General features: G+C 38.1%; 54 protein-coding genes (1 of these 54 running past the window's edge). 38 read left to right on the forward strand and 16 right to left on the reverse strand.

Going from position 1 to position 57,349, the window contains the following annotated elements:
• Window positions 1-1,043, reverse strand: the 5' portion of a protein-coding gene (locus tag BMY14_RS15835) for a methyl-accepting chemotaxis protein (protein WP_091833915.1). It extends 676 nt beyond the left edge of the window; only the first 1,043 of its 1,719 coding nucleotides appear in the window; the start codon lies at window positions 1,041-1,043; its stop codon lies beyond the left edge, outside the window.
• Window positions 1,044-1,990: 947 nt separating this feature from the next.
• Between BMY14_RS15835 and BMY14_RS15840 the strand changes: the two genes are divergently transcribed.
• The 13 genes from BMY14_RS15840 (at window position 1,991) to BMY14_RS15900 (ending at window position 16,248) form a co-directional block, all read left to right on the forward strand.
• Window positions 1,991-4,297, forward strand: coding sequence for an arylsulfatase (locus BMY14_RS15840; protein WP_091833918.1), 2,307 nt, complete (start codon window positions 1,991-1,993; stop codon window positions 4,295-4,297).
• A gap of 74 nt (window positions 4,298-4,371) precedes the next feature.
• A complete protein-coding gene (locus BMY14_RS15845; protein ID WP_091833920.1) occupies window positions 4,372-5,616 on the forward strand; it encodes an anaerobic sulfatase maturase in 1,245 nt (414 codons plus the stop codon).
• A 127-nt stretch (window positions 5,617-5,743) separates the two neighbouring features.
• Complete coding sequence (locus BMY14_RS15850; RefSeq protein WP_091833923.1) at window positions 5,744-7,090, forward strand: hypothetical protein; 1,347 nt, start codon at window positions 5,744-5,746, stop codon at window positions 7,088-7,090.
• A 325-nt stretch (window positions 7,091-7,415) separates the two neighbouring features.
• Window positions 7,416-7,685: a beta/alpha barrel domain-containing protein gene (locus BMY14_RS20655; RefSeq protein WP_091833926.1), complete on the forward strand. Its 270-nt coding sequence runs from the start codon at window positions 7,416-7,418 to the stop codon at window positions 7,683-7,685.
• A gap of 605 nt (window positions 7,686-8,290) precedes the next feature.
• On the forward strand, window positions 8,291-9,601 hold the full coding sequence (locus tag BMY14_RS15860; protein ID WP_091833929.1) for an ABC transporter substrate-binding protein: 1,311 nt from the start codon (window positions 8,291-8,293) through the stop codon (window positions 9,599-9,601).
• Between the two features lie 78 nt (window positions 9,602-9,679).
• Window positions 9,680-10,234 (forward strand): glycerol-3-phosphate responsive antiterminator, encoded by a 555-nt coding sequence (locus BMY14_RS15865; RefSeq protein ID WP_281246463.1) that lies wholly within the window; start codon window positions 9,680-9,682, stop codon window positions 10,232-10,234.
• Window positions 10,218-11,033, forward strand: coding sequence for an HAD-IIA family hydrolase (locus tag BMY14_RS15870; RefSeq protein ID WP_091833934.1), 816 nt, complete (start codon window positions 10,218-10,220; stop codon window positions 11,031-11,033). The genes BMY14_RS15865 and BMY14_RS15870 overlap by 17 nt, the downstream gene beginning before the upstream one ends.
• Before the next feature lie 92 nt (window positions 11,034-11,125).
• A complete protein-coding gene (locus tag BMY14_RS15875; protein ID WP_218144922.1) occupies window positions 11,126-11,926 on the forward strand; it encodes a carbohydrate ABC transporter permease in 801 nt (266 codons plus the stop codon).
• Window positions 11,913-12,737 carry a carbohydrate ABC transporter permease gene (locus BMY14_RS15880; protein ID WP_091833937.1) on the forward strand — a complete coding sequence of 275 codons (825 nt, stop codon included), beginning with the start codon at window positions 11,913-11,915 and terminating at the stop codon, window positions 12,735-12,737. The genes BMY14_RS15875 and BMY14_RS15880 overlap by 14 nt, the downstream gene beginning before the upstream one ends.
• A gap of 10 nt (window positions 12,738-12,747) precedes the next feature.
• Window positions 12,748-13,857, forward strand: coding sequence for an ABC transporter ATP-binding protein (locus BMY14_RS15885; protein WP_091833939.1), 1,110 nt, complete (start codon window positions 12,748-12,750; stop codon window positions 13,855-13,857).
• 36 nt (window positions 13,858-13,893) lie between these two features.
• Window positions 13,894-14,730, forward strand: coding sequence for a metallophosphoesterase family protein (locus BMY14_RS15890; RefSeq protein ID WP_091833941.1), 837 nt, complete (start codon window positions 13,894-13,896; stop codon window positions 14,728-14,730).
• Between the two features lie 274 nt (window positions 14,731-15,004).
• A complete protein-coding gene (locus BMY14_RS20660) occupies window positions 15,005-15,160 on the forward strand; it encodes a hypothetical protein (RefSeq protein ID WP_177177624.1) in 156 nt (51 codons plus the stop codon).
• A 437-nt stretch (window positions 15,161-15,597) separates the two neighbouring features.
• The gene (locus tag BMY14_RS15900; protein WP_091833947.1) at window positions 15,598-16,248 is read left to right on the forward strand and encodes a CatA-like O-acetyltransferase; all 651 of its coding nucleotides are present in this window, start codon (window positions 15,598-15,600) and stop codon (window positions 16,246-16,248) included.
• Window positions 16,249-16,539: 291 nt separating this feature from the next.
• Here BMY14_RS15900 and BMY14_RS15905 read toward each other — a convergent pair whose 3' ends face one another.
• Both BMY14_RS15905 and BMY14_RS15910 read right to left on the reverse strand, forming a co-directional pair.
• A complete protein-coding gene (locus tag BMY14_RS15905) occupies window positions 16,540-16,758 on the reverse strand; it encodes a helix-turn-helix domain-containing protein (RefSeq protein WP_091833950.1) in 219 nt (72 codons plus the stop codon).
• 310 nt (window positions 16,759-17,068) lie between these two features.
• Entirely contained in the window at window positions 17,069-17,401 is a 333-nt protein-coding gene (locus tag BMY14_RS15910; RefSeq protein ID WP_091833953.1) for a helix-turn-helix domain-containing protein, read from the reverse strand.
• Between the two features lie 123 nt (window positions 17,402-17,524).
• On the opposite strand from BMY14_RS15910, the gene BMY14_RS15915 reads away from it, so the two are divergent.
• The 9 genes from BMY14_RS15915 (at window position 17,525) to BMY14_RS15955 (ending at window position 23,510) form a co-directional block, all read left to right on the forward strand.
• A complete protein-coding gene (locus tag BMY14_RS15915; protein ID WP_091833956.1) occupies window positions 17,525-17,749 on the forward strand; it encodes a helix-turn-helix domain-containing protein in 225 nt (74 codons plus the stop codon).
• Between the two features lie 113 nt (window positions 17,750-17,862).
• The gene (locus BMY14_RS15920) at window positions 17,863-18,120 is read left to right on the forward strand and encodes a helix-turn-helix domain-containing protein (RefSeq protein ID WP_245741450.1); all 258 of its coding nucleotides are present in this window, start codon (window positions 17,863-17,865) and stop codon (window positions 18,118-18,120) included.
• Between the two features lie 195 nt (window positions 18,121-18,315).
• The gene (locus BMY14_RS15925) at window positions 18,316-19,062 is read left to right on the forward strand and encodes a PTS mannose/fructose/sorbose/N-acetylgalactosamine transporter subunit IIC (protein ID WP_091833959.1); all 747 of its coding nucleotides are present in this window, start codon (window positions 18,316-18,318) and stop codon (window positions 19,060-19,062) included.
• A complete protein-coding gene (locus BMY14_RS15930) occupies window positions 19,062-19,919 on the forward strand; it encodes a PTS system mannose/fructose/sorbose family transporter subunit IID (RefSeq protein WP_177177625.1) in 858 nt (285 codons plus the stop codon). Before BMY14_RS15925 ends, BMY14_RS15930 begins: the two co-directional genes overlap by 1 nt.
• A 48-nt stretch (window positions 19,920-19,967) precedes the next feature.
• Complete coding sequence (locus tag BMY14_RS15935) at window positions 19,968-20,372, forward strand: PTS sugar transporter subunit IIA (RefSeq protein WP_091833962.1); 405 nt, start codon at window positions 19,968-19,970, stop codon at window positions 20,370-20,372.
• Between the two features lie 4 nt (window positions 20,373-20,376).
• A complete protein-coding gene (locus BMY14_RS15940) occupies window positions 20,377-20,847 on the forward strand; it encodes a PTS sugar transporter subunit IIB (RefSeq protein WP_091833965.1) in 471 nt (156 codons plus the stop codon).
• Between the two features lie 50 nt (window positions 20,848-20,897).
• Window positions 20,898-21,983 carry a galactitol-1-phosphate 5-dehydrogenase gene (locus BMY14_RS15945; protein ID WP_091833968.1) on the forward strand — a complete coding sequence of 362 codons (1,086 nt, stop codon included), beginning with the start codon at window positions 20,898-20,900 and terminating at the stop codon, window positions 21,981-21,983.
• Window positions 21,980-22,663, forward strand: a complete 684-nt coding sequence (gene alsE / locus BMY14_RS15950; RefSeq protein WP_091833971.1) for a D-allulose 6-phosphate 3-epimerase — start codon at window positions 21,980-21,982, stop codon at window positions 22,661-22,663. Before BMY14_RS15945 ends, alsE begins: the two co-directional genes overlap by 4 nt.
• 226 nt (window positions 22,664-22,889) lie before the next feature.
• Window positions 22,890-23,510 carry an outer membrane beta-barrel protein gene (locus tag BMY14_RS15955; protein WP_091833975.1) on the forward strand — a complete coding sequence of 207 codons (621 nt, stop codon included), beginning with the start codon at window positions 22,890-22,892 and terminating at the stop codon, window positions 23,508-23,510.
• A 108-nt stretch (window positions 23,511-23,618) separates the two neighbouring features.
• Here the strand turns inward: BMY14_RS15955 and BMY14_RS15960 are convergent, their stop codons facing one another.
• Window positions 23,619-25,109 carry an L-fucose/L-arabinose isomerase family protein gene (locus BMY14_RS15960; protein WP_091833978.1) on the reverse strand — a complete coding sequence of 497 codons (1,491 nt, stop codon included), beginning with the start codon at window positions 25,107-25,109 and terminating at the stop codon, window positions 23,619-23,621.
• Window positions 25,110-25,717: 608 nt separating this feature from the next.
• Here BMY14_RS15960 and chvE point away from each other — a divergent pair.
• From chvE to BMY14_RS16000, 8 genes are all read left to right on the forward strand, one after another.
• Window positions 25,718-26,809 (forward strand): multiple monosaccharide ABC transporter substrate-binding protein, encoded by a 1,092-nt coding sequence (gene chvE / locus BMY14_RS15965; protein ID WP_019553603.1) that lies wholly within the window; start codon window positions 25,718-25,720, stop codon window positions 26,807-26,809.
• Between the two features lie 86 nt (window positions 26,810-26,895).
• A complete protein-coding gene (gene mmsA, locus BMY14_RS15970) occupies window positions 26,896-28,449 on the forward strand; it encodes a multiple monosaccharide ABC transporter ATP-binding protein (protein WP_091833981.1) in 1,554 nt (517 codons plus the stop codon).
• Between the two features lie 26 nt (window positions 28,450-28,475).
• On the forward strand, window positions 28,476-29,717 hold the full coding sequence (gene mmsB / locus BMY14_RS15975; protein WP_245741451.1) for a multiple monosaccharide ABC transporter permease: 1,242 nt from the start codon (window positions 28,476-28,478) through the stop codon (window positions 29,715-29,717).
• A 71-nt stretch (window positions 29,718-29,788) separates the two neighbouring features.
• The gene (locus BMY14_RS15980; protein ID WP_091833984.1) at window positions 29,789-30,406 is read left to right on the forward strand and encodes a DUF4867 family protein; all 618 of its coding nucleotides are present in this window, start codon (window positions 29,789-29,791) and stop codon (window positions 30,404-30,406) included.
• A gap of 47 nt (window positions 30,407-30,453) precedes the next feature.
• Window positions 30,454-31,977, forward strand: coding sequence for a xylulokinase (gene xylB, locus BMY14_RS15985; protein WP_091833987.1), 1,524 nt, complete (start codon window positions 30,454-30,456; stop codon window positions 31,975-31,977).
• 117 nt (window positions 31,978-32,094) lie between these two features.
• On the forward strand, window positions 32,095-33,117 hold the full coding sequence (locus BMY14_RS15990) for a LacI family DNA-binding transcriptional regulator (RefSeq protein ID WP_091833990.1): 1,023 nt from the start codon (window positions 32,095-32,097) through the stop codon (window positions 33,115-33,117).
• Window positions 33,118-33,282: 165 nt separating this feature from the next.
• Window positions 33,283-34,704, forward strand: coding sequence for a glycoside-pentoside-hexuronide (GPH):cation symporter (locus BMY14_RS15995; protein WP_091833993.1), 1,422 nt, complete (start codon window positions 33,283-33,285; stop codon window positions 34,702-34,704).
• 74 nt (window positions 34,705-34,778) lie between these two features.
• On the forward strand, window positions 34,779-36,398 hold the full coding sequence (locus BMY14_RS16000; protein WP_091833996.1) for a glycoside hydrolase family 43 protein: 1,620 nt from the start codon (window positions 34,779-34,781) through the stop codon (window positions 36,396-36,398).
• Here the strand turns inward: BMY14_RS16000 and BMY14_RS16005 are convergent.
• The 5 genes from BMY14_RS16005 to BMY14_RS16025 all read right to left on the reverse strand — a co-directional run bounded on the left by BMY14_RS16005 (window position 36,384) and on the right by BMY14_RS16025 (window position 44,438).
• Window positions 36,384-37,766 (reverse strand): lipase family protein, encoded by a 1,383-nt coding sequence (locus BMY14_RS16005; RefSeq protein WP_245741452.1) that lies wholly within the window; start codon window positions 37,764-37,766, stop codon window positions 36,384-36,386. The two genes, BMY14_RS16000 and BMY14_RS16005, sit on opposite strands and share 15 nt — an antisense overlap.
• A gap of 156 nt (window positions 37,767-37,922) precedes the next feature.
• Window positions 37,923-39,353, reverse strand: coding sequence for an ArnT family glycosyltransferase (locus tag BMY14_RS16010; protein WP_091833999.1), 1,431 nt, complete (start codon window positions 39,351-39,353; stop codon window positions 37,923-37,925).
• Between the two features lie 156 nt (window positions 39,354-39,509).
• Window positions 39,510-42,569 carry an efflux RND transporter permease subunit gene (locus tag BMY14_RS16015; RefSeq protein WP_091834002.1) on the reverse strand — a complete coding sequence of 1,020 codons (3,060 nt, stop codon included), beginning with the start codon at window positions 42,567-42,569 and terminating at the stop codon, window positions 39,510-39,512.
• Window positions 42,566-43,690, reverse strand: coding sequence for an efflux RND transporter periplasmic adaptor subunit (locus BMY14_RS16020; protein ID WP_091834005.1), 1,125 nt, complete (start codon window positions 43,688-43,690; stop codon window positions 42,566-42,568). The genes BMY14_RS16015 and BMY14_RS16020 overlap by 4 nt, the downstream gene beginning before the upstream one ends.
• Window positions 43,691-43,823: 133 nt before the next feature.
• A complete protein-coding gene (locus tag BMY14_RS16025) occupies window positions 43,824-44,438 on the reverse strand; it encodes a TetR/AcrR family transcriptional regulator (RefSeq protein WP_091834008.1) in 615 nt (204 codons plus the stop codon).
• Window positions 44,439-45,172: 734 nt separating this feature from the next.
• Between BMY14_RS16025 and BMY14_RS16030 the strand changes: the two genes are divergently transcribed.
• Complete coding sequence (locus BMY14_RS16030; protein WP_091834011.1) at window positions 45,173-47,266, forward strand: sensor histidine kinase; 2,094 nt, start codon at window positions 45,173-45,175, stop codon at window positions 47,264-47,266.
• Between the two features lie 4 nt (window positions 47,267-47,270).
• Window positions 47,271-48,803, forward strand: a complete 1,533-nt coding sequence (locus tag BMY14_RS16035) for a DUF3369 domain-containing protein (protein WP_091834014.1) — start codon at window positions 47,271-47,273, stop codon at window positions 48,801-48,803.
• Window positions 48,804-48,881: 78 nt separating this feature from the next.
• On the opposite strand, the gene BMY14_RS20665 is transcribed toward BMY14_RS16035, so the two are convergent.
• From BMY14_RS20665 to BMY14_RS16060, 6 genes are all read right to left on the reverse strand, one after another.
• The gene (locus BMY14_RS20665; protein ID WP_177177626.1) at window positions 48,882-49,052 is read right to left on the reverse strand and encodes a hypothetical protein; all 171 of its coding nucleotides are present in this window, start codon (window positions 49,050-49,052) and stop codon (window positions 48,882-48,884) included.
• A gap of 39 nt (window positions 49,053-49,091) precedes the next feature.
• Window positions 49,092-49,274: a hypothetical protein gene (locus tag BMY14_RS16040; RefSeq protein ID WP_091834016.1), complete on the reverse strand. Its 183-nt coding sequence runs from the start codon at window positions 49,272-49,274 to the stop codon at window positions 49,092-49,094.
• A 39-nt stretch (window positions 49,275-49,313) separates the two neighbouring features.
• Entirely contained in the window at window positions 49,314-49,553 is a 240-nt protein-coding gene (locus BMY14_RS16045) for an SHOCT domain-containing protein (RefSeq protein WP_091834019.1), read from the reverse strand.
• A 75-nt stretch (window positions 49,554-49,628) separates the two neighbouring features.
• Window positions 49,629-50,747 carry a sensor histidine kinase gene (locus BMY14_RS16050; RefSeq protein ID WP_091834022.1) on the reverse strand — a complete coding sequence of 373 codons (1,119 nt, stop codon included), beginning with the start codon at window positions 50,745-50,747 and terminating at the stop codon, window positions 49,629-49,631.
• The gene (locus BMY14_RS16055) at window positions 50,740-51,435 is read right to left on the reverse strand and encodes a response regulator transcription factor (protein WP_091834024.1); all 696 of its coding nucleotides are present in this window, start codon (window positions 51,433-51,435) and stop codon (window positions 50,740-50,742) included. The genes BMY14_RS16050 and BMY14_RS16055 overlap by 8 nt, the downstream gene beginning before the upstream one ends.
• 144 nt (window positions 51,436-51,579) lie before the next feature.
• A complete protein-coding gene (locus tag BMY14_RS16060) occupies window positions 51,580-51,726 on the reverse strand; it encodes a zinc ribbon-containing protein (protein WP_281246462.1) in 147 nt (48 codons plus the stop codon).
• 196 nt (window positions 51,727-51,922) lie between these two features.
• On the opposite strand from BMY14_RS16060, the gene BMY14_RS16065 reads away from it, so the two are divergent.
• The 3 genes from BMY14_RS16065 (at window position 51,923) to BMY14_RS16075 (ending at window position 53,754) form a co-directional block, all read left to right on the forward strand.
• Window positions 51,923-52,693, forward strand: a complete 771-nt coding sequence (locus BMY14_RS16065; protein ID WP_091834027.1) for a sugar phosphate isomerase family — start codon at window positions 51,923-51,925, stop codon at window positions 52,691-52,693.
• A 37-nt stretch (window positions 52,694-52,730) separates the two neighbouring features.
• Window positions 52,731-53,195: an RpiB/LacA/LacB family sugar-phosphate isomerase gene (locus BMY14_RS16070; RefSeq protein WP_091834029.1), complete on the forward strand. Its 465-nt coding sequence runs from the start codon at window positions 52,731-52,733 to the stop codon at window positions 53,193-53,195.
• Window positions 53,196-53,373: 178 nt separating this feature from the next.
• Entirely contained in the window at window positions 53,374-53,754 is a 381-nt protein-coding gene (locus tag BMY14_RS16075) for a desulfoferrodoxin (RefSeq protein WP_091834032.1), read from the forward strand.
• 78 nt (window positions 53,755-53,832) lie between these two features.
• On the opposite strand, the gene BMY14_RS16080 is transcribed toward BMY14_RS16075, so the two are convergent.
• Window positions 53,833-54,474, reverse strand: coding sequence for an ATP-binding protein (locus tag BMY14_RS16080; RefSeq protein WP_091834035.1), 642 nt, complete (start codon window positions 54,472-54,474; stop codon window positions 53,833-53,835).
• Between the two features lie 160 nt (window positions 54,475-54,634).
• On the opposite strand from BMY14_RS16080, the gene sdaAB reads away from it, so the two are divergent.
• From sdaAB to BMY14_RS16095, 3 genes are read left to right on the forward strand one after another with little or no spacing between them, the layout of a single operon-like run.
• Window positions 54,635-55,297, forward strand: a complete 663-nt coding sequence (gene sdaAB, locus BMY14_RS16085) for an L-serine ammonia-lyase, iron-sulfur-dependent subunit beta (RefSeq protein WP_091834037.1) — start codon at window positions 54,635-54,637, stop codon at window positions 55,295-55,297.
• An 11-nt stretch (window positions 55,298-55,308) separates the two neighbouring features.
• Window positions 55,309-56,190 (forward strand): L-serine ammonia-lyase, iron-sulfur-dependent, subunit alpha, encoded by an 882-nt coding sequence (sdaAA, locus tag BMY14_RS16090; protein WP_091834040.1) that lies wholly within the window; start codon window positions 55,309-55,311, stop codon window positions 56,188-56,190.
• A gap of 36 nt (window positions 56,191-56,226) precedes the next feature.
• Entirely contained in the window at window positions 56,227-56,892 is a 666-nt protein-coding gene (locus BMY14_RS16095) for a Crp/Fnr family transcriptional regulator (protein ID WP_091834042.1), read from the forward strand.
• Window positions 56,893-57,349 lie beyond the last annotated feature (457 nt).

The following is a 57,349-nucleotide window of genomic DNA, read 5'->3' on the forward strand; positions in this document are numbered from 1 at the left end:
CCTGTTGTTTTTTCTGACATGGTAGTAATTTCATTCGTGACAGCCGTAATGCCTTTAATTTCTGTTGACATGGCATTCACAGCATTACTGGCGGAACCAGCGGCACTTCTCTGCTCAGCGGCACCTTCTGCTACTTTAGTGATGGTTTCAGCTATCAAAGTTGCTGCATGGGCTGACTGTTCAGCACTTGATGTAAGTTCTTGTGAAGAAGCAGCCACTTGTTCAGAATGAACGCCGATTTGTCTCACTACATCGCTAATTTCATGTTTCATTTTATTAAGAGCTGCAGCCAATTGACCTATTTCATTCGTCGATTGAACGCTTACATCAGCTGTTTTTAGATTACCATTTGCCACCTCGGTTAACGCGCCTGTCACAGTTTGGATCGGCGCGCTTATTAACTTTGCAATCCACAGACCGATGACAATCAATATAAGCAAAGACAAGCTAGCAGTTCCTATAATAATGGCACTAGACATGATAGCTTCTCTCTGATTTTGTTCATTAAGCTGCGCAACCTTATCAAGACGCTTATTAGCTAATTTCCACATATCATTAATAATTTTGTTGGTTTCAGGCAAGAAGTTTGAATTAGTAATAATAGTGGCAGCTTCCTGCTTTTTTCCAGATAATACTAAATCAAATATTTGTTGACTCAAAATTTGATTGTTATTCCAACTATCTTTTACGGAAACCAATACGTCACGTTCTTCTGGAGCCTTCGCATCATTTACTAATTGATTTAAATATTTCTCTAGAGCGCTTGTTCGATCTTTCCGCTCTTCCAGGAGCTTACGTACATCCTCGACATTCTTCATGTTAAGTACGATAAAAACGTCAGACTGGGTTCCACGCAAGATGGCCCGACAGTTGTTAAGCTTAACAATTGGTAACAGCTCATCATTATAGACCAGATTAAGAGTAGATGTTACCATTTTATTGAAATAGTACCCAGTAGAACCGATAATGGCAATAAAGACTGTTGCTATGGCCACTAAGCTGATAATTTGAAATCTAACTCTAAGATTTTTAAACCAAGACATAAGAAAATACCTCCTCAATTTTATTAAAATAAATTTTGTAATATTAGATAAATTTTGATATCATTAGCACTAGGATACCGTCTAAATAAAAAAGTTAAGAACAAGCTTTGCTTATACGTATAAGCAAAGCTTATAAACACCATAACTAAAACCAATTTGATTATAGCATCTTAAATTTTATTGTCAACAACTTTTGGACAATTATAGGATTAATTACCCGAAAGCTGTTGACGGATTCCATACAATTAGATTTCTTGCTTCGCATCTCTAAAGGGACTACTGTTCGGAAAGTGACAACTATTTTGGCGTGTTTAGAATTGATGTAATTAATTTCTAGAAAAAATTATAAACTGAAAAACACCTGAAAATGCTCTTAAATACTATTTAAACGCAGATTTTAAACTTTATTCAAACTTTTTTGCGGTGTTTTATTTGTTATTGAAATTGCAATCTATAGCGATAATAAATATGTTTTTAATTAAAAATTTTATTGACAATAAAATTAGCGATGCTATAATTAGGTTAACTTTTACGTATAAGTTGACACATGTTTTTTATTTATATATAAAATTTCCTTCATAACTTATACGTATAAGTTATGAAGGAAAGAATTAAACTTACTATTTTTAAAATTTATGAATTTATAAGAATGGGAGGGAAATGTTTATCAGTGAATTGTTCTGGAGGTACATAATTGTGAATAGGAATCATCGAAAAATTTAAAAGTTAATTATAAGAATATTGAGAATAAATAGACTGTTACAATAATGCTAAATATTTGAGCCCTGTATAATACAAGATTTATTTTATATTATTTGATGAATCAAATTGTATAAAATTGTGACTCAGTTCAAACAGACCGTATTGTTAATGTTTTTTTATGATCGAAGCGATGTTCAGGATGGTTGACTTGGAGGACAGTAGTATCAGTTATAAGGGGTGGAAAGATGAAGGGTAAAGTGAAAAAAAGACTTGTAAGACAGTTAACACTAGTAGGTATGGTTTTTGCGACTTCCGTAAACATGATGGCTCCAGCTACGGCAGCAACTAATGATAATAAACCAATTATTCAGCCAAATTTTAATACTCAAAAAGGTCAGAAAACTCAGCAAACTAAGACCAATGTAATATATATCGTATTGGATGACATGGGATTTTCTGATTTAGGCACTTATGGATCAGAAATAAAAACACCAAATATTGATAAACTAGCAGCGAATGGATTACGTTATAATAATTTTACTACTTGTCCTGTCTGTTCGCCTACGCGGGCATCCCTATTAACCGGAAGAGATAATAATGCCGTTGGTATGGGGAATTTAGCTGATATCGATTTTGGCGAAACCGTTCCAAGTATACGCGGGCGTATTACCGATAGAGCTGCAACAGTAGCGCAAATTCTTAAAACTAGTGGTTATAGTACTTTGGCAGTTGGAAAGTGGCATGTTGCACCTACCCATCAGATTACGCCTGCAGGTCCGTTTGATTACTGGCCGCTAGCTAAAGGATTTGAACGTTTCTATGGATATTTGAATGGAGAAACCGATCAGAATGATCCTCAACTAACCTATGACAATCATTTTATTTCGACACCAAATAAAAAAGGGTATCAACTTACAGCAAATCTTGTAGATATGGCCGAACAGTTTGTAACAGATCAGGTTTCGGTTACACCAGATAAACCGTTCTTTTTGTATGTAGCCTTCTCTGCTACCCATTCTCCACTACAGGCACCTAAGAAATTTATTGATATGTACAATGGAGTATATGACAAAGGCTGGGATGAGATACGTGAGGAACGTTTTAACCGACAGAAAAAACTGGGGATTATTCCTGCTAACGCAGAACTGACGGCACGTGATCCAAATGTGAAACCATGGGATAATTTGTTGCCAAATGAAAAGAAAGTATGTACCCGTTTTGAACAAGTATTTGCGGGCTACTTAACTTACACCGATAATCAGATTGGTCGCTTAACGGATTATCTCAAAGCCATTGGTCAATTTGACAATACTATGATTGTCTTGATCTCCGATAATGGGGCTACTGGTTATGGCGGTAATGAAGGATCTGATTATGAATTGAAATTGTCTCGGTCAAATGGTCAATCCCATGTGGCTGAGTATCTAAAAAAAATAAACGATATAGGTGGACCGGACTTTGAAGCTTTTTATCCAAGAGGCTGGGCTATGGTTAGTAATACACCCTTTAAAGGGTTCAAGGGTGCGGTTTATGGTGGAGGTACGCGTGAACCGTTGATTATTCATTGGCCTGCGGGAATTAAAGAAAAAGGAGAAGTGCGTGACCAAGCAGTATATGTTACGGATATTACGCCGACCGTACTCAATGTGATGAATATTGAGACTCCTAAGGTTTTCCAAGGTATAGATCAAATGCCGATGCATGGTGTAAGTTTTGCTAATACATTTGATAATGGGGCTGCTCCAACCGAACATGCCGTCCATTATGATTTGATCAAAGGTAGATTGAATTTACAAGCTGGAGGCGGTAATCGTTCGATAACGCAAGATGGCTGGAAGGCTATCAGCAGTGAACGTGATGCATGGCTGCTCGCGAAAAGGACTACAGAACCAAATTGGGAACTATATAATCTGAGCGAAGATTATTCTGAAAACCATGATTTAGCGAAAGTATATCCGGATAAACTGAATGAAATGAAAGCTTTGTGGACTACTGAAGCAGAAAAATACGGTGCAGCATTAAAACCCGTGAAACCAGGTAAAACGGATGCGGTTAATAATCGTAATACTTATAAATATTTACCAGGTATGGGAGTCATAGAAAATGGTGCTGTCCCGAAATTAGTTAACAGGTCTTATACAATTACTGTGCCGATTAATCGGAGCAAAGAATCACAAGAGGGGGTTCTAGTGGCTCAGGGGGATGAGTTTGCAGGCTATACGCTCTACGTAAAAAATAATCAATTGATATATGAATTGAATTGTCTTGGCAATATAACCCGGGTTGTATCAACAGAAAAAATTCCTTTGGGTTCTACTGTTCTTAAATTTCAGCTTGCGAAAACAGGTAAGAATAAAGGAATTGCTCAGATCTATATCAATGGTAAAGTAGTTGGTGAAAAGGTGATACCAAATACTGAATGGCTTTCCCTTGAAGGACTTAGTGTTGGACGAGACAGCCATTCTCCCGTTAGCTCCAGTTACAAAAATAAAGGCGAGTTTGCTTTTGAAGGCAAGTATGATTATGTGTTGTACGAGTTGTTAAATGATTAAAAGCTAATAACATTATTCGCTAAGTCGAGATGATGAGACGCAAAAGAAGCAATAAAGTATAAGGTGATGAGAATGTGAGCCGTACTAAAGGAATCCATATATTGGCAAAACCGGTTGGACCGCTTTGCAACTTGAATTGTAAATATTGCTTTTATACGGAAAAGGCGGCAATGTATGCCTCCAAAAAAAACTTTCGTATGTCGGATGATGTCATGGAAACTTATATCCATAAATATATTAGTGCCCAGCCTGTACCTGAAGTGTCATTTGTCTGGCAGGGTGGTGAACCGACACTTTTAGGATTGGAATTTTTTCAAAGGGTAGTAGAATTGCAACAAAAATATTCCAGTGGAAAGAAAATTATAAATTCACTGCAGACGAATGGTACGTTGCTTGATGATCAATGGGGTAGATTTTTAAAAACGAATGATTTCTTTGTCGGGTTAAGTTTGGACGGGCCAGAAAACATCCATAATCGTTACCGTTTAACCTGCCCTGGTCAGCCGACATTTGACAAAGTTATGCAGGGTCTTGCTTTATTACAAAAATACGGAATTCCTGTAAATGTACTGAGTTGTGTGACGAAAGAGTCGGCGTATAAACCTTTAGAGATTTATCAATTTTTTAAGGAAATTGGTGTTGGTTTTATACAGTTTATTCCTATTGTGGAGCGACGACCGGATGAAGTCGCAAAAAAATTAGGTCTCAGGCTTGCGACACCAGCGTCGCTTAATCTAGATGAAAAAACGGAAGTTACAGCATGGTCGGTGGAACCAGAAGTATATGGAGATTTCTTAATAACTATTTTTGATGAATGGGTAAAAAATGATGTCGGATCTATTCATGTAATGAATTTTGAATGGGCGCTGGAGGCATGGCTTGGATTGCCTGCAACGGTTTGTGTGTTTGCCGAGCAGTGTGGTGAATCAGTCATTCTAGAGCATGATGGGGGAATTTTTTCCTGTGATCATTATGTATATCCGGAATTTTATTTAGGCAGTATTTTGACATCGGACCCCTATACAATGGTTGATTCCGAAAAGCAATGCCAATTTAGCAAAAATAAAGGGGCAGTGCCTCGATATTGTCAAACGTGTGAGGTAGAGTTTGCTTGCCATGGTGAATGTCCGAAGCATCGTTTTGCTATGACACCAGATGGTAAGATAGGGCTTAATTACTTATGCGCAGGCTACCAAAAGTATTTTCGCCATATCCATCCGTACATGAAAGTCATGTGTCAGTTAATTGAAAACAATTTACCCGCAGCAAAGATAAGGGATGTCATCAAGGGACCGTTAGTTGTTAAACGAACTAAATGATAACTAACTGAAGACGAGAAATCAAAAAACAATGATATTGTCATTTATAATACTTATTTTAGTTTTTAATAAATTTCCATGATAATTTTCCTGAGTAAAAATACGAAAGATATTAGGAGGACAAAAAATGAGAAAAATTTTATTATTTGTTGTAGTGTTGGTATTATTAATAAGTTTAATCGGTACAGCTTTGGCAGCTTCTTCTCTTGATGATGTGCCAGCCAATCATTGGGCTTATACAGCAATTCGAGATCTTGCGAAGGCAAAGGTGATTGATATCAATCTTGATGAATCACCTGAAAGTAATAAACTAATGTCACGATACGAATGTGCTGTTCTTGTAGCAAAAGCTATGCAAAATATGGACAAGGCTAATGATGCGCAAAAAATAATTATTAACTCGCTCAAAATGGAATTTGATCCTGAAATCAAAGATATTAACATGAGTGTAACTAAAAAAGAAAAGAATTATCCCATTGTAAAGATTGGAGGCGATATTCGTTATCGCTTTTACAGCAATCTTGGTGGTACAGGCACCAATAAGGGGGGGAAGAGCACGAGCGTGAGTCAAGATCGTTTCCGTATTGGTATGACTGCACAGCTTGATGAACGATGGACGGTCAATGCTAGGATTGGTTCGCAGTTTGTTTCTAACAGGACTAATTACGGTTCGACTAGCGGCTCCAATGGTTCTTCTTCAGGGGAAACTCAAATGGATCAAGCAGAACTTGTTTATCAGATGGATCCTAATTGGTCGGCTACAGTAGGTCGTTCGTCAATGTTTCTTGGTACGACTGGTGCGATATCAGATTGTACGTCTTGGGATGGATTTACGCTCAAGTATAGCGACAATAAATTTACCGGAAGATTTTTAGCATATGATATTTCCCAAGCACTGCAGGGGTATGTCCAAATGACTACCACTACAAATACTAAGACTGATGCGCAAAATATAAAGGGGCTTGATTTAGTCTATAAATTTAATCCGAAAATAACTGTTACAGCAGATTATCTAATTAGTGATAACCAAAAAACAAATACAAGTAATAATTCTCTCCCTTGGAATATATTGGCTGTTGGTGCTAAAGTTAAAATTGCGCCGGATTATACCCTTAAGACAGAAGTAATAAGCAATAGAGCTTCTCATGCAACGTCAGTAGCGCCGAAAGAAGGGAATGGTTTTTATACAGGACTATTTTATAAGGAAACCAATAGTAATAAACCTGGTACTTATTCAATTGGCGTTCATTATCAAGCCTTTGGTAAAGACGCGATTAATAATATGTTGATGGGCGGTTTAACTACGTCTAACAATACATATGGTGTTAAGGGATGGGGAGTATCTTACGATTATATAATTACTAAAAACTTTCAAGCAAATCTAAAATGTGACTGGGTTACTCCTTATGACACGAGTGTAAATAACTTTAAATATAAACCACAAATTGTTGGGGTATTTCTTGCGAAATTCTAGTTCATTTTCGGGGTAAATAAAGATCGAATTAAGAAGGTATATAAAACATAAGTGTCAAGTTACACGTTTAGCTTTTCCTTTGAAGATAAATTTTTATATAAGACATGATTATAGTATCCAAATATCAGATTTATTTAGAGGAAAATACGTTATTGAATCTATTAATAATGAGTAGTGCGATAAGTTTAGTTTATTTTCATATATTCAGGGAATCACCCCCATATTACAACATGCAATACTAAGAGAAATCAAAAAGGTGCTTACAGAACAAAGACTGTAGCACCTTTTTATGATATTGATGGAGCTGTCGCATTAAGCATTTTTTTTGATTGATTTCAGTGAGAGAATATTTCTCGCTAAAAAAGAGTACACGAATCTAAGCGGTATTAAACCCTCAAAAATTCGCGTACTTTTTTTTGCTGTTTTAGATAGTGGGTGCAAAGATTGTCCACAACGTTCCGGCAGTATCTTGGATGCCGGCATGGAGTGCTTTATCATAGGCTCGTCGGGGCTGCTTAATCTGCATGAATATTTGAATATTGCGTATGACATTATGATGCAGGGTTTTAGGCAGAGTTTAGCCACTGACAAATAATAAGAAGAAACGCACAGCCATGGAAATGAAAAATTTTTCATGGCTGTATATTTTTATGTTTGGTTGTTTTATTGCATGCAGGCGGTAAGCGCTTTCGGCTCATACGCTTTATGTATTGAAAGTATTTTACGAAATCTGTAGTTTGGGAATAGGATGTTATTTATCAGAACAACGAGCAAAAAAAGAATTTTATATGAACATAACAGAAAGAAATATAACAGAAAGATAACATAAAAATAACGTAATAAGAGTTGTATCGTGAGATTGGATAGCTTACAATAAAAACATAATTTAGTAAGGGAGATTTTTAAAAATTAGAGCTAACAGATTATGTTAACTGATTTAATAAATTTTCTAAATAAATGACAATCCAAATGCGATTGTACAAAAATTTCATGTTTAGGTAGAGATTAAAGAGATCCTAAATACATGGAACGTTTTTTTTAGTAAAATAAATTTCAATTTATTTTACTACTATTGTTCTGTGTTATAAGAGGACTCTTTTTTTTGTGCAAAGGAGGGGGCAGGGAATCGGGGATAGCAGGACATATATTTAATTTTACGTTACTTGGAACATTTACTAAATCAATGAGGAGGATTTATTTATGAAAAAATTAAAAGCCTTGGTAATTGCCATGACGGTGCTATCTCTCACTACGTTTATAGGAGGTTGTGGGCAATCTGGAGAAAAAAAGGAAGCAAATAGCAATAAGGATAAAGTTGTAATTGAATATTGGCATATTAATGGGGATTCTCTTGGTGGTCGAGCCAATGATCAAATGATTAAGGCGTTTAACGCATCTCAGGATAAAATTGAAGTGGTAGGTCGTTTTATACCAGACACTTATAAAGGTTTGATGCAAAATTTACAGGCAGAGGCTGCTGCAGGCAAAGCTCCGGCTATTGTTCAGGTAGGCTGGGCTTATAAAGAATACTTTGGGAATAATTTCAAATATATTCAACCAGAAGAATTAATCAATAAATACTTTCCGGATGACAAACAATGGTTTGAAAATAAATTTACCAAACCTGTAAGAGCATTGGCGATGAATCAGAAAAATCAACAGGTTGGTTTACCTTATGGATTAAGTACGCCTATTCTATATCTAAATTTGGATATTCTTCAACAGGCAGGAGTAGACCCACAAACCCTTACTACTTGGACGGCTATACGAGATGCATCCAAGAAAATAAAAGACACGAGTGGAAAATATGGTTTATATATTGCCGAAAATGCATATACTTGGGAAATTCAACAATTATTAGAAAGTAATGGGACGAAATATATTCAAGATGGGAAAGCCGCATTTGCATCTGCTGAAGGAATTGAGGCTTATCAATTAATGGCTGACATGATACTTAAGGATAAAAGTGCTTTACATATCGATGGAAAGCAAGGGGTACAAAGTTTTATACAAGGCGATGTGGGGATGCATTTCAATACAGTAGCTTACAGTAGGATGATTAAAGACGGAACGAAAGCTAACATAACAGCAATACCAGCACCAGGATGGGATGGTAAACAAGCAAGTTATAGTGTTCCTGCAGGGGGGAATTTGTTAGCAATCACAGCTCAAACAGAAGCACAACAGAAAGCAGCCTGGGAATTTCTCAAATATTTATATCAACCAGATAATATTGGTATTTGGCTCAATGACACTGGTTATATTCCACCGACAGCTGATGCAATTGAGAATGAAACCGTAAAAAAATTAGTTACAGAAGATCCATTTATTAAAGTAGCATATGATTCTTCGAAATATATTGATTCATGGGTGGCTTTCCCGGGAAGTAAAGGGTTACAGGCAGAGCAGATTCTTATAGATCTTCGGGATAAAGTGTTAGGTGGAACTGTAACCGTATCAGAGGGACTTAAAAAAACTCAAGATGAAATTAATGTATTGATTAGTAAATAAGTTTCTAAAATTTAAAATATTTTTTTGAGGTGATGCTTTATAAAACAGATTCTTGGAAAGTTAAAAACATTCCCTATTATAGCAGCTGTCCGTTCGGTAAATGATATGAAGGAAGCCTTATCATCGGATTGTGAAGTGATATTTTTGATGGAAGGCGATATTTTGAGCTTAATTCATTGTGTGGAAGAAACAAAAAAACAGAATAAACATATTTTTATTCACCTTGATTTAATGAAAGGGCTTGCAAAAGATAAAGAAGGGGTAAAATATTTGGCGCATATGGTAAAGCTTGATGGGATTGTAACGACGAAAAAGAGTCTTATTCCAATTATTAAAAAGATGGGACTCATTTCTGTCTTACAGTTATTTATGATTGATACACAAGCCTTGGAGTCTGGTATTGCAAGCATAAAGTCCATCCAACCGGATGCTGTAGAAATGATGCCCGCATTAATGCCGCGCGTGATAAAAGATGTAACCAGTCGGGTTGATGTCCCGCTTATTTTGGGGGGCTTGATAAAAACCCCAGCAGAGGCTGAAGAAGCAATTGCATCAGGAGGAGTTGGATTATCTGTAGGATGTAAAAAACTTTGGTTGAATAATTTGGGGTGGAGCAATGAGCACAGCTTATGAGAATGTATCTTGTTTTATTTTTGATTTAGATGGATGTATATATGCAGGTGATGATTTGTATGATGGAGCAAAAGAGTGTATAGCTCTTTTACAGTTAAAAAATAAAAGGGTTTTGTTTTTGACTAACAATTCCGCTGATTCCGCTGCATATATTTCGGAGAAACTGAATACTATGGGAATTCCCTCAGTACCTGCAGATATTATTACTGCATTGGATTTGGTTGGGTTTTATCTGTATAATCGCTATGGTTTTATACGTGCAGCTGTCGTGGGGACAGCTGCATTGGAAGAATCTTTAGCAAAATGTGGACACCAAGTTGTTGCATTGGGAACGCAGGCCGATTGTGACTTTGTTGTAGTTGGTTTGGATTCACAATTTAACTATGAAAAAATATTCCAAAGTGTACAGCATCTTCAACGTGGTGCAAAATTGATTGCGGCAAATATGGATTTTAATCGTCCAGGTCAAAACTTTAAAGTTTTTCCAGAAACGGGTTCATTGTATTATGCGATTAAAAAAGCTGCCAATATTCAAAAGATCGAGTATGCAGGAAAACCAAATCCATTTGCCTTTCAGTATATTATAGATACCTTTAATCTTTTGCCAATACAATGTATGATGATTGGCGACAACCCGTATACAGACATTGTGGGGGCACAAGAAGTTGGGTTTAAGACAGTGTGGCTGTCGCATCACCAGATGTATCCTGTAGAACTAATAGAAAATCCCGATGTAATTATGAAAGATATTTCAGTATTATATGATCAATTAAACCAGTTTTATGGAGAGCGCTTATAATGAATATTGCCGAAAAAAAGGATTTTATGAAGTCGTGACTCTTACTGCTGCCTTCAATCGTTTTAATTTTTATATTTCTTTTTTTACCATTAATGTACACGTTATATCTTAGTTTTTTCGATTGGAATATGATTCGTCCCGATAAAGAGTTTGTAGGTCTGAAAAATTATATTGATCTATTTATGAATCCAGTATTTTATAAAGTATTAAAGAACACCTTTCTATATATTCTGATTTTAGCAATCGTTAATTGTGCTATTCCGTATATATTTGCGTTTGTTTGTCACTTTGTTTTTGAAAGATTTAAAGAATTTTATAAGATCGCAATCTTTATGCCGGCTTTTATTTCATTGGTGGTTGGCTCCATGATATTTATGTGGATATTGAATCCACTTTCTGGACCAGTGGCACTCCTGCTACGAAATTTTTCTATAACATTACCTGTTTGGAATATTACGGAAGGACTGGCCATTGTTGTAATTAGCCTGATTACGTCTTGGCGGGTATTTGGCTATAATTTCATTATTTTATATGCAGCAGTAAGTGGTATAGCTCCTGATGTTATTGAAGCAGCGAAGTTAGACAATGTTCCTTTATACAAGGTATTTAAAGATATTGTTATGCCAATGAGCAGCGCCACAGGGCTCTATATATTTGTTATAACTACTGTGATGGGGCTTCAATATATTTATACGCCTATCAGCGTTTTAACCAAAGGCGGTCCGAATGATGGCAGTTCTAATTTGCTTTACTTATCATATCATGAAGCTTTTGTGGTGTTCAATTCAGGGAATTCGGCCGCAATATCAATGGTTACTATTATACTATTTGCAATTTTCATTGTAATTTTGTTTAAGTTTGTAGAAAGCAGGGTTCATTATGAAAACGAATAAATTAGTGCAGTTATTATGGCACGTTGCTTTTATAATAACCGTGCTCATTTTGCTTTACCCTATATTGTTTGCTATAGCTAATTCGTTTAAAACGAATGCAGCGGCGTTCGCTGCTATTCTTAGATTATTTCCAGTCGAGCCTGTAGTGGATAATTATTTGGCTTTGTTTGATAAAATCCCCTTGGTTCATATTATTACGAATACGTTTACGGTTGCTGCGATTATAACAATGGTAAAATTAATAACTGCATTTTGTGCGGCTTATGCGTTAGTTTTTATTCCAGTGCGAGGCAGTAAAGTATTGTATTTTTTATTTTTACTTTCAATGTTTGTTCCTTTTACAGCTACGATGATTCCAAATTATTTGACGGTTTCAGCTATGAATCTAAACGATACTTTGATGGGCGTTATACTGCCTCAACTGGTAACTGGATCCGGAATATTTTTATTGCATCAAACAATGAAAACGATACCGATCGCCATTATTGATGCGGTAAAACTAGATGATATTGGTCATTTTAAGATTATGAAAGATATTGTATTACCACTTTTGAAACCACAAATCATCTCTACTGGAATTTGGCTATTCATTGGTGCCTGGAATGAATATGTTTGGCCGCAATTAATCTTGAAAACGAAAGAAAACTATACATTGCCGTTGGCTTTACAATTATTTGTTAGCGAAGAAAAGGGATCAAATTTTGCCCTGATAATGGCTATGTCGGTTGTTACCATGATTATACCATTGCTGTTATATTTGATTTTCCAACGTCAAATCATAGGGACATTTACTTCGTCAGGTATAAAATAAAGGAGAAATTATGGGAAAAGAAATCGTATTTGATAATGTAAGAAAGAAATACAAGGATATAGAGATTATTCCTAATATGAATTTTCGTGTAGAACCAGGAGAACGACTGATTTTATTGGGTCCGTCCGGTTGCGGGAAATCAACAATATTGAGAATGATTGCGGGTTTTGAATTTGTAACAGAAGGTGAAATTCGCCTGGATGGTCAAGTTGTAAACGATGTTCCTAGTGGTAAACGGAATATAGCGATGGTCTTTCAAAACTATGCGTTGTACCCTCATATGACGGTTCTTCAAAATATTACATATGGGCTAAAAGCAAATAAAGTTCCTTTGACTGAGATTGAAAATCGTGTAGATCTTGCCCTGGATATTGTAGAGTTAAAGGGATATGAGAACCGAAAACCCCATGAATTATCAGGCGGACAGCGTCAAAGGGTGGCTTTGGCTAGAGCTATCGTAAAAAAATGTGAATATTTACTACTGGATGAACCATTATCTAATTTAGATGCAAAGCTTCGGGTGTCGGCACGAAAACATTTATTAAATATTCATGAGAAATTTGGACAGACGTTCATTTATGTAACGCACGATCAGATTGAGGCAATGACCTTGGGACAAAAAATTGTCCTTATTAATGAAGGTGAAATTCAGATGTTTGATACGCCTGAACATATTTATAATAGGCCGGCTAACGTATTTACTGCTCAGTTTATTGGTTCACCTCCGATGAGTGTTATTGAGGCAAGATATGAAAATGGAAAAATGTATTTTGGAAATCAGGAATATCAATTGGATCAGCAGTGGGTCGATTTTCTAAAAAATTATACAAAAAAGACAATACTCTTTGGTATTCGTCCGGAGCATTTGGAAATAAGCGTAAGTTATATGGACAATAGTTTGGTTGGAGTTGTGAATTACATTGAAACGCAAGGAAAAGATTATGGTGTTTATCTACAACTTAATAATCATGAAGTTGTAGCTTTGAGTGAACGAAAAAATTGGACTGTTGGAGGGGAAAAATATATACGACCAATGCAGACAGAACTGCATTTATTCGACCCGGATAGTCGGCTTAATTTAGGCTATCCAGAAACGATGACAAGTCGATATGATCGTTAAAGTTATATAGAATATAAATTTGGAGGGAAAGATAAAATGAAAATAGCTTTGATTGGGGATTTACATTATCCTAGTAAAAATGGTGTGACAAAACCGATAGAACAAAAAATATTACAAGCAAGAGATGAGTTCTTTCCTTATTTTTTGAATCAGTTTTTTTCAGAACAGGTAGATTTTCATATTGCTTTAGGTGATTTAACTAATTTTGGGAAAGCTGATGAATACAAAGAAGTTTATCAATTCATAAGGCAGTATGATTCGAATTTTGTTCATGTAATTGGCAATCATGACCTATATCAAATGGGATATGATGCTGTACAAGATTTTACAAAGCAGAAACCATATGATTTTATGGAAAAAGATGGTGCTATTTATGTAAGACTAGCCACGGCAAGAGAATTATCGCCTGATAACTATGGCGGCAGCCTTGATGATCAGCAGCTATTATGGTTAGAAAAAATTATTCATCAATCCAGAACGAAACCGGTTATCATTTTTGCTCATCATCCGCTTGTAGACACAACTAAATTTTCGAATCGTGATATGTATTCTATTGACCCAGCTATCGATATGTGGTCGATATTATCACAAAAAAAAGGAAAGGGATTCTATCTTAATGGACATACTCATGTAAATGACATTAGAAAAAAAGAACAGTGGAATTTCTGCCAATGTTGTGCCGTAATGGATTTTCCTTCTATACGTATTTTAACAATCGAAGCGGGACAGATATCATTTTCTACGAAAGAAATTTTACTCTCAGAGAGAATGAAAGAAAATCTGTTGATTTTGAAAAATGGTGTGGAAGCGTTTGTTTCAGAGCCCAATGCTTCTGAAATAACTTCAATTAGAGAACTTACCGTGTGTTTTTAATAGAAACACATAAAGAAAAAAATACTAAAAAGAAACAGCCATGGAAAAAGAGTTTTTCCATGGCTGTTCCTTTTTGTGTGCCTATATACTGTTTTCAAGCTCCGTATGTCATAATATTTTATTAGTTAGATTCAATTTTTATAAAGTGTAAGTTGTCAGATTAGAATCTATAGCGAAAGCAGCGGATGCACTTGGTTATATACACCGAATTTGGCACAACAGTATCAATTATCCCACTGATGATGATGGTGATGATGATGCGGAGGAGGCGGCGGTGGCCCATCAGGCCCATCAGGAGGAATTGGAGGAGGTGGAGGCGGACCATCAGGCCCGGCAGGAGGCGGTGGTCCATCAGGTCCACCTGACCCCCTATCATAAAATTGAACTTGGGCTGGACTATTATCTGCATGAAATGGAGAAGCTTCTGTAATACCAGCTACAAAACCAACTTGAATTACAGCTATAAGCGTAAGTAAGGTGATTTTTTTTGCTAAACTTTTCATAATTAACGCCACCTTAAACTTTTTGCGGAAGATAAATAAAATCATATACCTTCTCTACGCATAATAATATATCTTTAAAATTTGAATATGATTTGGAAGGTATTTGAATAAAATTTGAAAATTATTTGAATTAGCTTTTTTACTGACAGGTAAACAGTATAGTAGCAGCAATAATTATCGATAGTAAGTATATACATAGTAAACAAAGGTAATCTGTTCTTTTTATCCGCTTGTATGTAAGTTGTATTTTTCTGCTTTTTACTTGAAATCATAGGATGCAAGGTTTATACTTGTATAAAAATTAATTATTTTTTGATAAATTTAGACATGGAAATTGGTATAGATAGGAGGTATCAATACCAATATGAAGGCAGAGTTTCACGCCATTGATATGGAAACATGGCCAAGAGCGCAAACATATAATTATTTTACGGAAATGGTTACAACGACTACATATTCTATTACGGTAACGTTGGATGTTACAATACTTAGACATATATTGAAAAGTAAAAAAATTAAATTTTTCCCTACATATCTTTATCTAATAACACGATCTATAGGAAAACAACAGGAATTTCGGATGGCACTTCAAGATGGTGTATTAGGGTATTGGGACTATTTGACGCCGTATTATCCAGTGCTTCATGATGATAAAACAATCACATTTATTTGTACCGAATATAATGAAGATTTCAGAATTTTTTATAAAAATTGTGTTGCAGATATGGAACATTATCAAAAAAGTCATGGTATTATGTCCGTAAAAGCGGCATCTAATAATTATATTATAGCTTCTATTCCATGGTTTAGTTTCAATAGTTTATCTATGCATTTGCAAAATGCTAACAACTATTATGCACCAATTTTTGAATCAGGAGGCTTTACGGAAAAAGATGGTGAAACTACGATGCCTTTATCTATTACCGTTAATCATGCTGCGATTGATGGCTATCATATAAAGGTATTTTTAGAAGAATTAAAGAACACATTGAATCATCCTGAAAAATGGCTGTAATCAGATATTATAATTATCAGAGACAGAACACTAAGCATAATAATCTTTATAATTAAAAAAAACGACTGTTTTTTAGTAGTCGGGTTCACGTCATTCTATGTGTTTGTGCGTGAATTTTCCAAGAGATGAAAAGACGATATACATTAGGTACTCACAAGCCTAATGTATATCGTCTTTTTTGTACAGTTTATTTTTTTGCATTCCTTTGTAGTTGAATAGGATTCACTTTAAAGAGCGGTATTAAATTATTATAGCATGGTATAACTCGACGAAAAATATAAAAGGATAATTCTATCTTCGTTCTTTAATTTCACTTTTACCTACAAGATAATCAATGGATACGTCAAAATAATCAGCTATAAAAAGAAGCAGTTTAAAATTTGGTGTTGAGGCATTTATTTCATAGTTTTGATAAGAGCGTTCATTTATATTCAGTATTTTTGCAATTTCTTTTTGTGTAAGTTTTTTGTTGTTTCGTAATAACTTAAGACGATCAGCAAATGTTGCCATAAAAAACACTCCTAAATATAATATTCCATATTGACACGAAAATAAATTGCGTGTATTATATATTTATACGAAAATTATTTTCGCGAAAAGTAAAAATTACACGATAGAAATAGGGGAGAGTACTTATTTACTCAGTTAGAGTGATGCAATTTTAATAAGGAATAGCGAGTTTTGAATTATAGGTATAGGTACGCGATTATTATTAAATTATTATATCATTATATCATGGAGCCATCATAGTGAGAATAAAAGATGAAGAAATTTAGTAGGGATGCTTTGAAAATTTATCGGTGATTATAACGGACTACATTTATTTATGATTTTTTATCCCGTGTTTATGGAGCACATAGTCTTTGATGATATCCAGCTCTTCTTTGACGGGGTCCGGTAGATAATCAAGTTCGCTTTCCGCACAGGTTGTGATGGAAGGTTCAGTATCTGTAAAAAATTCAGCTAACGATATATTGAGACCCTCACAAATTTTATAAATCGTAACGACTTGGGGATTACGGCTTTTTCCGTTCACGATGCTATCAAGGGTAGATTGAGTTAGACCCGATAAATCAGCTAATTTATTAATCGTAAGGCCTTTTTCTTTGCAGAGTTCCATAATTCGTGCGGCAATTTTAGCGGTGATATCCATAATCTCTATCTCCTTTTTAACGTGTTATCGTTATTTTAACATAAATAAATTTAAATAGTTACCGACATAGCATTGACTTATAAACGCCATATCGTTATAATGACATTTGAGGGGGGAATGAAAATGACCTTTGGACAAAATTTACGAGGAATTCGGCAGGCAAAAAAGTTTTCGCAAACCAAGCTTTTTCAGAAAACAGGATTTCCACAAACTACAATCAGCGATTGGGAAAATGATAAATATTTCCCGAATATTATCGAGGCACAGAAACTTGCTCGTGCCCTGCATGTAAAAATTTCTACGTTGTTAAAGGATACCTTTCAATTCCCAAAAAATGAGGTGGCTTAAGGAGGGGATGCAGCCATTTTATCTTCGTATTTTACTTAAGTATAACAATAATATTCAGGAAATTCAGATTTTTGTAAATTAAAAGATCCATTTTACGTGCTGAGGCAACTGGCATGAGAAAACCAAAACATTGGGGTGAAAAAATGATACGGGAATTGGTACTTTATATAAAAAGTGAACGTATGGCACAAAGTCTTACCATGGGAGAATTGGCTTTGAAAAGCGGTGTTAGTCAAAAGCATATATCCAATATTGAAAATAAAAAAGTGATGCCGACGATTGAAACTTTACAAAAACTGGCGCGGGCTTTAGGTTTTGATATTGCCTTGCAGGTAAAAGTCCGCAAATATTCCAAGAAGAAGGATGGATAATACCACATGGCTTTGTGGGATGAAATGAAAAATAAAATCGGAAAATTCTGTCAAATTAAATGAGTGCTTACTGGTTGTACTGAAATTTGAGGAGGTGATGTGCAAACGGTGACTCTTCATAAAAAATCAAAGGAAGGAGGAGCGTTGAGAAACGATTTTTGCAGGTAAATTTAATCAATTGGAGGGATTTTATTTATGTTATCAGCAATTTTGGTAGCAATTATTGCTACCATGAGTACTTGGTGGGTAAGCCATGTTATAACGAGGACTTGGTTATATCCTTTGTGGGCAGGTTTTCTTGTGGCACTAGCGATGGGGCAGCCGGTTGAAGGTATGAAGGCGGCGGCTTATATTCAGCTTACGTATTTGGGATGGATTACGGCAGGTGGGACGATGCCAGGGAATCTTATGGTTGCAGGTGTTTTCGGGACAGCTTTGACGCTTGTTTCGGGGGCCGATCCAAGTCTTGCCCCAACGTTTGCGGTACCGTTTAGTTTGTTGGGGATTTTATCGTTTCAAGCTTATATGACCATCAATAGTATTTGGATTCACAAAGCCGATAAATATGCTCTTGAAGGAGACTTAACAAAACTTCGGTTTATGAATTATGTACCATCGGGGATTTTGAGTTTTATCTTAAATGGTATTCCGGCCTTTATTTTAGTTTATTATGGCGGTGATGTGACAACCAGGGCTTTGGCGGCGATTCCAACGTCTATTATTACAGCGTTTTCTGTAGTCGGAGCTTTAATGCCGGCACTTGGGATTGCGATGCTGCTGAGTTATCTGAGTAAAAAGAAGATTGTTGGATTTTTCTTTGCGGGTTATTTTCTGACGGTTTATCTTCATTTGGATACAATGGCAATTACGATTTTTGCCGCGATTATTGGTGTTCTTATTTATTTCTTTACGACGGATAAGAAAACGGGGGTGGCTGAATAATGGCAGATTCGCAAATAGAAAACATGAATGTACAGCCTAAAGTGAAGCTGACAAAACGAGATTTGATTAAGCACTGGCTGCTCGGTTATTCGAGTGAAACTTGTTACAATTTTGAAAGATTACAGGCTTTGGGTACAGCCAATGCAATGATTCCGATTATTAAAAAGCTTTATAAAACGAAAGCAGAACGAGCGAAAGCAATTCAGAAGTATATGGTCTTTTTCAATACAGAACCATCTTACATTGGGACGGTCATTCATGGGATTGCGGCATCGATGGAAGAACAGGCGGCAAATGGTGTGGAAATCACAGATGAGGACATTAATTCAGTACGGACTGGCTTGATGGGGCCGATGGCGGGGATTGGCGATACGGTTTCACAGGGGATTGTGTATCCGATTCTGGCAGGGATCAGTTGTAGTTTGGCACTGGCAGGTAATATTTTCGGGCCGATTTTTTTTGAAGTCGGTTATAAAGTCATCATGCTTAGCACGGGTTATAGTATGTATATGCTTGGGTATAAGAAAGGGAAGACCGCTGTTTTGAGTTTTTTGAAGGCGGGTACGTTGAATCGTATTACGGAAATTTTTAGTGTAGTCGGGCTTATGGTTATCGGGTCTTTGGCGGCAACTCGGATTGGTATTGTTACACCAATTGAGTTTAGTGTTGGTGAAGTGGGCATCAATTTGCAGAAGGTTTTAGATTCGTTACTGCCAAGCATGCTTCCATTAGCGGCAACCTTAGGTGTGTGGAAATTGATCTCCAATCGTATGAGTCCAACAGCTATTATTGCGATTTTATTTGTTGTTGGGATTGTCGCATCCTTATTGGGGATTTTAGCACCGTTAGCACAATAAAAGTTGTAGCGGCGAAATGAATTTTAAAGTTAAGATGAGGTGAATGAAATGGTTGGTGTATTGTTGACAAGCCATGGAGAGCTATGTAAACAGCTCATGGAAAGTTCGGCAATGATTGCCGGAACGGCAATGCAGATGCGGGCGGTTCCTTTGGAAAAAGGTGAAAATCCGGAAGCCTATAAGGAACGGGTGAGAGCGGCTTTGCTTGAACTGGATACGGGAGCAGGGGTGATCGTTCTCGTGGATGTGCTCGGGGGAACACCTTATAATACGGTGGGCTTTTTGAGCAGGACAGCAGATATTCAAATCATTACAGGGATGAATTTACCCATGGTGCTTTCGCTGACTTTGGAACGAGATGAAAGTTCAGAGATTTGTGATCTGGTTGAGCAGGTGAGTGCAGGAGCCAGGGATGGTATCAAAGTACTTTGCCGAAAAAATAAAGAGGAGTGATTTCATGGAAAACATAGTATTGGCGAGAATTGATGATCGGTTGATTCACGGACAGGTAATGACCGCTTGGATGAAAACGCGTCCGGCAAAACGGATTCTGGTTATTGATGATAAGGTGGCAGCGGATGCTTTTATGATTGAAGTCATCGAACTTGCCGCACCGACAGGGGTTAAAGTGGATGTGTATTCTTGTGATCAGGCGATTGAAGCCTTGAAGAATGGCATAGATACACCGACAATCCTTTTGGCAAAAGTTCCGGACACGTATAAACGCTTGATGGATGGGGGCATTGCTCTTGGTGAAATCAATTTGGGCGGTATGGGAATGGCGCCCGGCAGAAAGACACTGTATAAGAATATTGCCGCTTCGGAGGTTGAACGCAGTGTCATGAAGGGGTTTCTGGCACAGGGGATCGATATTAAGATACAAATTATTCCATCAGAAAATTGTATTGAAATCGGCAGGCTGTTGTAAGCAGCTGTCACAATATAGCAGGGCAAAAGTTAAAATAGGGGGAACGTTGCATGAAAGCGATGCGTTTGCATAAAATCAATGAATTCACCTTGGATGATAAGGTGAAACCGATACCAAAGGGGGATGAAATCTTACTAAAAATCAGTGCTTGTGGTATCTGCGGCTCAGATATTCCAAGAGTGTATCAACTAGGAACGAAGGTTTATCCCGTGACGCTTGGTCATGAATTTTCAGGAATTGTCAGTGAAGTGGGGGATCGTAAAAACGAGGGTTTACTAGGGAAAACAGCGGTTGCTTTTCCACTTATTCCCTGTATGAAATGTGAAAATTGCAAGACCGGACATTATGCTGAATGTATAGCCTATCAGTATTTAGGTTCAAGAAATGATGGTGGATTTGCGCAGTATTGTTTAGTTCCAAGCAAATGGAATCTCGTGTTTTCACAAAATCCGCAGGTGAAACCGGAAACGTTCGCTTTGACAGAACCTTTAACGGTTGCACAGCATGCGATCCGTAAAGCAAAACTTACTGCTGGTGAGTCGGTTGTTATCGTGGGAGCAGGCCCGATTGGTATTATGGCGGCTCGCTGGGCAAAGATTTTTGGTGCGAGAAAGATTATTTTACTGGAAATATCGGACGAGAAGATCTCTTTTGGAAAGCAGCGAGGCTTGCAGGTTCTTAATGTCAAAGATGAAAAGCTTGCCCGGAATATTTCGAGCCTAACGAACGGACGTGGTGTCGATGTAGTAATTGAAGGAACTGGTACGACGGGAGGTTTGAATACGGCGATTGAATTGAGCCGCACCTTTGGCAGAATTGTTCTTTTGGGAAATCCACAGAAAGATACGATACTTGAGTTAAAAAATCACAGCAGCATTTTAAGAAAAGAATTGCAGCTTTTGGGGATTTGGAATTCGTATTATATGAGCATGCCGTTAAATGAGTGGGAATATACGGTTCATATGCTCGATGTGGGCCAGATGGAAGTGGATGATTTAATTACGCATCAGAGTTCCTTGTCTGATCTGAAACATTTATTTGATCAGATTTACCATAAAGAAATTTCGATTTGCAAAGCAATCTATAATGCAAAACTCGACGGCAATGAACTTATGGAAGGGAAGACTGTGCAATGAAAATTAAATTTGCCCCGTCTTTGATGTGTATGGATCTTATGCGAGTTCAAGAACAGGTGTCTATCTTGAATGAACGTTGCGATTTGTACCATGTGGATATCATGGATGGACATTTTGTCAAAAACTTATCTTTATCGGTGGATTTTGTCAAAGGATTGCGCCAAATCACGAATTTACCGATTGATTGCCATTTAATGGTCACGAATCCTGAGCAGTATATCGATCCTTTGATAAAAGCCGGTGCCGATTTTATTTCTTTGCACTCCGAAACTATTAGTGGTCAGGCATTTCGCTTATTTAATAAAATAAAACAGGCCGATTGTAAATGCGGGGTTGTCCTTAACCCTGAAACGAGTCTGGAGGCGGTCAAACCGTATCTGAATTATCTGGATCTGCTTACGTTTATGACGGTGGATCCAGGGTTTGCCGGACAAAACTTTATTGCTGAGACAATAAAATCCATCAATGAAGCTGCCTTGTGGAAAGTCCGAAATACTTATTCTTATATACTGGCAGTTGATGGTGCCTGTAATAAGCATACTTTTTTAGAACTGGCAGATGCCGGAACCGAGTGCTTTATCGTAGGCTCATCGGGGCTGTTTAATTTGGATGAAGATTTGAATATTGCCTATGACATTATGATGCAGGATTTTAGGCAGAGTTTAGCCGCTAAAAAATAATAAGAAGAAATGCACAGCCATGAAAATGAAAAATTTTTCATGGCTGTGCATTTTTGGGTTTGATTTTTTCCTTTCAGGCAGACAAGGGTGCAGGAGCATATACAAAAAAATCAAGAAAATTTTAAATGTAAAATAATAGCAGGAATTAAAGAATTTATATAGAATACTAAAATAATTAATATGAAAAAGTCTTTATAAATAGGCAATCATACGAGGAGGATTAATCATGAAAAAAATATGTTTATTGACAATGGGTTTAGCTCTTATGACCGTAACGGCTTTTGCGGCACCTCAAACTGATATTCAACAAGGAAAAACAGCGGTGGATTTAGGAGTTTTCAATTCTAAAACAGCTATTAATGGTGATGATTTTGATACGAACACGAAACTTGATGCGGGTATTACAACAGGTCTTTCTGATAAATATGCAATTCAATATAAGTATCATGCATTAGGGTCAGGTAATATCGAAAGAGGTAATATTAAGTCAGATATAAATACACAAGAATTTAATGTGCTTTATAAACTGACACCAACTACCGATGCTTTTGTTGGTCTGCATAGAATTGATGGCAGCATTGGTTCTGTCGATATCGATGCAAAAAATAAAGTACAGGTTGGTATTACATCCACTGTGCCGTTGAGCAGTGCTGTTAGTGCATGGGGAACTTTGGCTGCTGGATCTGATTTGGTTACTTTGGAAGCCGGTCTTAGCCATCCATTGTCGCAGAGTGCCGATTTAAATGTATACTACCGTTATACAAAAGATAATGATTTGAGAGTTAATGGAAATAAATTTGATTTTGAAAACAATGGTTTTGGTTTAGGCGTAACAATGAAATTTTAAAAAAATGTATGAATTGACTATATAAAGAGACACTCTTCCATATTGATGTGAAACCTAAAAAAGCACCCGAAAGGGTGCTTTTTTATATAACATGATTTAGTTGTCTGCTCAGGCAAATGGATTTTCTGTCGGATAAAGCATGCTTTTTGGTTGATTGAAGGCAATATCTTTGATACCGAGGTATTGGAAGATTGAGAATAGTACTTTGCCGTAATGACCGAAGGCTACCGCACCGTGATGTGGATATTGTTTTGCAATAAGGACATGACGATAGAAACGACCCATTTCCGGAATAGCAAAGATGCCGATACCGCCGAAGGATTGTGTCGCTACCGGGAGTACTTCACCTTGGGCAATGTAGGAACGAAGCTCTGCACCGGCAGTGCTTTGGAGGCGGAAGAACGTGATGTCTCCGGCAGAGATGTCGCCTTCTAATGTACCACGGGTGATATCTGGTGTGCCGCCATCTTCGAGCAGGCGGTTTTGTATCAATTGATATTTTACAGCACCTTTGGATAATTTACATAATGGGGTGTTCCCACAATGGAAGCCCATGAAGGTGTCTTTTAAATCGTATTTATATTTGTTTTGAATGTTTTGAGCGAATAAATCTTGTGGTACTGAGTTGTTGATGTCGAGCAGCGTTACCGCATCACCACTTACGCAGGTTCCGATATATTCGCTGAGAGCACCATAGATATCGACTTCACAGGCTACTGGAATGCCGCGAGAAACAAGGCGACTGTTCACATAACATGGTTCAAAGCCAAATTCGGTCGGGAAAGCCGGCCAGCACTTATTGGCAAATGCTATGTATTTGCTGGCGCCTTTATGTTTGTCGGCCCAGTCGAGTAAAGTCAGTTCATATTGTGCCATGCGTGGTAAGAGTTCCGGGTAAGGGTTGCCATCTGGTCCAAGTTCATTAGACATTTCTTTTATAACGGATGAAATGCGCGGGTCATCTTTATGGGCTCGATAAGAGACGAGTAAGTCAAGTTCGGAGTTTTCTTCTATTTCAATGCCGAGATCATAGAGCGGTTTGATAGGGGCATTGCAGGCAAAGAAATCCTGTGGACGGGGTCCGAAGGAAATAATTTTAAGGCTGGAAAGTCCGATAATCGTGCGGGCTATTGGTTGAAATTCAGCGATCATTACGGCTAATTCTTCGGCTGTACCAACTGGATATTCTGGAATGAAAGCTTTGATCTTGCGTAGACCAAGATTATAAGAACAGTTCAAAACACCGCAATACGCATCGCCGCGGCCATTGATTAGGTTTTTGCCGGATTCTTCAGCAGCAGCTATATACATCACGGGTCCATCGAAATTTTTGGCGATTAAAGTTTCTGGTGTTTCTGGGCCGAAGTTACCGAGAAATACGACTAAAGCATTACAGTCAGCGGCTTTAACTTCATCTAAGGCTGTGAGCATGTCAGTTTCATTTTCTACAGTGGTTTTTGCTTCGTAGATCGATCCGTATTTTTTATTATAGACGGTTGAGATAGCCTTTCTTCTGTTTTCTGATAAGGAGATAATGAAACAGTCACGGCTTACAGAAATAATACCGCATTTTACCTGTGGAATATTAGTCATTGTCATAATGAAACGCTCCTTTTGTTTTGTTAATTTCTGATATTGCTTTATGTGCTTGAGCACTTTGATGATTTTATTAAAATATAGCACTTGGTAAAAGACGTGTCAACCATTTTTTCACATTGTTTAGAATTTTTAAATAATATGAAATTTAAATAAAAGAACTTGGATTTCGTATTTAAACAGTCTGCGTGGCGTGAAAAATGGCTATTGAGTTCCTGCTTATTCATTAAAAGGACATAAATCAAACTAAAACAAATATTACAAATTTTCAAATAATATATTGACGGTTTCAAGAAATGGTGCTATATTAATTCTTGTAAATGTGCTTGCGCACACTATGGAGAGAATTGAACTTTTCGACTTATTATATTACATAGTAAAAATGACCCCGTTATCGAAAGTATTTTGCCGAGTGCAGATTTTGCTTTGGAAAGAACTGCTAATATTTTCCTGATTTAAAGTAATTTGTTTTGGATATCCTTTTGTGGCTGGAAGCTTACAAGGAGGCGAAAAAACGGTAGAAATGTGTTAGCAGACGATATGAGGCAGACTGTTCTTGGTATTTACTAGATAAAAATGTGCTTGAGCACTATAAGAAGGAGCAGAGCGTAATGAGTATTAAAAAAATACTGGTGTTTTGTTTAGCGGCAATGGTAGCGGTTGTGATGACTGGTTGTGGTGGTCAAAAAGATACGAGCAGTAGTTCCGGAGGATCTGATAAGCAGATTAAAGTCGGAGTTTCGATGCCGACAAAATCTTTACAGCGCTGGAATCAGGATGGATCTAATATGGAAGCGAAACTGAAAGAAAAAGGCTACGATGTGGATTTACAGTTTGCGGAAAACAAAGTAGAAATGCAGGTATCGCAAATTGAAAATATGATCACCAAAGGTGCAAAGGTTATTATTGTTGGCGCTATTGATGGTGGTGCATTATCTTCAGTACTTGATGAAGCCAAAAGTGCTGGTGTCCAAGTTATTGCTTATGATCGTCTGATTATGAATACGGATGCTGTCAGCTATTATGCAACATTTGATAATTATGGGGTTGGCAAAATTCAAGGAGAATATATAGAAACGAAGCTGGGACTTAAAGAAGGCAAAGGGCCTTATAATTTTGAAATAGCTACGGGACCGTTGGATGACAACAATGTCGTATTTTTCTTTAAGGGTGCCATGGATATTTTACAACCGTATATCGATCAGGGAAAATTGGTTGTAAAATCCGGTCAGAAAACACGTGAACAATGCGCAACACCAAATTGGGATGAAGCAAAAGCACAGGAACGTATGGATAATATAATCACATCCCATTATACTTCGGATAAAATTGATGCTGTTTTATGTTCGAATGATTCGGTTTCTTTAGGGGTACAGTCAGCTTTAAAATCGGCAGGTTATGGAGCTGGTAAAGCAATGCCGGTTATAACCGGACAGGATGCCAATATTTCCAATGTGAAAGCTATTTTGGCAGGGGAACAATCTATGTCGGTATTTAAAGATACGCGGGCTTTGGCGGATCAGGTAGTAAAAATGGTAGAAGCTATTGTCAATGGGAAAGAACCAGAAGTAAATGATACGAAAACATATAACAATGGTAAAAAAGTAGTTCCGTCTTATTTGCTTCAACCGCAGTTTGTCGATATGTCAAACTACAAAAAATTATTAATTGAATCCGGTTATTATAAAGAAAGTGATTTATAGAAATACGTTATAATGTGACAGATATGCAGTGATTTTATATTATTGCATATCTGTTTCAATTAAAGTGCAGAATGGAAGGTGAAAGCATGCCGAACATTTTATTGGAAATGCAGGATATTGTCAAAGAGTTTGCGGGTGGTGTACGTGCTCTGGATCAGGTCAATATTCAGGTGAAGGAAAAGAGTATTCATGCCTTAGTTGGTGAAAACGGGGCGGGAAAATCTACGCTGATGAATGTGCTGAGTGGTGTTTATCCGTATGGAACATACAAGGGGATGATTCGATATCATGGCGAAGAATGTAAATTTAAAACCATTCGGAATAGTGAGGACAAGGGTATTGTTATTATTCATCAAGAATTGGCACTGATACCGTATTTGTCGATTATGGAAAATATATTTTTGGGTAATGAATGCCAAAGTAAGGGAGTTGTTAACTGGGGTAAGTGCCGTTTTGAAGCGATGAAACTTATGGAAACGGTAGGCCTGCACGATTTACCAGATACGCCGGTTAATAAAATCGGTGTTGGTAAGCAACAGTTAGTTGAAATAGCCAAGGCACTTTCGAAAGATGTGAAATTACTGATTTTGGATGAGCCGACGGCAGCATTGAACGATGAAGAAAGTGAAAAATTATTGGAGCTGCTGTTGATGCTGCGAGAAAAATGGGGCATGACAGCAATTATGATTTCACATAAGTTGAATGAAATAACCAAGGTTGCTGATGAGATTACAATCATACGTGATGGCAAAACAATTGAAACATTAAATAAGAATACAGATGAATTTAGTGAAGATAGAATTATTAAAGGCATGGTAGGTCGAGAAATCACCAATCGTTATCCGCAGCGAACGGATTGCAAAATTGGTGATGTTTGTCTGGAAATAAAAAACTGGAACGTATATTCTCCTGATATTGCCAATAAAGTAATTGTTAATAATGTGAATTTAAATGTACGCCGAGGTGAAGTCGTCGGCATCGCCGGATTGATGGGAGCGGGGCGGACGGAATTGGCAATGAGCATATTTGGCAGGGCTTATGGAGCACATATATCGGGTGAAATTATTAAAGATGGGAAAACAGTCAAAATAACAACTGTTTCCGATGCTATAAAAAATGGTATTGCTTATGTAACTGAAGACCGTAAAGGACAGGGGCTTATTTTGATCGATGACATCAGGGTGAATACAACCTTACCTAGTTTAAAAAAATTGTCACTGCGCGGCGTTGTGAATGCACAAAAGGAAATAAAAGTTGCTGAATCATATTTGGAACGTTTGCACATCAAAGCACAGGGCATCCATCAGTTCACGAAAAATCTTTCGGGTGGGAATCAGCAAAAAGTTATGCTGGCCCGTTGGATTTATGCCGATCCGGATGTGCTGATTCTTGACGAGCCGACTCGCGGTATTGATGTTGGGGCCAAATATGAAATATATTGTGTCATTAACGAACTGGCTCGTCTGGGAAAATCAGTGATTGTGATTTCGTCGGAACTGCCAGAAGTTTTGGGGATCAGTGATCGTATCTATGTGATGAATGAAGGCTGCTTTGTCGGAGAACTGTCTCAGGCAGAGGCCTCACAGGAAAGCGTCATGCAGTGCATTATGCGGTGCAATAAAAATAAGCAAGTAGTCTGAGCGTTTGAAAAGGAGGATAATGTAAGATGAATAATTTTTTGAAGGGCAAGGCGATTCCTGTGGATGAGAGTTGTAAAGCAGAACCAGCGGGTGAACCAATAAAACAATTATCCAGGGAAAATATATTCAGTATTATTATAAATAAATATGCCATGTTTGTTGCCCTGATTGTGATTGCAATTTTTTTCCAATGGCAGACGGATGGTGTGCTGCTGGTACCGATGAATATTTCTAAATTGATTATGCAAAACAGCTATATTTTGATTCTGGCCATCGGCATGCTGCCTTGTATTTTGACGGGGGATATTGATCTTTCAGTAGGGTCAGTTGTCGCAGTTATCGGAGCTATTGCAGGTACGATGATTGTGTCGATGGATATGCCGGTCGGACTAACCATTATCACTTGTTTGGTAGCAGGGCTTCTGATCGGAGCCTGGCAGGGATTCTGGGTGGCTTTTGTTAAAGTACCAGCGTTTATTGTAACGCTGGCGGGGATGCTGCTGTTTCGTGGAATGACAATGGTAATACTCAATGGGAATACATTGGCACCATTTCCAGAATCTTACCAATTTGTGGCACAGCGCTTTTTGCAGGATATACCGCTAGTTGGCGCAATTCCTTATAGCACGATGATTATTGGACTCATTCTTGCTGTCTGTGGTGTTTATGCAGAATGGAACGATCATCAGCAAAAAATTCAATATGGTATCCCGGTTAGCGGGAAAAGTTGGCTTTTTACAAAATTTGGCTTGATCGTTTTTGTCAGCCTCTTTTCCACTTATTGGCTGACACAGTTTAAAGGGTTACCTATTATTTTAATTTTGCTGGCAGGTTTGATTTTTATGTATTCCTTTATTTGCCACAAAACTGTTATTGGTAGGCATATTTATGCTTTGGGTGGTAATGAACGGGCTACGCAGTTATCAGGAATTAAGACGAAATGGGTTCGTTTTATTGTTTTTGTTAATATGGGCCTGATGGCAGCGGTTGCCGGACTTGTTTTTTCAGCTCGTTTGAACTGTGCCGCGCCTTCGGCTGGAACTTCGTTTGAACTCGATGCCATTGCTGCTTGCTATATTGGTGGGGCTTCGGCAACTGGCGGGGTAGGTACGATTATTGGTGCTGTGGTCGGCGGGCTGGTTATGGGAGTTTTAAATAACGGCATGTCGATTCTGGGGATTGGTATTGATTGGCAGCAAGGAATAAAAGGAATGGTGCTCTTGCTAGCTGTGGCGTTTGATATTTACAATCAAAATAAAAAAGCTTGAGCAAAAGAGTTAGGCAATACAACAAAAAGAAGCTGTGCGTATATTCGCATAGGCTGAGGGGAGCAAATACAATGAAACAGGTAACTGATAAAGCTTTTACAAAATACGGCCGGGTGTTAGAACTGGATTGTCGGGAGATTTCTACGGTCATGGAAACATCTACACCGCTGCCGGATGATGTAGTTTATACACCATCAGAGTCACGTCTTGAAAAATTGTCGGCGTTTAAGGTCTTGGAAGAAGAAATATATGGTGGAATGCCGATTCAATTCGGTTATTGTAATGGTGATAATCATTTGCTTAATGCAGTTGAATACCATCGTAGTTCAGAAGTTGATATTGCTATTACGGATTTGATTTTGATTCTGGGATGGCAGCCGGATGTTGATCTTAAAGACTATTCCTATGATACAGGCAAAATGGAAATGTTTTTTGTGCCAGCGGGAACAACCGTTGAGCTTTATGCGACAACATTGCATTATGCGCCTTGTAGTGCTGCTGGGGGTAAGTTCCGCTGTGGCATCGTATTGCCGAAGGGAACCAATGAAGAATTAAAAGTTAGACTAGAAAAGAAGGGCGAAAATAAACTTTTGTTTGCAGTTAATAAATGGCTGATTGCACATAAAGAAAGTGGGCTGGAAACAGTGGGCGCATTTATTGGATTGACTGGAAAAAATTTAAAGGCGTAAAAGGTTAACGCTATATGTTGAATTACGGAGAGAGCAGGGAGAAAACAATGCGATATTTATTAGGAATTGATGTAGGAACTTCAGCGACAAAGACAGTGCTGTTTGATGAAAATTGCCAGGCAATTGCTTCGGCATCCGAAGAATACCCGCTATATCAACCGCAAAATGGTTGGGCAGAGCAGCACCCGGAAGATTGGCATCAGGCGACGGTACATACCATTCAAGCTGTTTTGACAAAGTCCAAGGTGCCAGCCGCAGATGTCAAAGGGATTGGATTATCAGGGCAAATGCATGGATTAGTTATGCTGGATGAAGCCAATCAGGTTATAAGACCAGCAATTATATGGTGTGATCAACGAACAGCAAAAGAGTGTGAGGAAATTACGCAAAAGGTTGGTGCGAATCGTTTGATGGAAATCACGGCCAATCCAGCATTGACTGGCTTCACAGCATCAAAGATTCTTTGGGTACGCAATCATGAACCGGAAAATTATGCGAAATGCCGTCATATACTGCTGCCGAAAGATTACGTGCGTTTTTGCCTGACTGGTGAATATGCTACAGAAGTGTCGGATGCTAGTGGTATGCAGCTTTTGGATATACCGAATCGTTGCTGGTCAGATGAAATTTTGGAAAAACTGGAAATTGATCGGGCTTTGCTGGGTAAGGTTTATGAATCACCGGAAGTTACGGGGACTTTGACTGCGCAGAGCGCAAAGCTGCTGGGACTTACAACAGCAACGGTTGTTGCCGGTGGTGCCGGAGATAATGCAGCAGCGGCTGTTGGAACTGGCACGGTTAGAGATGGGCGGGCTTTTACGACAATTGGCACAAGTGGTGTGGTTTTTGCACATAGTTCCAAAATTACGATTGATCCAAAAGGGCGTGTCCATACTTTTTGCTGCGCTGTGCCAAATTGTTGGCATGTTATGGGGGTTACACAGGCGGCAGGGCTGTCACTTAGCTGGTATCTGGACAATTTTTGCACGAATTACAAAGAAAAAGCAAAGCTTGCGAATGTCAGCTTTTATGATTATATCAATAAAGAAGCTGAATCTGTACCAATGGGCAGTAATAAGCTCCTGTATTTGCCGTATCTGATGGGAGAGCGGACACCTCATCTTGATCCAAATTGCCGTGGCGTATTCTTCGGCTTGTCAGCAATTCATAAACAGGCTGATTTGCTGCGGGCTGTAATGGAAGGTGTTTCGTATTCATTGAAAGATTGTCAATCCATTTTAAAGGAAATGGGCTTAGAAGTTGAGCAGATGATGGCTTGTGGCGGCGGCAGTAAATCAGGCCTTTGGCGCCAGATCCTTGCCGATATGTTTGGTTGTTCGGTAAAAACTGCGGCTTCCCAGGAGGGGGCGGTCCTTGGTGTGGCTATTCTGGCTGGTGTGGCAGCAGGGGTTTTCACGGATGTACCAACGGCTTGCGATCAATTCATTGCACAGGATGAATCTTGTCAGCCAATCGCAGCGCATCAAGATTATTATTCTAAAGGCCATGTGCTTTATCAACAGCTTTATGAGCAGCTTCAAAATCAGTATCGTTTGCTGACAAATTTATAATTGAGAAGCTTTTGAGGGGAGTGCAAATACTCAGGGTGGCGGAGTCTTTATTGACGGGTCATTGTCTGCATGCTATTCTGAATAAAAAGAATTTGGCAATGAGAAGGAATGTGACACATGTCGATAACGATTAAAAAAATAGCAGAAATATGCAATGTTTCGCGGGGGACAGTTGACCGTGTTTTAAATAATCGCGGAAAGGTAAAGCCGGAAACAGAAAGTTTCGTGCGAAAGATTGCTGAACAGATGGGATATGAACCAAACCCGGCGGGTAAGGCCTTGGCCGCAAAAAAGAAAAATATAGTAGTTGGGGTTGTACTCATTTCTGAGGGGAATCCATTTTTTGATGAAGTGATTCGCGGCATTCGCGAAGCAGAAAAGGAATATACAGCATATGGTGTACGAGTTTTAATTCAAACAATGCATGGATATGATGTGGAGGAACAATGCCGCCTTATGGAAGAAGTTGGCTCACAGGTCAATGCTCTTATTTTGAATCCGATTAGTGATCTTAAAATACAACATAAAATTGATCAGCTGGTGGAGCGGGGCGTATTTGTTGTAACGGTCAATACTGATATTGAAAACAGCAAGCGCAGCTGCTATGTGGGGAGTGATTATATAAATGGCGGCGAAACGGCTTGTGGTATTATGGGCGTATTGACAGGCGGCCGAGCTAAGGTTGGTGTTGTAACGGGGTCATTCAAAGTAGCTGGACATAACCAAAGAATTGCCGGTTTTAAAAAAGTTATGGAGAAGAAATATTCGCAGATCGAGATCTTGGAAATCGTAGAATCTGAAGATGACGATATCCTTGCGTTTGAGGTGACAAACCGTTTATTGCAGGCCTATCCACAGTTGGATGCATTGTTTATTACAGCTGGTGGTGTATATGGGGCCTGTCGCGCGGTTTTATCACAGGCCAGGCAGCAGCATATAAAGATTGTTTCTTTTGATAGTGCACCAAATACGGTGGAAATGTTAAAACAACAGGTGATTGATGTGACGATTTACCAACATCCTTATACACAAGGCAGAAAGGCAATGCAAATTGTTTTTTCTTATCTGGTTAATGGATTAGAAATCAAAAAAGAAAAACATATTTTGAAAAATGAAATAAAAGTTCTGGAGAATTTGTGAGACACATCAGGGCAGATTTTCTATGGATTGAAATGATTTTGTGCTAAATCGTGTAGGAAGTAAAAGCAAGATGAATGAGGGTTGTCGGCTCAACTGAAAAGGATGAATCGCTAAGGGGTTCTTATTCTTTTTAGCTGCCTAAATTTTAAATTTAAGCGGAAGAGGATGATTATTACGGAATCACAAGCTATAACGGAAGGCGATTTAAAACTTCAGGAAAAAATTGGCTATTCTATGGGAGATCTGGCGTGCAATTTAATTTACACTACAGTTTGTACCTATTTACTTTTCTTTTATACCAATGTTTACGGGCTGAGTGCGGAAGTGGCCGCGACAATGTTCCTTATCGTCCGTGTCATGGATGCTGTTGTAGATCCAATCGTGGGGACTTTTGTTGATAAACATACCTTTAAACAAGGGAAATTCCGTCCGTATTTGTTATATGGAGCCATTCCTTTTGCTATACTTGGAATATTGTGTTTTACCACACCAGACTTCGGTGATGGTTTAAAAATAATTTATGCGTATGCTACCTATATTGGTTTGTCGTTGATTTACACGACGATCAATATTCCTTATGGTGCATTAACTGCGGCAATGACACGCAATAATAAAACGGTAGTCAGTATGACTTCAATTCGAATGTTGTGTGCTAATTTTGGCGGACTGCTAGTCGCTTTTGGTGTACCAGTTATTGTAACTATGATTTCTGGCAGTTATACGGGCGAGGATGCAAGGTTCGGCTGGCAACTGACTATGGGCGTATATAGTGTTGTCGGAGCATTACTCTTATTGTATTGTTATTCAAAGACAACAGAGCGCGTTAGATTGGACGCACAAAATGACAAAAATGTAAAATTCAAGGATTTGTTTCATCAATTTAAAGTAAATAGACCCTTAGTGGTTTTGAGTTTGTTTTTTATCATTCTCTTTGGTATGAATGCAGTTTCTAATTCAATCGGTGTTTATTTTATTACTTATAATTGTGCTCGTCCGGATTTGGCTCAATGGTATGGTCTATTGGGAACGCTGCCGGCATTCTTTTTGCTGCCGTTAGTTCCGAAACTTAACAAACTGTTGGGGAAGGTAAGGCTGCTTGAAATATCACTTTTTTTAGGTATTGTGGGGGCAGCAATGTTATACATTGTTTCCGCAGATAATATTACGATGATTTTTATTGCCCGGTTTATTTCTGCGTGCGGAATGATCGTGGCTGGAGGCTTTATGTGGGCGTTGATTCCTGAAACCATTGAATATGGAGAATACAAAACTGGCAAGAGACTTAGCGGGATGATCTATGCGATTATTGGATTCTTCTTTAAATTTGGCTTGGCTCTTGGTGGGATTATTCCCGGGTTTATGCTGGCGCACTTTGGTTATGTGGCGAATCAAGTACAAACACCAGAAGCTTTAAGTGGTATTTTGATTACGACGACTCTTATCCCTATTGTTTTTTTGGTTGTGGCAATTGTGGATATTTCTTTTTATAATTTAGATGATAAAAAATATAAAGAAATTATTCAGGTTATAGAAAATCGTAAAACTGAAGTAAATCAGGTTGGTCCGGTGGACGTTAGTCATGTTTGAAAGATTAACTATTAAATTTTAGATAAAGTGTTCTTTGCTTGTGAGTTATTCATATTTAAGGGAGGCTGTTTGTTGTGTTTATTGAAAATCCAGTATTAAAAGGGTTTAATCCCGATCCGAGCATTTGCCGGGTGGGCGATGATTATTACATTGCTACTTCGACGTTTGAATGGTTTCCAGGCGTGCAGATTCATCATTCGAAAGATTTAGTAAATTGGCATTTGATTACACATCCATTGAATAAAAGCAGTTATTTGGATATGAAAGGCAATCCGGATTCCGGTGGAATTTGGGCACCGGATCTTAGTTATGCAGATGGTAAGTTTTGGTTAATTTATACGGATGTTAAAGTTGTTGATGGTATGTGGAAAGACTGCCACAATTATCTGACTACCTGTGAGCATATAGATGGTGTGTGGAGTGAACCGGTGCGGCTAAATGGCTCCGGGTTTGATGCATCCTTGTTTCATGATCCGAACGGGAAAAAGTATTTGGTGAATATGTATTGGGATCAACGTGTCTACCACCATAATTTTTATGGAATAGTTTTACAAGAATACTCTACGGAATTGAAAAAGCTTATCGGAAAATCATCCATTATTTATAAGGGGACGGACATTAAGTATACAGAGGGTCCGCATCTGTATTATATTGATGGTATGTATTATCTGCTTACGGCAGAAGGTGGTACAAAGTATCAGCATTCTGAAACGGTTGCTCGTTGCAAGACTCTTATGGGCGAATATGAAATTCAACCGGATTATCCGCTCTTGACAGCATGGCAGGCACCACGTAATGAATTGCAAAAATGCGGACATGCATCGCTTGTTCAAACGCAAACTGGGGAGTGGTATCTGGCCCATTTGACAGGACGTCCGCTGCCGACAGGCGATCAGCCAATACTGGAACGAGAACAGCACGCTTATTGTCCATTGGGAAGAGAAACAGCAATTCAGAAAATTGAATGGATCAATGGCTGGCCAAAGGTTATTGGCGGTAAACAGGGCTCTGTTAAGGTTGCGGCCCCACAGCTGCCACAAAGAAAGTGGGAGCCAACCTGCCCAATAAAAGATGATTTTACAGAACCAAAACTCAACTTGAACTTTCAATCACTGCGGATTCCTCTGACAGAGGATATTGCTTCTTTGACTGCGAGAAAAGGGTATTTGCGGCTTTATGGGAAGGAATCACTACTTTCAAAATTCACACAGGCGTTTGTAGCTCGCCGGTGGCAGGCATTTTCTTTTGACGCAGCGACGGCTGTAGAATTTTATCCCGAATCTTTTCAACAGATGGCAGGCCTGACCTGCTATTACAATACGGAAAACTGGTCTAGTGTTTATATAACATGGAAGGAAGGCAAGGGGAGAGTCATCGACGTTGCAGTGGCGGATAATTTTGTGTTTTCCATGCCGCTAGAAAATGCTGAAATTCCGATACCGGATAACATAACAATAGTTCATTTTAAGGTGTCGGTTCGTGTTGATCACTATCAGTATTTTTATTCGTTTGATGGAGAAACGTATCATGCAATTCCCGTTGTATTTAAATCGTATCGCTTGTCAGATGATTATGTAAGCGGCGGTGGCTTTTTTACTGGAGCGTTTGTGGGGATGAACTGCATCGATATTACAGGTGACAATAAAGCAGCAGATTTTGATTATTTTTTGTATAAAGAATTAGAAAAACAATAAAAAATAACGCAGAGCCGGAAGCTGAGCTTCTGGTCCTGCGTTATTTTTTATTGTTAACATCCAAGAGTTAGGTTCATAATTAATGCCTTTTAAATCATGCATGAATGCTTCGAGTGGAGTCATGGTATAGGTTGCTGTGGAAAAAGTTGCTGTTTCAAGCATAGAACCTGTTTTGAAGTCATAAACGGTTTGACTCAACGTAATATAATATATATTACGTTCCCGTTGTAATTTTGTAACAGATATTTCAGGGACAATTACCCATCTGTAATTAGCCGAGACGGGAAGGTTTTTCCACTCAATAGGATTTTTTTCTGCGGCGATAGAAATCCCGGGTAAGTTGTTACGATACTCGTCCTTCATTGCTTCATGCATATACCAAAACTCTTTTGACAAAGCTTCAGGCAGATTGTTTTTTAATGGGGCAACATAGGCACCTGTTCCAACTGCGTTTTTCGGTACGTCGGATTTTAGTAATTGAGGTTCATTTTGTAAGAGTTGGTCGTGTTTATCATAATAATTTTTTATAGATGCATCGACATATTCTGTTATGTTATGAGGTTGATCCCGATCTTTTGAACTTTTAAAACGTAGTTCTTTACCAAATTGTCTGTAGCCACCAACCAAGGTTTGCAGGATGCCTGTTACAGGGTCGCCTGATACGATAACACGTGTTAAATTGAGACTTTTATCGTATTTAGCAGCAAAAGCGGCATTACCAACAGCGGGGGCTCCGAAAGTAATGACTTTGATTTGCTCGGGACTGACTCCCATGTTGAGAAGACTAGCTCCGGCCAGCGTGGCGGCAGCACCGCCTAAACTGTGTCCAGTTAGATAAACTTTGCTATCTTTATTCGCTAAAAGCATCTCTACGAGAGATAGACCATCTTTGCCGTTAGTTGTAGCCTTTAGACCGGATTCGATAAAATCAAGAAAGCCTCGATGTACTTTGGGCAATGTGTCGGGGACATCTTTTTTTTCGGCGTTTTCTGTAAATGAATCTAAGGAATTGCCATCAAAATAGACTTTTTTGTATTGTAGGTCGAAACTTACATCTCCTTTTGTTTCTGTGCCGACAAAGGCTAAGAGATAGATTGGTTTTCCATCCCCAAAATCTTTCTTTGCTAAAAGGAAGCGAGCGCCATCTTGTCCTTGTTTTTGGACATAGCTGTCAATTTTCCAACCGTCTTGTTCTAGATAACTTTTTGTTACTTTACCAATTCTATCACTATAAGAAGCTGTGCAGGCTCCAGCTGTTATAAAGACATCATGCGCCTCATTATAATCTTCAAGTACACTCGCCTGACCGACTAATGGTGTGAGCCATATCATTATTATGGTCCATACAATTGATAAGAAATATTTCATCACATCACCTACAAAAATTTTAACTTAAATTTAAGTTTTAATATTTTAAATTATACTTTATTTTTAACTGCAATACAAAATTTTTTACTTTGTATAAGTAAACCTCGTAATATATATTTTGTTATCATCATTGATAACAATAGTTGGATTTATCGATTACTGTTTTTTAAACAATAATTCTTGATTCCTCTGTCCAACTAATACCCATTTACCTTTGATATCAAATTTAAAGCGATCTAAACTATCAGTGCTAACTAACATTAAAACGTGGTTTTCTTTAATAAGATCTTCTTCAGGGAAAAAAGGCATTACATTTTTACTGTTCCAACTCATGGCTTTTGGAATTAATTTATCTATATTTTGAGCTTTTTCTATACGGTAAATTTTTGCTCCACTATAAAAAACGGCTGATGTATGGTATTCTCCATAACTGCCCACAATGGCATCTGATTTTTTAGAAGCGGCAACGATTACACCTGCGTCCTTTGCCGAATATTTCTGGCAATATGGAATTGCTACAAAAAACGTCAAAAGCGTATAAAACACAAGATTAAATAGTAGCATCTTTTTAAGCAGAGTTTTGCGTTCTGTCAAAAAACGAGCAACTAAAATCGCAATGGGTAAAAAAGCTGGAAATGTATACGTTGTATATTTCGTTGCCACAATCTGATAAAAAACAAATACAACCAAAATCCAAATAACTAAAAATCCTGTTGTCTCATCAATTTTTTGACAAGCTCGCTTTGTCCACATTTTCTTTAAAACCAGAGGTAAGGTGAAGACCCATGGGAAAAACCCAATGATAAACATAACCAAATAATAATACCACACATTATCTTTTGGATGTTCAGAAACCGTAGCTCGTAAAAAATTGTGAACCCCTAAAAAAGTTTCCAGAAATATTGTGCCATGAATCGAATACATAATATAATACCAGCTACCACCAACAAAAGTTAAAATCAAGGTTCCTACGGCGCATTTCATATGTTTTAATTCAGTACTATTACGTTGCCATAACATAAAAACCACAATAATAAAAGCTGGCAATAAAAAACCTATGGGACCTTTTGTCAAAGTAGCCAGTCCGGCAAATAAGTAAGCACCATAGTAATATTGTTTTTTTTCACTACGATACGCTAAATAGAAACATACTAAAACCGCGTTGGAAAATACAAATAGCGACATATCGGTAATAACTGCTTTAGAAATTAACCAATATTCAAAAGAGGTTCCTAATATTAGGGATGCAATGAAAGCAATTTTTGCATTATACAAATGCCGTGTAAATGCATAGGTCAATAAAAGACCGATAAGTCCCATTATTGCTGGCCAAAACCTGGCGGAAAATTCATTTATACCAAAAATAGTAAAGGCGGATGCAAGCTGCCAATAAAAAAGAATAGGTTTATCATACCAATACATACCATAAATTTGTGGAGAAATATAATCTCCTGACTGTACCATTTCACTTGCCGTTAAAGCATAATTGGATTCAACAGGATCTGTAATATAAATTCCTTGATTTCCAAGGAAGAATAAATAAATTCCGATTGATAGAATAATAGCAATGTGTTTTTTCGTAGACAAATGTTATATACCTCCAATTGAAGTTTAAAATTATTTCGTGATTACATCCATGTTACTCTGCCAGTGTTGATTGTTTAGGCAGGGTAACATGGATATAGACTTATATTTTAGTGGTTCATAGTGTTGTTTCTTTCAAGTGATTGTAGGAGATTTTTATCAAAATTTATGCTTGGAATTCATTATATACCAGACAGCATACATGACGGGCAGAACCAAAAGCGTTAATATTGTTGCAAAAAATAATCCGGAACCGATTGCAACGGCCATTGGTCCCCAAAACAAATTGGAAACGAGTGGAATCATTGCTAAAATAGCAGCTGCGGCTGTGAGCAAAATCGGGCGCAGTCGGGTTAATGTAGCATTTGTGATCGCATCCCAAAGGTTTTCACCAGCGGCAATATGCTGGTCAATCTGGTCAATTAGAATAATTGAGTTCCGCATAATAATGCCGGATAAAGCCAGCATGCCGAGCTGGACGGCAAAACCAATCGGTTTTCCCGTTACAAAGAGGCCAATTGCAACTCCGATCATGCCAAGGGGTGCAGTAAGCAGGGCTAAAATCATTTTTGATATGTTTTGCAATTGCAGCATTAAGAGAATCATAATGGTGATAATCATTGCTGGGATAGGTGCTAAAAGCATTTTTGTAGCTTTTGCACTTTCTTCCGTAGCACCGTCATATTTGATGCTATAGCCGGCTGGAAGACCTTCACGAACGCTGCGGAGATTTTTATATACCTGTTGCGTGATTTCAGCACCGCTTGCGCCAGGTTTTATTTCGGCGCGAACCGTGACAGTGGGTTTTAAGTTGCGACGGTAAATCAAATTGTCTTCCGTGGCGAATTTGATAGTGGCGATTTGGTCAAGCGGCACATATTTTCCATTGCCGATGTGGATTGAAAGATCCTTGATGACGGAGGGATCATTTCTCGATTTAGTATCAAAACGAAAAATCATCGGAATGGTTCTATCTTTTTCACGGAACTCCGTAATGCTTGTTCCTGATAGTTCAGTTTGCAGAGTCGATGCTAAAGCCTCTGAGGTGATACCTAGTATGCGGGCTTTATCTTGATCAACGTTTAGCTGCATGATTTTACTTTTTTCATTCCAGTTCATGCTGACATTTTTTGTGCATGGATTATCGATCATAGTTGTCTCTACTTGTTTAGCTATGGCACGTACTTTGTCATGATCATAGCCTTCGACACGAAGCATGACAGGATAGTCAGCAGAGGTTCCTGTACTGATTACTTTTGTATGGACTTGTACATTGGGAAAGTCGTTTGCTAATAGTTTGCCAAGCTTTGTATTTAATTTACTGCGAGCATCGGTATCCTTGGCAACAATAACAAATTCGGCAAAATTAGTTTTATTTAATGTAGGGTCAAAAGTCAAGACAAATCTAGGAGCTCCTTCACCAACGTGATAGGTATAATAATCAATTAGAGGGTCATCTTGTAATTGTTGAGCAAATTCATTTGCAACGGTTTCGGTATTTTTTAGAGAAGCACCTTCCTGCAGCTTAAGTTGAACAATTAATTCAGAACGAGTAGATGCAGGAAAAAATTCTTCTTTTATCATCCCGAATAAACTAAGTGAAGCGATAAACACAATTACAGTCGTAGTTAATACAATTTTTTGATGTGTCAGACACCAGGAAAGTGCTTGCCTGAATAACGCATAAATTTTCAAATTGTAGACAGTATGTTCCTTTTTTGTAGTTTCTTTGTGTGGCGGTTTTATGAGTAAATAACCGAATAGTGGTGTTACCATAGCGGCGACAATCCAGGAGGCGATTAAAGCAATTGTAATAACGGTAAAAATAGATGAACAAAATTCGGAGGCACTGCCCTGCGCAAAGCCAACCGGGATAAAACCGGCACAAGTAATGAGTGTTCCTGTCAGCATCGGAAAAGCAGTAACGCTGTATGCATGGGATGCTGCACCAATCCGATCCATGCCTTGTTCGAGTTTTACTGCCATCATTTCAATTACGATCATGGCATCGTCAACAAGTAATCCAAGCGCAATAATCAAAGCTCCTAATGAAACACGCTGGAGTTCGATATTCATCATATACATGACCGTAAAGACGATTGCTAAAACAAGAGGTATACATAGGGCAACGACGAGTCCGGAGCGTATGCCCAGACTAATAAAGCTTACAATAAAAATAATAAGAATGGCTTCAGCTAATGATTTTACAAATTCACTGATTGATGATTCTACGATATGGGGTTGGTTCACTGTTTGGTGGATTTCGAATCCGGCTGGCAATTCTTTTTTTATTTGAGACATTGTTGTTTCTAAATTTTTCCCAAGCTTTAGAATATTTTCGCCAGGTTCCATGGCTACTGTGATACCGATGGCTGGTTGACCATTGTAAAAGAATTTTGGGTCGGTCGGTTCAGCGTAAGAACGGGTGACTTTGGCAATGTCTTTTATTCGCAAGGTTCGTCCATTTGCCGTAATGGGAAGCGTTAGAATATCATCGGCTCGTTCGAACATTCCGGACAAACGAAGGTATACATCATCCGTTTTTGTTTGCAGCATGCCAGTAGGGGCCATTGCGTTTTGCGCTTGAATCGTATTGGTAATCAGAGCCGGGTCTATGCCCAACTGAGCCATTTTACTATTTTCGATTTCAATGTAAATATTTTCAGTTTGTGTTCCGATGAGTTGAACTCTTCTTACCGTGGGAACGTCCAGGATGATTCGCCGTATTTTTTCGGATGCCTCCCGCATTTCTTCATAGGTATAGCCATCACTGGTAAGAGCATAAACGATACCATATACTTCATCAATATGGTCATTGAACTGTGGCGGTTGAACTCCAGTCGGTAATGTGGAAGCCATGTCATTGACCATATTGCGAGCTTCTAACCATTTGGAACGAATTTCTTTCTTTGGAACGGCATCTTTCAGGTTAACATAAATTACCGATTGGCCTGGATTTGAGTAACTTTGTACATAATCAAGACCAGGTAAATCTTGTAATTTTTTCTCTATTTTGTCGGTTACCTGTTCTTCCATTTGAAGTGCAGTAGCTCCTGGCCAGCTTACACTTACAACCATTTGTTTAATCGTGAAATCAGGATCTTCCATTCGCCCTAAATTTATATACGTGAATATTCCCGTGGTAAAAAAGAGTGCAATGAAAAAATAAATAAATTGTTTATGTTTCAGAGCCCATGCGGCCAAATTGAAATTTTTCATAAAGTATCACCACCTATGTTCACTTTTTGCCCCTCATGTAATTTATGGACGCCAGCTGTTACAATACAGTCACCAAGTTGAAGCCCGCTTAGTACTTCGACGGTTTCGCTGCCGAAGTTACCGATTGTAACGGGCTGAAGTATGAGGTGGTTATTTTTTACCACCCAAACAGAAGTCGGTGTATTTCCATCCTGATAGATAGCTGCTAATGGAATTGTCATGGTTTGCAGCGCAGTTTGCGCGTTGATTTGAACGGAAGCTGTCATGCCTAGCTTTATTTGCTCTGGTGGATTCATTAAGTGAATGCGTACTTTAAATGTCCTTGTTGTTTGATCTGCCATGGGAGCTACTTCTCTTATTTGACCATTGATTGTTATACCGGGAAGGGCCCAAAAAGTTGTTTGGATTTGTTCAGTTTTACGAAGGTACTCCATTTGATTTTCGGGGACATTTATTTCGATCTCAAGTTCACCAGTTGGAACGATCGTAACGACGGTCTGACCAGCACTAATTACTTGTCCGGTTTCAGCATTGATCGTTGATACAACACCAGTTTTATCAGCATGAAGAAGACTATATCCCATTTGATTGGCACCTTGCGCATATTGGGCAGAAGCTTGCTGCAGAGCGGCAACGGCTACGTTATATGCATTGACATATTGATCATATTGAGCCTGACTGATGGCGGTTTGATCCAATAATTGTCTGTAACGATTTAGATTGCTTTCGGCCAGTTTTACTTGTGATTGAGCTGAAGCCACTTGTGCTGCATTATTATTTACGGTTTGCTGAATATCTTTGGCATCAATTTCCATTAATACATCACCTGCATTTACCAATGTACCAAGTTCTACGTAGCGTTTAATAATTTTTCCGCTGACTTGGAAGGCAAGCTGACTTTCATAGCGACCACGTACTTCGCCTGAATAGGTGGAACCTTGTTTGTCTGTCGTATTACCAATTGTAATGGTACGAACCTTAACAATGTCTTCAGAAATAGGCTGTACGTTGTTGTGCTCCTGAATCATAAATCCTGTGATGCTGAATAAAATTATAATTCCTGCGATAACGAAGCAGCGCTTTTTGTTAAAGAGGGCTGTTAATCTTGCTGGTAGTTTCATGATGTGTGTACTCCTTCTATTGAATATTCTTGTTTTCTGGCAGTTAGAAATATTAATTGAATATCGTTCAGTTAATACTTCTAAAAAAACCGCTCATCCAAAACGAGTTTGGATGGCGGACTCCTACTGATTTTTAGAGTAGGATATGGATCGTATTGTCTTTGCAGTCAAGGGCTTTTTCTACTAACGATTCTGCCATTTGTAATCGAAATGCTAAAATATCAGCGGTAGTTTTTTGATAAAGTGCTTCACTTAAAAATTCTAGAATAACCAGAATATAACTAACGGTAGTTGGTGCATGTTTTGTGTGAAACACTTGTCGAGAGAGACCATCTTCAATGATTTTTAGCAGCCATGGTGAAAGTGTTAATTCCAGTTGGCGAAATAATTGCACCTTAAGATTTAGATTTTGGTTGTCATATAGAAGGTTTAGTAATAATCCATCTTTATATGTTGCTTTGCGTAATACATTGCTTAATGTTAAAGAAATTTTTTCGGTGGGAGAGCTATTTAAGTCAATGATCGTTTTGATTTCGTTCATCAAGGAATCGGCATGCCGATCGAGCATCTTTTCTAATATTTCTTCTTTCGATTTGAAATAGTAATAAAGCATTCCTTGTGCGACACCCATTTTTTTTGTTATATCGTTGATGGTTGTTGCATCATAACCTTTGGTGAAAAACAGATAATCAGCCACATCTAAAATTTCATTCATTCTGATACTGGGGTCCTGTGGAGTTCTAGGCATCTATCATACACCTCCATAATTTGAACTATATTCAAATTATAAGTCATAGATGGAAATGATGTCAAGAATATTTTTGTGTCTGTTAAACAGAGCTCATTTTTTAATTCGTTATACAAACAATTAGGCATAGTAAAAATGAATTTTATTTTTCAAATAAATAAAAAAGACAAAATATTCTGAAAAAAGTGTTGCGAAATAAAATTGGCTATGGTATATTAAATGTAACAGAAGAGCTGTTCGAAAGATACCAAATGGGTATCAAGATTTTAAGAGGATATTCGGATAGTTCCTCTGCAAAAACTACCAGAGCCATCCTAAATTAGTCTAAAAAACTAAAACACTAGTGGCAGGTATGTTTCCAGGCATCTATAGTGTAATGATTTGGCGACCCGAGAAGGAAAATCCTTTTTAAGAAGTTAAGAGATCATCGCAAGATGAAATTTAACCACAATTTTAGCCAGATCAAAAAGGAAGTGCCGCGATGACCTGTAGGAGAGCAATCTTCTGCGGGTCATTTTTATGAAATAGCATACGTGAATTCTAAAACCAATCCAAGACTTTTCAAAGTCTTGGATTGGTTTTTTTGCAGCAAAAAGGGAGTGCCGCGCTAATTTTCAATTGTTTTATTTCGAGTCTATTGATGAAAATAATTTTTCCAAAGAGGGAAGGGAGCTGATTATAAATCGCGAATTTTAATATAAAGTAACCAGATAATAAATAAGCGGAGGGATTGTATGGGACATTTGGGGAAAGTCAGTTTACTCATTGTCTTCCTTATAAGTTGTTTGACTGGACTCGCAGCATTATTTATAAATATGCAAAAAATATCAGATGTAAAAATGGAGACCGAAAAAAATAGTTACGGAATTTTACCGGTGAATACTATGAAACAGGATACTTTGTATGATATGGCACGAAAAAATATTTTGGTACTTAATTCATATCATGCAGATATGCTATGGGTTCAATCAGAGGAAAAAGGTATTCGATCAATTCTGGGAAATGACACTAAAATACGCTTATATTTTGATTATATGGATACAAAGCGAAATATAAGTACTGAATATATGGAAAAATTTTACGAACTTTATTTGGAAAAATGTAAAAATACTCATTTTGATGCGGTGATTGTTACAGATGATGCTGCCTATCGATTTGTTTTGGAACATCAACAAGAATTATTTCCTGATATTCCAATTGTTTTTTGTGGTATTAATTTTTTTGAGAATCGTGAAATACAACGAAATCCATGGGTTACTGGCGTTGCAGAAGTGACGGACATGAAGAGAACGGTCGATGCAGCATTGGAACTTCACCCGAACGTCAAGAAAATTGTATTTATCAATGATGAAAGTGATGCAGGGAAAGTCAACCATCAGCTTTTGTTGAAAATAATGCCGGAATTTATCGATCGCGTAGAGTTTACATTATTTGAGAAGATGACCATGCCAGCGCTTTTGAAAAAAGTTTCTGCGTTAGATAATGATAGTCTAATTATTCTTATGACTTTTAATGTAGATGAGGATCAAAAGATTTTTAGCTATGAAGAAAGTGCGGATTTGATTGCAGCAAAAAGTAAGGTTCCGATCTATTGTACTTGGGATTTTTATTTGGGACATGGTGTTGTTGGTGGGATGATGACAAGTGGTTATACACAAGGGGAAAAGGCCGCACAGTTAATGCAAAAGATTCTTTATGAAGGACGTTTCCCAGCAGATATTCCTTTTGTGCTAGAAAGTATTAACCATTATATGTTTGATTATAATGAAATGAAAAAATTTGGTATACAGCAATCCATGCTGCCCGCTGGAAGTATTGTTGTTAATAAACCCGTTACATTTTATGAAACCTATAAAAACTTGGTATGGGCTGTGGCAACGGTTGTTTTGGTCTTGTTATTTATGGTTATCGTGTTAGTTATGAATATAAGGTATCGCAGGCGGGGGGAAGAAGAGATCCGTCAATTAAATGCAGCATTGGAATCACGTGTTTTGGCAAGAACCCATGATTTACAGGAAACAAATAATAAGTTGACAGCTACTTTGGTCGATTTGAAACAGATGCGAACACATCTAATTGAGGCTGAAAAAATGGCGTCTCTCGGGGAATTGGTGGCAGGGGTTGCACATGAAATTAATACTCCGGTGGGAAATAGCATTACAGCAATTTCTCATTTGGAAACCAATAATAGTGATTTTGACAATAAATTTTCAATGGGAACCATGAAAAAATCTGATTTAGAAAATTATTTAGCGGTAGTTCACAGTGTAGTGAAAATTGTTTTTACAAACTTGACTCGGGCGGCAGAGTTAATTCGCAGTTTTAAAAAAGTAGCGGTAGATCAATCTTTGGAAGAACGGCGAATTTTTTGTCTGGACGAATATATGAATGATATATTGATCAGTTTGAAGCCTCAACTAAAAAAAACACGGCATAAAATGATCTTTCATTGTCCGGCAGATATTACTGTGTATTGGGACCCGGGTGCCTTGTGGCAAATAATGGCGAATTTATTGAGTAATTCATTGTTGCATGCTTATGAGGAAGATTCAGAAGGGATAATTGCGATTGATGTTTATAAGGATGGAGAATATATACTTATAAAGTATGCTGATGATGGTAAAGGAATGCCGCCGGAAGTTCAAAAAAAGATTTTTGAACCGTTTTTTACAACGAAAAGAGGATCTGGCGGGTCAGGACTCGGAATGAACATTGTATATAATCTGGTTGTTTTTAAAATGAATGGAACGATTGAGTGTAACAGCAATCTCGAGGTTGGAACAGAGTTCATTATTAGGATTAGGAATACGGAGCAAGATAAGGGGTGATGTTATGCAGGATGACACTATAATATTTGCGGAAGAAAATGATATAGAAAATTACGAAATTCAAGATGTTTGGAAAGTATTGATTGTCGATGATGAGCCAGAGGTACACTCTGTTACAAGGCTGGTATTGGAGAACTTCGTTTTCGAAGAGAAGAAAATTGAGTTAATCAGCGTATATTCGGCAGAAGAAGCAAAAAAAATACTTAAAGAACAGGATGATATTGCTCTTATCTTGTTGGATGTGGTAATGGAACGAGCTGATGCAGGGCTCCAGTTGGTGCGCTGGATCCGTGAAGAGATTGCCAATAAAATGGTTAGAATTATATTAAGAACAGGTCAGCCTGGGGCAGCCCCGGAAGCCAGAGTTATTGTTGAATATGATATCAATGATTACAAAGAAAAAACGGAATTGACGGCACAAAAATTATTGACTACGGTGATAGCAGCATTGCGTTCGTATCGTGATCTATTGATTATTGAAATGAATAAAAATGGGTTGGAAAAAATAATTCAAGCCTCTCCTGAAATTTTTCGTATGCAGTCTATGCAGAATTTTGCCGCTGGTGTATTAATGCAACTGACTGCAATGCTGAAATTAAGCGAAAATAGCCTATATTTAAAGGTGTCAAGTTTTGCGGCTACATGTACCAAAACGGGAGCCATTGATATATTAGCAGCTACGGGGGCTTTTTCTGGAAAAATAGATGCCGACATAAATATATCGGATGATATAAAAAATAAGCTCGATATCGTATTAAATGCTCAAAAAAGCATGTTCTTTACTGGGTATTTTGTTCTGTATTGGCGCAGTATAGCAGATAATTTTTATTTGATTTATATGGAAGGGACCCCGAAGATTAGTGATTTGGATAAACGGTTATTAGATATTTTTTGCTTGAATATTTCAGCAGCCTTTGAAAATTTAAAATTACATGTGGAAATGTATGATGTGCAAAGAGAAGTTTTTTTTCGGCTGGCAGAAGTAGCAGAAAGTAGATCAAAAGAAACGGGAAATCATGTAAGACGAGTCGCCGAATATGTAAGTTTATTAGGAAAAGCGTATGGATTATCAGCGCAAGAAGTCGATATGATTCATTTGGCGGCACCGATGCATGACATTGGAAAATTAGGGATACCGGATGAGATTTTAAATAAACCAGGTAAGTTAACGGATGCAGAATTTGAAATTATAAAAAAACATACGCAAATAGGGTATGATATGCTCGATGGTTCAGAACTGGAAATGCTTAAAGTTGCAGCCATTATTGCACAACAGCATCATGAACGTTATGACGGGACTGGGTATGGACGTGGATTAACAGGAAAAGATATTCATATTTATGCTAGAATAACGGCTGTTGCCGATGTTTTTGATGCGTTGGGGAGCAATCGAGTATATAAGAAAGCATGGCCGTTGGACAAAATCATTCATTATTTTGAACAAGGGCGTGGCAGCCAGTTTGATCCTGAAATTGTGGATCTACTTTTTGGGCATTTAGAGCAGGTACTTAAAATTCGTAATACCTTTGCCGAATGATGAAAATAAAAGAGACTGTCACATTAAGCATATAATCTTAATAAATATGCTTAGTACGACAGTCTCTTTTTTGGGAAGTTATTCTCTAGAATCGTTGTTGTACGGACAATTCTGATAGTTTCCATTGCCGCGTTGATTGCAGCCCCCGCGGAATGAATTTGGGTCTTGATTGTTATTGTTGGCAGCGGCAAACACTGGTACAGCAAATAAAACAGCCAACGCCGTTGCAAGTAAAATTTTCTTTGTCATAAAATTACCTCCTGTTTTTTGTATAATGTAAAATTATGTTTATTTTGTAGGAGCATCATCGTTGTTGTAAGGGCAATTTTGATAATTTCCAGTTCCATTGTCACGTTGATAACAGCCACCGCGGAATGAATCTCGGTCTTGATTGTTGTTATTTGCAGCTGCGAATACTGGTACAGCAAATAAAATAGCCAGAGCCGTTGTGAGTAAAATTTTCTTTGTCATAAAAATACCCCCTGTTTTTATATAATACATAAACTATATTTATTCTATTTCTTTTTTTATCGTTTGATATTCTTCACTCGTAAGTTCACCTTTTGCATAACGTGATTTTAGTGTTTCTAATGCATTTGAGGGCATATTTGTTGATTTATGAGGTGGGAACACCGCCTTAAACATCCAAATGACTGCCAAAAGAATTATTGCAATAAAGGCGAGGTGAGTAATCATTCCGAGCTCGAACCCAAACCAGCCAAAGCCTCCACTGGCTCCATATCCCATCATTTTGTTGCACCTCCTTTGTTCTTGAGTTCATTATACCGCATAACTATGGAGATATTATGGAGAAACTATGTGTTTTTAATGTATATTGAATGGCAAAGTTAAGCGGAAAATGCTGCCTTCATTTATTTCACTTTGAACAGAAATATTACCTTTATGAGTTAAAGCCATTTGTTGGACCAATGCCAGTCCCAAACCGGTTCCACCACTTTGTTTTGTTCGGGATAAATCGACTCGATAAAAATAGTCAAAGATATAGGGAAGATCCTCTTGGTTTATCCCAATTCCTGTGTCGATAACTTCGATAATCGTACTTGTCGAATTCTGTGTGGCGATGACTTGAATGCTGCCTGTATTGGTATAACGGATTGCATTGATAATCAAGTTGTAAATAATTTGTTGAACCATTGTAATATCCGCTTTTATTGGTGCTAACTGTCTTTTAATAGTACAGGTAAGGGATAAGTTTTTGTCGACCGCTAAAGGCTGGCTTTTTTGAACAATTTGATATAATATACTGCCAATATCTATTTCTTGAAATTCGGGTTTTAGTTGACCCGCTTCCAAAAAAGATAAATCTCGAAGTTCTTCGACTAATTTTGTCAAACGGTCGACTTCTTCGGTTAAAGAAGCCATTTGTTCTTTATCGGGGGTGATAACGCCATCGGCAATACCTTCCAGATTGGCTTTTAAAATGGTTAGTGGTGTGCGCAGCTCGTGAGCAATGCCAGCGAAAAAGCGTTGCCGCAGGATGGTGGTAGATTTGAGCTTTTTCGTCATTTCATTAAAAGCGGTTGCCAATTGTCCAAATTCATCTTTTCGCTGAATGGTAACACGGACATCAAGGCTGCCTGCTGCTACGGATTTTACAGCCTTGTTTAAAGTAAATATTGGACCTGTAATGCTGCGAGCTAAATAATAACTAATTATAGCGCCAAATCCTAACATTATGCTGCCAACAAGGAAAAGGGAATGTTTTAAAGAGCGTAAAAATTCTTGTTCGGGCAACCCCATTGAAGGGGGCTTTGTCATACCATGCTGCATCATACCATGCATTTCGCCGTGCATACCGCTCATGGTTAAATATGAAGTAAAGTTTTCGGCTATTTCATGATTTACAACGACAATAAGTGCCAGGAGGACAGCTCCTGTTGTAATAAAAACGGTAAGTGTTACGCGTATTAGTAATTTATGCATTTTGTTCACCGGTCAATTTATAGCCAACACCATAAATGGTTTTAATGTAATAGGGGTCTTCTGGTAATGCTTTTAATTTTTTACGTAAATTTTTAATATGGGAGTCAACGGTTCGTTCATAGCCTTCAAAGGCGTAACCTTGTATTTTTTCGATAAGCTGGAGTCGGGAAAACATTTGACCGGGATGGCTTAAACATAATTCGAGAATTTTATATTCTGTTGGCGTCAATTCGATGGGGGTGTTCGCCAGAAAGACACTATGGTTTTTCTTGTGGAAAGTGAGCTTTCCCATCTGTAAGGGTACTTCAGTGGCAATTAGAGGTTCAGACGGGTTTATACGCCGTTGGATAGCCCGGATACGGGCTATAACTTCTTTGGGGCTGAAAGGTTTGATTACATAATCATCAGCACCTAATTCCAGCCCGATAATACGATCACTTTCAGCATCACGGGCGGTGAGCATTAAGATTGGTATATTACTGCTGCGTCGTATTTCTTTGCAGACACCAAAGCCGTCAAGTTTGGGCAGCATGAGATCAAGCAGAATGATATCAGGATTTAAGTGCAGTGCCTTGTCAACAGCCGCTACTCCATCATTGGCAGTTATTACGCTATAGCCATCTTTTTCTAAATAGGCTGTTAATACTTTTACGATTTTTATATCATCATCAACAACTAGGACTTTCATGTAGTTCACCTCATGATTTTTATAGTTGGGGAATTGTTATATTATTATATAATATTGATTTTATAATGTATATGTTGTGGCAGGGCGAAAACTAAAAATACAGCCAGCATCATCGACGCTGGCTGTATTTCGGAACCGCAGAGTTTAAATTTCTTCATATTCGGTGTAGTGGCACACCGGGCATGGAGGAAGAACATCATCGGGGTCATCCAATGTAAGCAGTTCACCACATTCGAGACACTTGTAAGTTCCGATGCCTGGCTTTTCACCAGCTTTAAACATAGATATCACCTCCAGTGTTTTTATGAAAAATCTTGTTGATTAAGTTGGAAATTCGCGAAAAAACAATAAATACCTGCAAGCTTTATGGAAGATTCTTTAACGGATCGATAAATTTTAAAAGTGAAAAAATTTTAAATATGGTATACTATTTATGTGATTTAAAGTGTATTTTTGAACAATCCATAGAAAAGAAAGAAGGGTGTTTATGGAAGAAGACAAGATCGTTACGAAGCAGGCTTTGCTTACAATTTCAGCGGGTAAAAGACTCATTGCAAAAGCAGTCAGCTCGCTTGCTCAGATACAAAAAGCTTTAGAAAATCATACAATTATTATTGTTGCTGGGACGACCAATGGGTATGTTGCGGAAGAGCTATTGAACCAGATTGATCAGTTGGGTGATTTTTCGCGAGATACATTTTTTCGTGGTGTGACAATAAAGCCGGGAAAGAATGTAGTGAAGGGGGCTTATTTTGCCAAAGATATTGTACTTAAAAAAGGAAAATGGATCAAAGGGGAGAACGTTTTTACGTCGGCACCTCAACTGGGACCGGGAGATATTATACTAAAAGGCGGCAATGCGGTGGATGCAGCCCATAAAGAGGTTGGAATCCTGATCGGACATCCTGAAATAGGAACCAGTGCACCTATATTGCAGGCGGTTATTGGCAGAAGAGCTGAATTGATACTGCCAATTGGTCTTGAGAAAAGAGTTTTTGGGGACATTGGGACAATTGCAGCTAAACTCAATGCAACAAATGCCAGTGGTGTGAGAATGCTTGCTGTCAGCGGTACGATTGTAACGGAATTGGACGCACTGGAACATTTAACCGGAGTGTCTGCTGAGCTTGTTGCATCGGGAGGCATTTATGGTGCGGAGGGCAGTTGCTGGCTTACAGTTACTGGCCGTGAAGATCAAGTAGGGCAGGCATTGGAGATTATGAAATCTATTGCAGGAGAGCCTGCATTTGGGGCGTAAGTTTTGATTTTTGTTAAAAAATAGGGAGACGATGTAAATGAGAATTGCTATGGCAAATGACCATGCGGGGCATGCGTTAAAAGAAGAAATAAAAGATTATTTACAATCTGAAGGACATGAAATAGTCGATTTTGGTACATATAATGAAGAATCTTGTGATTTATCAGATTTTGTTTATCCGGCGGCAGTGGCTGTGGGGAAAGGTTCTGTTGAACGGGGAATTTTTGTTGATGGCGTTGGTTATGGCAGTGCGATGATTGCAAATAAGATCCATGGTGTTTACGCCGCGGTTTGTCAGGATCCCTTTTGTGCGCAATTAGCACGGCAGCATACAGATTCTAATGCTTTATGTATTGGTGGTAAAATTATCGGTAGTGTTTTGGCAATGGAAATTGTAAAAACATGGATGCATACAGAACACCAGGGGGATGTTGAAAAATATGCTAGACGAGTACAAAAGGTAAAAGATATAAATGATAAACACCTCAAGCCCTTAGACTAAATGGGCTGGGGTTCTATATGATGCCTGTAAGAATTAGTTTTTTTATAATATAACAAACTAACAAATAGTTAATATTTATTTGTATATAGAAAAAATAAGAAGAAATTATTTGCAAAAAACCTATATTTGTTTTACAATAGAGAAAGAGAATTTAAAAATAAAATTGGAGGGCTTGACAATGGCACAAGAAAGAAAATTTTATGTTTGTAAACTATGTGGGAATATCGTTGGTATGATTCATGTTGGCGGAGGAACTTTATCTTGCTGTGGACAGCCAATGCAGGAATTAGTGGCAAATACTTCAGATGGTGCTGCGGAAAAACATGTTCCGGTTATAGAAGCACAGGGGAGCAAAATTACTGTTAAAGTTGGTAGTGTAAACCATCCAATGTTACCAGAACATTGGATTCAATGGATTTATCTGCAAACTGAAAAAGGTGGACAACGTGTTGACCTTAATCCAGGTGAAGAACCTATAGCACATTTTGTTTTGGCAGAAGGCGATAAAGTCGTTGCTGCTTATGAATATTGTAATTTACATGGATTATGGAAAGCATAAACGCTTTTGTTTTGTTGATTCGTTTCTAATATACATAAAAAGAAGCCGTCTCGGAATTACTTCGAGCGGCTTCTTTTTTTATTGTATATTTCCGTTAAGATCCATGGTGACTATGCGAAGGGGAATGTCTTTGCCACTACTTTTAATGGCTTCTTTAACGGCGTATTCAATTCCGCCGCAGCATGGTACAATCATGCGCGTTACGGTTATGCTGTTTATGGTGTTTAGACGCAAGATTTCAGTGAGCTTTTCACTATAGTCTATCATATCGAGTTTTGGACAGCCGATGACAATGGAGTGATTTTTTATGAAGTCATTGTGAAAATTGCCATAGGCAAAAGCTGTACAGTCGGCAGCAACGAGTAAATCACTATCTGCAAAAAAAGGTGCATTAGGTGCGACAAGTTTGATTTGTACTGGCCACTGGTTTAGTTGAGATGATGAAGCTGGAGCAGCCGGGGCCGAACAAACTGCTGCTTTTTGGCGGCGTTGGTTTTCTTTTACGGCAGCATCATCATATGCTAATGCTTCGCGTTCCTCGAAGGAAATCGCATCGGTGGGACAGGCTGGGAGGCAGTTACCCAGTCCGTCACAATAATCATCACGAATCAGCTTTGCTTTGCCGTTGACAATGGCAATTGCACTTTCGTGGCAAGCCGTTGCACAAAGTCCGCAGCCGTTACATTTATCAGTATCAATGGTTATTATTTTTCGTATCATAGTAGATTGTATCTCCTTTAAAATTTTATTTGGTATGAGTCTTTCTTTTTGTTAATTCATATAGTATCATACATATAGAGTTCTATACAGTTGCAAATGCAACGTAGTGATATTTGTCTTAAAATAAATTTTTAAATATATAAGTATAGGAGGAAAAATTATGCGTGGTGTTTTTGATATTATCGGGCCGATTATGATTGGCCCGTCTAGTTCACATACAGCCGGGGCTGTGCGGCTGGGGTTGATTGCCAGAAGAATTCTTGGTGAGGAACCTGTGAAAGTAGAGATTAATCTGCATGGGTCTTTTGCGCGTACGTATAAAGGACATGGTACAGATAAAGCATTGATCGCGGGTATTTTAGGTTTTGCCACAGATGATGAACGGATAAAAGATGCATTGCTATTGGCCAGTGAAAAAGGCATAATATACCAGTTTAAGAAAGTTGATTTAGGTGCAGTCCATCCCAATACTGCTGTTATTTATTTGACAGGTATCAATGGTCGGACAACACGTATTATTGGGGCTTCAGTCGGGGGGGGCAATATTTTAATTACGAATATTGATGGGTATGATGTGGAACTTACAGGGCAATATCCGGCACTTATTACAATTCACCATGATTGTCCAGGTGTTATTACGAAAGTGACAAGTATCTTAGCAAAATATGCAATCAATGTTGCTTTTATGCGTGTTTCAAGGCAAAGCCGTGGTGCGGAAGCTTTGATGATTCTTGAGGTTGATGATGTACTGACAGAGGCCGTTGTGGCTGAATGCCAGATGGTAGATGAGCTGGAAAATGCTTTTTGCATTCCAGCAATTTAGAGGAGAATAGTATGATGAATTTTAAATGTATAGAAGATTTAGTACAGCAGTCTGAGCTGAAAAAACTGCCGATTTATGAATTGATTTTACAGTATGAAAGCGAAAAATCACAAATGGAGCGAGCTGATATCTTGTCCGCTATGAAAAAGAATTGGCAGGTTATGAAAGCCTCTGCTGAAAAAGGAATTGCAAATCAGGAGAAATCAAATAGTGGATTGGTCGGTGGTGATGCAAAAAAAGTAAGTGAGTATTTAGAACAAGGTTATATGGGGAAGACCGTTCTAAAAGCAGCGGCTTATGCAATTGGTATCAGTGAAGTCAACGCTGTAATGGGGAAAATCGTAGCATGTCCTACTGCCGGATCATGCGGTATTTTACCGGCTGCGATCTTAGCCGTGGCGGAGCAAAAAAAATTTACGGAGGAGCAGATTCTTAATGCTTTATTTACAGCAGCTGGAATTGGCATGGTTATCGCGCAAAATGCCTCAATTTCAGGTGCAGAAGGTGGCTGCCAGGCAGAATGCGGATCAGCAGCAGCAATGACCGCAGCTGCTTTAGTTGAACTGGCTGGCGGGTCACCAGAGCAAGTTGCGCAAAGTGTGGCATTGGCTTTGAAGAACTTGCTGGGGCTGGTTTGTGATCCGGTGGCTGGGCTTGTGGAAGTACCTTGCGTAAAACGCAATGGATTTGCCAGCATTTATGCGATGCTGGCTGCAGACATGGCGATGGCTGGTGTGCAGTCGATGATTCCGGTGGATGAGGTTATTGATGCGATGTATCAGATTGGTAATGTTTTGCCTAAGTCGCTTCGAGAAACAGCTGAGGCGGGGCTTGCGGCATCTCCAACGGCTCGTCGATTGGAAAATACGTTGTATGGGAAAACTGAATTATAAAGAATTGGAACATTTTTGGTGAAGTTGGAGGATGTTATGAAGAGTTATAGTGATTTTTTAGTTGATGTGGCTTTGTTTGCGAACATAGAAAAAGACAAGATAGATGGTATGCTGGATTGTTTGGGCACTATTAAACGAAGTTATAAAAAAGGAGAAACGATTTTTCTATCGGGTGATCCTGTCTTGGGTGTGGGAATTCTTATGAGTGGCAGCGTACAGATTAGTCAGGAAGATATATTGGGCAATCAGACAATACTCGGACAAGTGCTCGCCGGACAGATTTTTGCGGAGACGATTGTTTGTGCGGGTGTTGAGCATTCACCTGTTACAACGATGGCACTTCTTGATTGTGAGATTTTATTCTTGCAATTCAAGCGACTCGTAACAACTTGTACTTCTGCTTGTCAATTTCACTCACAACTTATTGAAAATATGCTGCAAATTTTGGCTCAGAAAAATTTAATTATGAATAGAAAAAACAGGTTGTTATCACAACGAAGCATCCATGAAAAATTGAATCAATTTTTTATGGATATGATTGAGCAACATGGTACTTACAAATTTAAAATTTCTTTTTCTCGAAATCAATTGGCGGATTATTTGTGCGTAGATCGTAGTGCTTTATCAAGAGCACTGAGCAAAATGCAGCAAAATGGTAAGCTCAATTTCAAGAAAAATGAATTCGAAATAATAAATTTATAAAAAGTATTGTAAAAGTATTGACAGGAGAAACATAAGATTGTATTATAAACATCGTTGCCGTTGACGAAACATTCGCAGCGTACAACGAGCGTACGTGTTGACAAGAGGATGTCCTTCTGTTAATATAATAGAGTTGGTTCTAGACAATCAACGGCGTTCTTTGAAAACTAAACAATGTAGAAAACAAAAAGATATATGTACACCAACATGTATCAAGCCAGATGTGCGGTTTTCGAACGCTTGCGTTTGAAAACAACAACTAACAATTTCTTTTAACAAAAAAGATAATTTAGATTTTTAAAGAGCCTGTCAAGGTTCTCTAATATAATTTATTGGAGAGTTTGATCCTGGCTCAGGACGAACGCTGGCGGCGTGCTTAACACATGCAAGTCGAACGGAACTAAGCTTAACACCGAATCTTTTAAAGTAGAGATGTTAAGCCGGAATGCGAGTGGAT

Source organism: Propionispira arboris, assembly GCF_900109225.1.
GTDB classification, from domain to species: Bacteria; Bacillota; Negativicutes; order Selenomonadales; family Selenomonadaceae; genus Propionispira; species Propionispira arboris.

Excerpts from the sequence above, each read along its gene's own strand:
- mmsA (WP_091833981.1), top strand. The coding sequence starts at position 26,896 with ATGCCGAACATTTTATTGGAAATGCAGGATATTGTCAAAGAGTTTGCG.
- BMY14_RS15945 (WP_091833968.1), top strand. The coding sequence starts at position 20,898 with ATGAAAGCGATGCGTTTGCATAAAATCAATGAATTCACCTTGGATGAT.
- mmsB (WP_245741451.1), top strand. The coding sequence starts at position 28,476 with ATGAATAATTTTTTGAAGGGCAAGGCGATTCCTGTGGATGAGAGTTGT.
- BMY14_RS16035 (WP_091834014.1), top strand. The coding sequence starts at position 47,271 with ATGCAGGATGACACTATAATATTTGCGGAAGAAAATGATATAGAAAAT.
- BMY14_RS15940 (WP_091833965.1), top strand. The coding sequence starts at position 20,377 with ATGGAAAACATAGTATTGGCGAGAATTGATGATCGGTTGATTCACGGA.
- BMY14_RS15935 (WP_091833962.1), top strand. The coding sequence starts at position 19,968 with ATGGTTGGTGTATTGTTGACAAGCCATGGAGAGCTATGTAAACAGCTC.
- BMY14_RS15990 (WP_091833990.1), top strand. The coding sequence starts at position 32,095 with ATGTCGATAACGATTAAAAAAATAGCAGAAATATGCAATGTTTCGCGG.
- BMY14_RS16015 (WP_091834002.1), bottom strand. The coding sequence starts at position 42,569 with ATGAAAAATTTCAATTTGGCCGCATGGGCTCTGAAACATAAACAATTT.
- BMY14_RS15900 (WP_091833947.1), top strand. The coding sequence starts at position 15,598 with ATGAAGGCAGAGTTTCACGCCATTGATATGGAAACATGGCCAAGAGCG.
- BMY14_RS16095 (WP_091834042.1), top strand. The coding sequence starts at position 56,227 with ATGAAGAGTTATAGTGATTTTTTAGTTGATGTGGCTTTGTTTGCGAAC.
- BMY14_RS16030 (WP_091834011.1), top strand. The coding sequence starts at position 45,173 with ATGGGACATTTGGGGAAAGTCAGTTTACTCATTGTCTTCCTTATAAGT.
- BMY14_RS15880 (WP_091833937.1), top strand. The coding sequence starts at position 11,913 with ATGAAAACGAATAAATTAGTGCAGTTATTATGGCACGTTGCTTTTATA.
- BMY14_RS15840 (WP_091833918.1), top strand. The coding sequence starts at position 1,991 with ATGAAGGGTAAAGTGAAAAAAAGACTTGTAAGACAGTTAACACTAGTA.
- BMY14_RS15905 (WP_091833950.1), bottom strand. The coding sequence starts at position 16,758 with ATGGCAACATTTGCTGATCGTCTTAAGTTATTACGAAACAACAAAAAA.
- sdaAB (WP_091834037.1), top strand. The coding sequence starts at position 54,635 with ATGCGTGGTGTTTTTGATATTATCGGGCCGATTATGATTGGCCCGTCT.
- BMY14_RS16080 (WP_091834035.1), bottom strand. The coding sequence starts at position 54,474 with ATGATACGAAAAATAATAACCATTGATACTGATAAATGTAACGGCTGC.
- BMY14_RS15930 (WP_177177625.1), top strand. The coding sequence starts at position 19,062 with ATGGCAGATTCGCAAATAGAAAACATGAATGTACAGCCTAAAGTGAAG.
- BMY14_RS15860 (WP_091833929.1), top strand. The coding sequence starts at position 8,291 with ATGAAAAAATTAAAAGCCTTGGTAATTGCCATGACGGTGCTATCTCTC.
- BMY14_RS20665 (WP_177177626.1), bottom strand. The coding sequence starts at position 49,052 with ATGACAAAGAAAATTTTACTTGCAACGGCGTTGGCTGTTTTATTTGCT.
- BMY14_RS15870 (WP_091833934.1), top strand. The coding sequence starts at position 10,218 with ATGAGCACAGCTTATGAGAATGTATCTTGTTTTATTTTTGATTTAGAT.
- BMY14_RS15885 (WP_091833939.1), top strand. The coding sequence starts at position 12,748 with ATGGGAAAAGAAATCGTATTTGATAATGTAAGAAAGAAATACAAGGAT.
- BMY14_RS16070 (WP_091834029.1), top strand. The coding sequence starts at position 52,731 with ATGAGAATTGCTATGGCAAATGACCATGCGGGGCATGCGTTAAAAGAA.
- chvE (WP_019553603.1), top strand. The coding sequence starts at position 25,718 with ATGAGTATTAAAAAAATACTGGTGTTTTGTTTAGCGGCAATGGTAGCG.
- BMY14_RS15925 (WP_091833959.1), top strand. The coding sequence starts at position 18,316 with ATGTTATCAGCAATTTTGGTAGCAATTATTGCTACCATGAGTACTTGG.
- BMY14_RS15960 (WP_091833978.1), bottom strand. The coding sequence starts at position 25,109 with ATGACAATGACTAATATTCCACAGGTAAAATGCGGTATTATTTCTGTA.
- BMY14_RS16040 (WP_091834016.1), bottom strand. The coding sequence starts at position 49,274 with ATGACAAAGAAAATTTTACTCACAACGGCTCTGGCTATTTTATTTGCT.
- BMY14_RS15910 (WP_091833953.1), bottom strand. The coding sequence starts at position 17,401 with ATGGATATCACCGCTAAAATTGCCGCACGAATTATGGAACTCTGCAAA.
- BMY14_RS15890 (WP_091833941.1), top strand. The coding sequence starts at position 13,894 with ATGAAAATAGCTTTGATTGGGGATTTACATTATCCTAGTAAAAATGGT.
- BMY14_RS16065 (WP_091834027.1), top strand. The coding sequence starts at position 51,923 with ATGGAAGAAGACAAGATCGTTACGAAGCAGGCTTTGCTTACAATTTCA.
- BMY14_RS16025 (WP_091834008.1), bottom strand. The coding sequence starts at position 44,438 with ATGCCTAGAACTCCACAGGACCCCAGTATCAGAATGAATGAAATTTTA.
- BMY14_RS15995 (WP_091833993.1), top strand. The coding sequence starts at position 33,283 with ATGATTATTACGGAATCACAAGCTATAACGGAAGGCGATTTAAAACTT.
- BMY14_RS15955 (WP_091833975.1), top strand. The coding sequence starts at position 22,890 with ATGAAAAAAATATGTTTATTGACAATGGGTTTAGCTCTTATGACCGTA.
- BMY14_RS15850 (WP_091833923.1), top strand. The coding sequence starts at position 5,744 with ATGAGAAAAATTTTATTATTTGTTGTAGTGTTGGTATTATTAATAAGT.
- BMY14_RS15915 (WP_091833956.1), top strand. The coding sequence starts at position 17,525 with ATGACCTTTGGACAAAATTTACGAGGAATTCGGCAGGCAAAAAAGTTT.
- BMY14_RS16005 (WP_245741452.1), bottom strand. The coding sequence starts at position 37,766 with ATGAAATATTTCTTATCAATTGTATGGACCATAATAATGATATGGCTC.
- BMY14_RS16075 (WP_091834032.1), top strand. The coding sequence starts at position 53,374 with ATGGCACAAGAAAGAAAATTTTATGTTTGTAAACTATGTGGGAATATC.
- sdaAA (WP_091834040.1), top strand. The coding sequence starts at position 55,309 with ATGATGAATTTTAAATGTATAGAAGATTTAGTACAGCAGTCTGAGCTG.
- BMY14_RS15920 (WP_245741450.1), top strand. The coding sequence starts at position 17,863 with ATGAGAAAACCAAAACATTGGGGTGAAAAAATGATACGGGAATTGGTA.
- BMY14_RS15875 (WP_218144922.1), top strand. The coding sequence starts at position 11,126 with ATGTACACGTTATATCTTAGTTTTTTCGATTGGAATATGATTCGTCCC.
- BMY14_RS16045 (WP_091834019.1), bottom strand. The coding sequence starts at position 49,553 with ATGATGGGATATGGAGCCAGTGGAGGCTTTGGCTGGTTTGGGTTCGAG.
- alsE (WP_091833971.1), top strand. The coding sequence starts at position 21,980 with ATGAAAATTAAATTTGCCCCGTCTTTGATGTGTATGGATCTTATGCGA.
- BMY14_RS15980 (WP_091833984.1), top strand. The coding sequence starts at position 29,789 with ATGAAACAGGTAACTGATAAAGCTTTTACAAAATACGGCCGGGTGTTA.
- BMY14_RS16050 (WP_091834022.1), bottom strand. The coding sequence starts at position 50,747 with ATGCATAAATTACTAATACGCGTAACACTTACCGTTTTTATTACAACA.
- xylB (WP_091833987.1), top strand. The coding sequence starts at position 30,454 with ATGCGATATTTATTAGGAATTGATGTAGGAACTTCAGCGACAAAGACA.
- BMY14_RS16020 (WP_091834005.1), bottom strand. The coding sequence starts at position 43,690 with ATGAAACTACCAGCAAGATTAACAGCCCTCTTTAACAAAAAGCGCTGC.
- BMY14_RS16055 (WP_091834024.1), bottom strand. The coding sequence starts at position 51,435 with ATGAAAGTCCTAGTTGTTGATGATGATATAAAAATCGTAAAAGTATTA.